This window comes from Albidovulum sp. (assembly GCF_008933605.1).
Taxonomy (GTDB): domain Bacteria; phylum Pseudomonadota; class Alphaproteobacteria; order Rhodobacterales; family Rhodobacteraceae; genus Albidovulum.
The window spans coordinates 1-57,671 of the sequence record NZ_WBUS01000003.1 but is presented as its reverse complement, the minus strand read 5'-3'; the positions used below and the strand labels follow the sequence as shown (position 1 = coordinate 57,671).

Annotated in this window: 46 protein-coding genes (1 of these 46 running past the window's edge); 21 read left to right on the top strand and 25 right to left on the bottom strand. The window is 68.1% G+C overall.

All coding sequences use genetic code 11. From position 1 onward, the window contains the following. A protein-coding gene (locus F9K34_RS00965) for a hypothetical protein (RefSeq protein ID WP_291334595.1) crosses the window boundary here: on the top strand, window positions 1–1,341 show its 3' portion. 78 nt of this gene lie to the left of the window's left edge; the window shows 1,341 of its 1,419 coding nt (coding positions 79–1,419); its start codon lies off the left edge, out of view; its stop codon occupies window positions 1,339–1,341. Window positions 1,342–1,350: 9 nt separating this feature from the next. On the opposite strand, the gene F9K34_RS00960 is transcribed toward F9K34_RS00965, so the two are convergent. Next, window positions 1,351–1,782 (bottom strand): GlcG/HbpS family heme-binding protein, encoded by a 432-nt coding sequence (locus F9K34_RS00960; RefSeq protein ID WP_291334594.1) that lies wholly within the window; start codon window positions 1,780–1,782, stop codon window positions 1,351–1,353. A gap of 11 nt (window positions 1,783–1,793) precedes the next feature. Then, a complete protein-coding gene (gene dapD, locus F9K34_RS00955) occupies window positions 1,794–2,621 on the bottom strand; it encodes a 2,3,4,5-tetrahydropyridine-2,6-dicarboxylate N-succinyltransferase (RefSeq protein ID WP_291334593.1) in 828 nt (275 codons plus the stop codon). A gap of 165 nt (window positions 2,622–2,786) precedes the next feature. On the opposite strand from dapD, the gene F9K34_RS00950 reads away from it, so the two are divergent. Next, entirely contained in the window at window positions 2,787–3,653 is an 867-nt protein-coding gene (locus F9K34_RS00950) for an LOG family protein (RefSeq protein WP_291334592.1), read from the top strand. 6 nt (window positions 3,654–3,659) lie between these two features. Here the strand turns inward: F9K34_RS00950 and F9K34_RS00945 are convergent, their stop codons facing one another. Continuing rightward, window positions 3,660–4,850: a pyridoxal phosphate-dependent aminotransferase gene (locus tag F9K34_RS00945; protein ID WP_291334591.1), complete on the bottom strand. Its 1,191-nt coding sequence runs from the start codon at window positions 4,848–4,850 to the stop codon at window positions 3,660–3,662. Then, window positions 4,847–5,482 (bottom strand): TetR/AcrR family transcriptional regulator, encoded by a 636-nt coding sequence (locus F9K34_RS00940; RefSeq protein ID WP_291334590.1) that lies wholly within the window; start codon window positions 5,480–5,482, stop codon window positions 4,847–4,849. Before F9K34_RS00940 ends, F9K34_RS00945 begins: the two co-directional genes overlap by 4 nt. Before the next feature lie 128 nt (window positions 5,483–5,610). Between F9K34_RS00940 and F9K34_RS00935 the strand changes: the two genes are divergently transcribed. Beyond that, window positions 5,611–7,023, top strand: coding sequence for a M20 family metallopeptidase (locus F9K34_RS00935; protein WP_291334589.1), 1,413 nt, complete (start codon window positions 5,611–5,613; stop codon window positions 7,021–7,023). A gap of 117 nt (window positions 7,024–7,140) precedes the next feature. Here F9K34_RS00935 and F9K34_RS00930 read toward each other — a convergent pair whose 3' ends face one another. From F9K34_RS00930 to pncA, 3 genes are read right to left on the bottom strand one after another with little or no spacing between them, the layout of a single operon-like run. Continuing rightward, window positions 7,141–8,262, bottom strand: a complete 1,122-nt coding sequence (locus F9K34_RS00930) for a P1 family peptidase (RefSeq protein ID WP_291334588.1) — start codon at window positions 8,260–8,262, stop codon at window positions 7,141–7,143. 31 nt (window positions 8,263–8,293) lie between these two features. Then, window positions 8,294–9,586 (bottom strand): nicotinate phosphoribosyltransferase, encoded by a 1,293-nt coding sequence (pncB, locus tag F9K34_RS00925; protein ID WP_291334587.1) that lies wholly within the window; start codon window positions 9,584–9,586, stop codon window positions 8,294–8,296. Next, the gene (gene pncA / locus F9K34_RS00920; RefSeq protein WP_291334586.1) at window positions 9,587–10,195 is read right to left on the bottom strand and encodes a bifunctional nicotinamidase/pyrazinamidase; all 609 of its coding nucleotides are present in this window, start codon (window positions 10,193–10,195) and stop codon (window positions 9,587–9,589) included. 100 nt (window positions 10,196–10,295) lie between these two features. Between pncA and trhO the strand changes: the two genes are divergently transcribed. Continuing rightward, window positions 10,296–11,267, top strand: coding sequence for an oxygen-dependent tRNA uridine(34) hydroxylase TrhO (gene trhO, locus F9K34_RS00915; RefSeq protein WP_291334585.1), 972 nt, complete (start codon window positions 10,296–10,298; stop codon window positions 11,265–11,267). Here the strand turns inward: trhO and F9K34_RS00910 are convergent. Then, window positions 11,204–12,277 (bottom strand): glycosyltransferase family 4 protein, encoded by a 1,074-nt coding sequence (locus F9K34_RS00910; RefSeq protein WP_291334584.1) that lies wholly within the window; start codon window positions 12,275–12,277, stop codon window positions 11,204–11,206. The genes trhO and F9K34_RS00910 overlap by 64 nt on opposite strands. A gap of 378 nt (window positions 12,278–12,655) precedes the next feature. Here F9K34_RS00910 and F9K34_RS00905 point away from each other — a divergent pair, with 378 nt between their 5' ends. From F9K34_RS00905 to F9K34_RS00895, 3 genes are all read left to right on the top strand, one after another. Next, window positions 12,656–13,165, top strand: a complete 510-nt coding sequence (locus tag F9K34_RS00905) for an acyltransferase (protein WP_291334583.1) — start codon at window positions 12,656–12,658, stop codon at window positions 13,163–13,165. Between the two features lie 4 nt (window positions 13,166–13,169). Continuing rightward, entirely contained in the window at window positions 13,170–13,871 is a 702-nt protein-coding gene (locus F9K34_RS00900) for an SGNH/GDSL hydrolase family protein (protein ID WP_291334582.1), read from the top strand. A 226-nt stretch (window positions 13,872–14,097) separates the two neighbouring features. Beyond that, window positions 14,098–16,341, top strand: coding sequence for a hypothetical protein (locus F9K34_RS00895; RefSeq protein WP_291334581.1), 2,244 nt, complete (start codon window positions 14,098–14,100; stop codon window positions 16,339–16,341). A gap of 73 nt (window positions 16,342–16,414) precedes the next feature. Here the strand turns inward: F9K34_RS00895 and F9K34_RS00890 are convergent, their stop codons facing one another. Beyond that, window positions 16,415–16,675 carry a spike base protein, RCAP_Rcc01079 family gene (locus F9K34_RS00890; protein ID WP_291334580.1) on the bottom strand — a complete coding sequence of 87 codons (261 nt, stop codon included), beginning with the start codon at window positions 16,673–16,675 and terminating at the stop codon, window positions 16,415–16,417. Between the two features lie 407 nt (window positions 16,676–17,082). Here F9K34_RS00890 and F9K34_RS00885 point away from each other — a divergent pair, with 407 nt between their 5' ends. Continuing rightward, window positions 17,083–18,825, top strand: coding sequence for a right-handed parallel beta-helix repeat-containing protein (locus F9K34_RS00885; protein ID WP_291334579.1), 1,743 nt, complete (start codon window positions 17,083–17,085; stop codon window positions 18,823–18,825). Between the two features lie 65 nt (window positions 18,826–18,890). Here F9K34_RS00885 and F9K34_RS00880 read toward each other — a convergent pair whose 3' ends face one another. Further along, window positions 18,891–19,763, bottom strand: coding sequence for a glycosyltransferase family 2 protein (locus tag F9K34_RS00880; RefSeq protein ID WP_291334578.1), 873 nt, complete (start codon window positions 19,761–19,763; stop codon window positions 18,891–18,893). A 334-nt stretch (window positions 19,764–20,097) separates the two neighbouring features. On the opposite strand from F9K34_RS00880, the gene F9K34_RS00875 reads away from it, so the two are divergent. Continuing rightward, window positions 20,098–20,760 carry a VPLPA-CTERM sorting domain-containing protein gene (locus F9K34_RS00875; protein ID WP_291334577.1) on the top strand — a complete coding sequence of 221 codons (663 nt, stop codon included), beginning with the start codon at window positions 20,098–20,100 and terminating at the stop codon, window positions 20,758–20,760. A gap of 120 nt (window positions 20,761–20,880) precedes the next feature. On the opposite strand, the gene F9K34_RS00870 is transcribed toward F9K34_RS00875, so the two are convergent. From F9K34_RS00870 to F9K34_RS00860, 3 genes are read right to left on the bottom strand one after another with little or no spacing between them, the layout of a single operon-like run. After that, complete coding sequence (locus tag F9K34_RS00870; protein WP_291334576.1) at window positions 20,881–21,705, bottom strand: CpsD/CapB family tyrosine-protein kinase; 825 nt, start codon at window positions 21,703–21,705, stop codon at window positions 20,881–20,883. Between the two features lie 55 nt (window positions 21,706–21,760). Continuing rightward, window positions 21,761–23,293 carry a GumC family protein gene (locus F9K34_RS00865; protein WP_291334575.1) on the bottom strand — a complete coding sequence of 511 codons (1,533 nt, stop codon included), beginning with the start codon at window positions 23,291–23,293 and terminating at the stop codon, window positions 21,761–21,763. Further along, window positions 23,290–24,180, bottom strand: coding sequence for an ExeA family protein (locus F9K34_RS00860; protein ID WP_291334574.1), 891 nt, complete (start codon window positions 24,178–24,180; stop codon window positions 23,290–23,292). Before F9K34_RS00860 ends, F9K34_RS00865 begins: the two co-directional genes overlap by 4 nt. Window positions 24,181–24,722: 542 nt before the next feature. Here F9K34_RS00860 and F9K34_RS00855 point away from each other — a divergent pair. The 6 genes from F9K34_RS00855 (at window position 24,723) to F9K34_RS00830 (ending at window position 32,679) form a co-directional block, all read left to right on the top strand. Continuing rightward, on the top strand, window positions 24,723–25,373 hold the full coding sequence (locus F9K34_RS00855) for a sugar transferase (RefSeq protein WP_291334573.1): 651 nt from the start codon (window positions 24,723–24,725) through the stop codon (window positions 25,371–25,373). Window positions 25,374–25,489: 116 nt separating this feature from the next. After that, a complete protein-coding gene (locus tag F9K34_RS00850; protein ID WP_291334572.1) occupies window positions 25,490–27,940 on the top strand; it encodes a tetratricopeptide repeat protein in 2,451 nt (816 codons plus the stop codon). Between the two features lie 136 nt (window positions 27,941–28,076). Further along, on the top strand, window positions 28,077–28,712 hold the full coding sequence (locus F9K34_RS00845; protein ID WP_291334571.1) for a polysaccharide biosynthesis/export family protein: 636 nt from the start codon (window positions 28,077–28,079) through the stop codon (window positions 28,710–28,712). Window positions 28,713–28,918: 206 nt separating this feature from the next. Beyond that, the gene (locus tag F9K34_RS00840) at window positions 28,919–30,211 is read left to right on the top strand and encodes a hypothetical protein (RefSeq protein WP_291334570.1); all 1,293 of its coding nucleotides are present in this window, start codon (window positions 28,919–28,921) and stop codon (window positions 30,209–30,211) included. A 137-nt stretch (window positions 30,212–30,348) separates the two neighbouring features. Next, entirely contained in the window at window positions 30,349–31,965 is a 1,617-nt protein-coding gene (gene xrtD, locus F9K34_RS00835) for a VPLPA-CTERM-specific exosortase XrtD (RefSeq protein WP_366557749.1), read from the top strand. 54 nt (window positions 31,966–32,019) lie between these two features. Further along, window positions 32,020–32,679: a rhomboid family intramembrane serine protease gene (locus F9K34_RS00830; protein WP_291334569.1), complete on the top strand. Its 660-nt coding sequence runs from the start codon at window positions 32,020–32,022 to the stop codon at window positions 32,677–32,679. Here F9K34_RS00830 and F9K34_RS00825 read toward each other — a convergent pair whose 3' ends face one another. The 4 genes from F9K34_RS00825 to F9K34_RS00810 form a co-directional block, all read right to left on the bottom strand. Beyond that, on the bottom strand, window positions 32,680–33,903 hold the full coding sequence (locus F9K34_RS00825; protein ID WP_291334568.1) for a glycosyltransferase family 4 protein: 1,224 nt from the start codon (window positions 33,901–33,903) through the stop codon (window positions 32,680–32,682). Next, window positions 33,887–35,203, bottom strand: a complete 1,317-nt coding sequence (locus tag F9K34_RS00820; RefSeq protein ID WP_291334567.1) for a nucleotide sugar dehydrogenase — start codon at window positions 35,201–35,203, stop codon at window positions 33,887–33,889. The genes F9K34_RS00825 and F9K34_RS00820 overlap by 17 nt, the downstream gene beginning before the upstream one ends. A 172-nt stretch (window positions 35,204–35,375) precedes the next feature. Further along, the gene (locus F9K34_RS00815) at window positions 35,376–36,284 is read right to left on the bottom strand and encodes an esterase-like activity of phytase family protein (protein WP_291334566.1); all 909 of its coding nucleotides are present in this window, start codon (window positions 36,282–36,284) and stop codon (window positions 35,376–35,378) included. Next, window positions 36,271–37,287, bottom strand: coding sequence for a glycosyltransferase (locus F9K34_RS00810; protein WP_291334565.1), 1,017 nt, complete (start codon window positions 37,285–37,287; stop codon window positions 36,271–36,273). Before F9K34_RS00810 ends, F9K34_RS00815 begins: the two co-directional genes overlap by 14 nt. Window positions 37,288–37,446: 159 nt before the next feature. Here F9K34_RS00810 and F9K34_RS00805 point away from each other — a divergent pair, with 159 nt between their 5' ends. Next, entirely contained in the window at window positions 37,447–37,989 is a 543-nt protein-coding gene (locus F9K34_RS00805) for an acyltransferase (protein WP_291334564.1), read from the top strand. Between the two features lie 2 nt (window positions 37,990–37,991). Here F9K34_RS00805 and F9K34_RS00800 read toward each other — a convergent pair whose 3' ends face one another. Then, window positions 37,992–39,401, bottom strand: a complete 1,410-nt coding sequence (locus tag F9K34_RS00800; protein WP_291334563.1) for an oligosaccharide flippase family protein — start codon at window positions 39,399–39,401, stop codon at window positions 37,992–37,994. A gap of 240 nt (window positions 39,402–39,641) precedes the next feature. After that, window positions 39,642–40,064, bottom strand: a complete 423-nt coding sequence (arfB, locus tag F9K34_RS00795; RefSeq protein WP_291334562.1) for an alternative ribosome rescue aminoacyl-tRNA hydrolase ArfB — start codon at window positions 40,062–40,064, stop codon at window positions 39,642–39,644. 180 nt (window positions 40,065–40,244) lie between these two features. Here arfB and F9K34_RS00790 point away from each other — a divergent pair, with 180 nt between their 5' ends. Then, window positions 40,245–41,390 carry a lytic murein transglycosylase gene (locus tag F9K34_RS00790; protein ID WP_291334561.1) on the top strand — a complete coding sequence of 382 codons (1,146 nt, stop codon included), beginning with the start codon at window positions 40,245–40,247 and terminating at the stop codon, window positions 41,388–41,390. A gap of 254 nt (window positions 41,391–41,644) precedes the next feature. On the opposite strand, the gene F9K34_RS00785 is transcribed toward F9K34_RS00790, so the two are convergent. The 5 genes from F9K34_RS00785 to F9K34_RS00765 form a co-directional block, all read right to left on the bottom strand. Next, window positions 41,645–42,268, bottom strand: coding sequence for a queuosine precursor transporter (locus tag F9K34_RS00785; RefSeq protein ID WP_291334560.1), 624 nt, complete (start codon window positions 42,266–42,268; stop codon window positions 41,645–41,647). Between the two features lie 92 nt (window positions 42,269–42,360). Then, the gene (locus F9K34_RS00780) at window positions 42,361–43,227 is read right to left on the bottom strand and encodes an esterase-like activity of phytase family protein (RefSeq protein ID WP_291334559.1); all 867 of its coding nucleotides are present in this window, start codon (window positions 43,225–43,227) and stop codon (window positions 42,361–42,363) included. Beyond that, window positions 43,224–44,108: a penicillin-insensitive murein endopeptidase gene (mepA, locus tag F9K34_RS00775; protein WP_291334558.1), complete on the bottom strand. Its 885-nt coding sequence runs from the start codon at window positions 44,106–44,108 to the stop codon at window positions 43,224–43,226. Before mepA ends, F9K34_RS00780 begins: the two co-directional genes overlap by 4 nt. Before the next feature lie 12 nt (window positions 44,109–44,120). Then, window positions 44,121–45,488: an MFS transporter gene (locus F9K34_RS00770; protein WP_291334557.1), complete on the bottom strand. Its 1,368-nt coding sequence runs from the start codon at window positions 45,486–45,488 to the stop codon at window positions 44,121–44,123. A gap of 73 nt (window positions 45,489–45,561) precedes the next feature. After that, window positions 45,562–46,092, bottom strand: a complete 531-nt coding sequence (locus F9K34_RS00765; protein ID WP_291334602.1) for an acyl-CoA thioesterase — start codon at window positions 46,090–46,092, stop codon at window positions 45,562–45,564. 137 nt (window positions 46,093–46,229) lie between these two features. On the opposite strand from F9K34_RS00765, the gene F9K34_RS00760 reads away from it, so the two are divergent. After that, the gene (locus tag F9K34_RS00760; RefSeq protein WP_291334556.1) at window positions 46,230–46,523 is read left to right on the top strand and encodes a YggT family protein; all 294 of its coding nucleotides are present in this window, start codon (window positions 46,230–46,232) and stop codon (window positions 46,521–46,523) included. A gap of 59 nt (window positions 46,524–46,582) precedes the next feature. Next, window positions 46,583–48,622: a DNA helicase RecQ gene (gene recQ, locus F9K34_RS00755; RefSeq protein ID WP_291334601.1), complete on the top strand. Its 2,040-nt coding sequence runs from the start codon at window positions 46,583–46,585 to the stop codon at window positions 48,620–48,622. 6 nt (window positions 48,623–48,628) lie between these two features. On the opposite strand, the gene F9K34_RS00750 is transcribed toward recQ, so the two are convergent. Continuing rightward, window positions 48,629–50,845 carry a response regulator gene (locus tag F9K34_RS00750; RefSeq protein WP_291334555.1) on the bottom strand — a complete coding sequence of 739 codons (2,217 nt, stop codon included), beginning with the start codon at window positions 50,843–50,845 and terminating at the stop codon, window positions 48,629–48,631. 147 nt (window positions 50,846–50,992) lie between these two features. On the opposite strand from F9K34_RS00750, the gene F9K34_RS00745 reads away from it, so the two are divergent. Further along, on the top strand, window positions 50,993–56,440 hold the full coding sequence (locus F9K34_RS00745; protein WP_291334554.1) for an alpha-2-macroglobulin family protein: 5,448 nt from the start codon (window positions 50,993–50,995) through the stop codon (window positions 56,438–56,440). Beyond that, the coding region (locus tag F9K34_RS00740) for a transglycosylase domain-containing protein (RefSeq protein ID WP_291334553.1) at window positions 56,437–57,671 on the top strand (1,235 nt) is incomplete at its 3' end. The genes F9K34_RS00745 and F9K34_RS00740, both read left to right, overlap by 4 nt.

Below are 57,671 nucleotides of genomic sequence, written 5' to 3'. Positions count from 1 at the left end.
TTCGCCGGCGATTTCGACGCGCTTCTGGTTGAGGGCAAGCGGGACGCGGCCGAACGGCTTGCGGCGGAGCGCATCGCCGCCGCGCCCGAGGACGCAGCGGCGCATTTCGCGCTGGGGCTGGCGGAGTTCCTCGGCGCGGTTGAGGGGCTGGGCCAGGGCTTGCACCGCTACGGCCTTGCCAACAGCTACGGCAACCCCTCGGAGATCGTCCTCGGCGATGGCCTGCCGTTCCTGCGCATCCCGGTGCCGACGAACCCCGCGCCCGAGCCCGTGACCTACGCGGGGTTGCGCGCCCTGCTCGTGGAGTTCACCGCCGATCTGGCCGTGGCCGAGGCTACGTTGGCGGCGGCGCCGGCCAAGGATTTCGACCTGCCGCTGCGGGTCCCCGCGATCCGGCTCGACATGGACGGCGACGGGGCGGGCGACGCGGAGGGGTCGATCGCGGCGCTCTACCTCGCCGTAACGGGGGCCGACTTTTCCGAAGAGGGCCGGGAATGGGGCCGGCTGGCCGCCGCGGGCAAGGTCGCGCCGATGGGGATCGATCAGAGCGAGGTGCCCTGGCTGCAGGCCTACTGCCACCTTTTGAGCGCGGTCGCCGACATTCCTCTGGCATATGACTGGCACGAGGCGCTCGAGATGACCTTCCACGACGCCTTCCCCGCGACTCGGCTGCCGTCGTCGGGGCTGGTGGACGAGGAAAAGCGGCTGCTGGCGCAGCTTGGCCCGGAGCCGCCACAATTCGATGTCGGCGACTACACGGGAGACTGGTGGGAGAGGTACCGGGACTGGCGCGACACGCCCGAGGGCATGGCGCGGGCACGTTGGGAAGAGCAGTCCTTCGCGGTCCGGATCGCCGGCCTGGTCGATCTGGGCGTCTTCGTCCACCTGATGCACTGGCCGGTCGTGGAGCCGGAGCGGATGGGCGAGGCGCGCGAACACCTTCTGGCGATGGTCGCGCTCAGCCGCGAGAACTGGCGGCGCATCGAGGCCGAGACGGACGACAACCGCGAGTGGCTGCCCGGCCCGAAGCAGACGTCGCTGCTGCCGAACCTGAGGGTGAACGATGTCGTCGTCTACGGCTGGAGGCGGTTTCTGGACGAACTGGAGGCCTTGCTGGAGGGGCGCACGCTTCTGCCGCACTGGCGCTTCGCCGAGGGGCGGGGCGTGAACCTGCGCCGGTTCTTCGACGAGCCGCCGACGCTCGATCCGATCCTGATCGCCCAAGGGACGTCGGTGCTGCCCTATCTGGAGGACGGTGATACGGTGTCGCAGGACACCGTCGGGGGCATCCTCAACATGCTGGAAGCCGGGCCGCTCGGATACTTCCTTTGGTTCAACTGACGCGCCGCCTTAGCCGCCATCGGCGGTGAACCCGGCCGCGGCGATGCCGGCAGAACCCGCCGCCTCGTCGTTGTCGGAGGTATCGCCCGAGACACCCGCCGCACCGAGCAGCATCCCGTCGGCGGCGCGGATCAGCACGCCGCCCGCGACCGGGACCATCTCTCCGCCCACGGCGTGGACGGCGCCTGTGAAGAAATGCGGCCGGTCGATCGCCATCTGGCCGATGGCGCGCGAGCCGAGGCCGAGCGCGACGGCGCCCCGCGCCTTGCCGAGCGCGATTTCGAACCGCTTCAGGCTGGTGCCGTCCTCGCTGGCCGCCGCGACGAGGGCGCCGCGCGAGTCGAGGACGGCGATGCTGAGGGGCTTGAAGCCCGCGGTCCGCGCATGGGCGAGCGCGGCCGCCACGATGGTCTGTGCTTTCGCCAGCGTCAGTGCGGTCATGGCCTGCCCCCTCAGTCCCGGAGAAGTTCGTTGATCGAGGTCTTGGACCGGGTCTGCGCGTCGACCCGCTTCACGATGACGGCACAGTAGAGATTGATGCCGCCCTTCGAGGGCATCGAGCCCGCGACGACGACGGAGCCCGCCGGAACCTCGCCATAGGTCACCGCGCCGGTTTCCCGGTCGACGATCTTCGTGGACTTGCCGATGAAGACCCCCATGCCGAGGACGGAGCCTTCGCGGACGATGCAGCCTTCGACGACCTCCGAGCGCGCGCCGATGAAGCAGTTGTCCTCGATGATCGTGGGACCCGCCTGCATCGGTTCGAGCACGCCGCCGATGCCGACGCCGCCGGAGAGGTGGACGTTCTTGCCGATCTGGGCGCAGGAGCCGACGGTGGCCCAGGTGTCCACCATCGTGCCCGCATCGACATAGGCACCGAGGTTGACGAAGGAGGGCATGAGCACCACGCCCGGCGCGATGTAGGCCGACTTGCGGACGATGCAGTTCGGCACGGCGCGGAAGCCGGCGGCCTTCCATTCGGCATCGCCCCAGCCGGCGAACTTCGAGTCCACCTTGTCCCACCAGGAACTGCCCTGCGGCCCGCCGGTCTGCTGCGCCATGTCCTTGAGGCGGAAACCGAGGAGCACGGCCTTCTTCGCCCACTGGTTGACCCGCCACTGCCCATCCGGCTGCCGCTCGGCGACGCGCAGCTTGCCGCTGTCGAGCGCCGCGAGCGTCGCGCCGATCGCCTCGCGCGCCTCGCCCTTCGTCGCCGGCGTGATGCTGTCGCGCGCCTCCCAGGCGGATTCGATCGCGGCTTCGAGTTCGGCATGCTGCATCCGGCGGTCCCCCTCTGACGGTCCTGCGACCCCTGCCCTATAGGACGCGCGGCCGCGCGAGGCAATGCGCTGCCCCCCGTCACAGTTTCGCCATTGCGCGCTGCGATGCTGGCCGAAAAGCCCCGGGCGGGTTACTTCTGGGGCATGCAGAGAGCAGGACGACATATGAAAGACGATGCGAGGAGCCATCCGTTCCGCGACAGCCACGACGACGTGGAAACCTTCGCACGCATCCCGGACACGCCCCAGACGCGCGCGCCGGCCTACCGGCTGGCCTTCACGGATGCCGATTTCATGATGCGCGAGGAGCTGAGGCCGGTGCGGCTGCAGCTCGAGCTTCTCAAGCCTCAGATGATCATGGACGAGCGCGGGATCGAATCGACCATCGTTCTGATGGGCAGCGCGCGCATCCCGGACCCGAGCGGCACCGCGGCGCAGGTCGAGGCGCCGGTGATCGAGACGGCTGCGGGCGCGCAGTCCGAGGCCGCGCGCGGCGCGGCGCGGCTCGCCGGCTGGTACGACGAGGCGCGCAAGCTCGCACGCCTGATGACCGAGCGCAGCCTTGAGAGCTACGGCCGCGAGAATGTGATCGTGACGGGCGGCGGGCCGGGGATCATGGAGGCGGGGAACCGCGGCGCGGCCGACGCGGGCGGCCATTCCATCGGCCTCAACATCGTGCTGCCGCACGAACAGGCGCCGAACGCCTATGTGACGCCCGACCTCTGCTTCAACTTCCACTACTTCGCGATCCGCAAGATGCATTTCCTGATGCGCGCGCGGGCCATCTGCATCTTCCCCGGCGGCTTCGGCACCCTCGACGAGATGTTCGAGAGCCTGACCCTGATCCAGACCGGGCGGATGCGGCCCGTGCCCTTCCTGCTTTTCGGCCGCGATTTCTGGGAGCGGGTGATCAACTGGCAGGCCCTCGCAGAGGCCGGCACGATCTCGCCCGAGGATCTGACGCTTTTCCGCTATGTCGAGACGGCGGACGAGGCGGCGGCGATCATTGATGCCTTCGAGCCCGGCTGCTGAAGCCGGTCAGGCGCGCGCCCGCGCCTTCGGCGCCGCCGAGTAGGTGACGATCCGGTCGACCGCGGTCCGGAAACGCGCGTCATCCACGGTGAGCGCGACGCGCACCCAGCCGGCGAGGCTTTCGCCGAAGGAAGTGCCGGGCATGACCGCGACGCCGGTCGCCTCCAGCAGGTCCATCGCGTAGGCGGAGTCGTCCCGCCCCGTCGCGGAGACCTCGACGAGCGCGAACATCCCCGCTTCGGGCCGGTGGACAGAGAGTGCGGTTTCCTGCGCGAGCCGGTCGGCGAGGTAGCGGGCGCGGGCGGCGAAGCGCGCACGCATCCCGGCGGCGACGGCCGAGGGCGCGGCGATGGCCTCGGCCGTCATGTCGGCGATGAAGGGCTGGTTGCCGAAAAGCATGGTTTCCGAGAGCGGCAGCAGGCGACCGGCGCAGTCGGCGGAACAGACCGCCCAGCCGGAGCGAAAGCCGGGGGCCGCGTGGGATTTCGAGATCGACGAGACGGCGACCGTGCGGTCGGCAAGCTCCGTCCGGTCGAAGGGCGAGGCAAAGGGCGTACCGTCGAACACCAGTTCCTCGTAGACTTCGTCGGAGACGATCCAGAGGTCGTGGGCGCGGGCGACGTCGCCGATGGCTGCGAGGTCGGCCGGGGTCAGCACTGCCCCGGTGGGGTTGTGCGGCGTGTTGAGGAGAATGGCGCGGCTGCGCGGCGTGACTCGGGCGGAGAGGTCCTCGGCCGAGATCCGGAAGCCCCTTTCGGCGCGCAGCGGCACCGGGACGGGCAGCGCGCCGCCCGCCCGGATCACGGCCTCGTAGGTGGCATACATCGGGTCACCGACCAGCACCTCGCCGCCGGGTTCCGCCAGCCCCATGAGAACGGCGTAGAGCGCGGTCTGCGTGCCGGGGAAGCAGAGCACCTGATCGGGCGAGACCGGGCGACCCGCACGGGCGGCGTAGCGCGCCGCAAGCGCCGCGCGAAGGGCGGGCTCGCCGCGGCCGGTGGAGTACTGGGTGCGACCCGCGCGCATGGCGGCGACGGCGCACTCAAGGAGATCGTCCGGCGCTGCCACGTCGGGATTGCCGATCGTCAGGTCGATCACGTCGCGGCCGCGGGCGGCGAAGTCGGCGGCAGCGTAGTGCACCGCCCACTTCGCCGAGCCGAGACCGGCGAGGCGGTCGAGCACCGGGGAATACCTCATGCGGCGCCCCCCGCGAGGTCGAGGCCGAGCAGGGCGCCCACCGAGACGAGGCCGAGGGTCTCGATCTCGCCCGCCACGAAGGCTTCGGGCAGCACCCCGGCCTCGAGCCAGAGTCCGTCGATGACGGCGTTGCAGGCAATGGCGAGGCGTCGGAGTTCCGCGCGCCCCGCGATCCGGCCGGCTTCGGCAAGGGCTGCAGCTATCAGCCCCTGAAGCCGGTCGCGGTAGGCGAGGTAGGTCGCCTCGTGCGTCGCCCGCATCGCCGGATCGCGGCGGACCATGTGCAGGAACGCCGCCCAGAGCGACACCGCGCGCGGATCGACGACGGGCGGCGTCAGCGAGGCAGAAACGAAACGGCGAAGCCGCTCGCGGGCGTTGCCGGCGCCGAGCGCGCGTTCGGAATCCGCGATCTGGCGGGCCATGTGCGCTTCGTAGGCGGCGTTCACCAAGTCCTCCTTCGAGGTGAAGTGATGCCGGATCATGCCGGGCGAGAGCCCCGCCGCATCGGCGATGGCGCGCACGGTCGTCTCTGCCGGCCCGGCCTCCGCCATGAGGTCGAGAACCGCCGCGATGAGGTCGGCGCGCCGGGTCTCGGGCTCCTCGCGCGTGAACTTGCGGCGGTCGGCGGTCATGGCTCCTGGCACTCCGGTGAATTATACAATCGTATTATTCACCGGAGTGCGCGGACTCGCAAGGGATTTCGCCTCTGGCCTCCGCCACGCGGGGCGGGCAATCTGACGCGGGAGCGACGGAGGCAGGGATGCAGAACACCGACCGTATCTGGGATATCGCGGAGCGCCACAGGGAGGCGTTCATCGGCCTTGCCGATCGGGTCTTCGACACGCCGGAGGTCGCCTATACCGAAACCGAAAGCTGCGCGGCCCATGCGGCGATGCTCGAGGCCATGGGCGCCCGGATCACCCGGGACCTCGCGGGCATCCCGACGGCAGTCATGGGAGAGTGGGGGACCGGAGGCCCTGTGATCGCGATCCTCGGAGAGTACGATGCCCTGCCGGAGCTGGGGCAGGAGCCGGGTGTGGCGGAAGAGCGGCCGCTGGGACGGTTCGGCCACGGCTGCGGCCACAACCTGCTCGGCACGGCGGCACTGATGGCCGCCGTCGCGCTCAGGGACTGGCTTGCCGAGACGCGAACACCCGGCCGGGTGCGCTACTACGGCTGCCCCGCCGAGGAGGGCGGGGCCGCGAAGACCTTCATGGTGCGCGCGGGCCTCTTCGACGATGTGGACGCGGCGATCAGCTGGCATCCGGCGGACTACACCGGCGTCTTCCACGCCAATTCGCTGGCCAACACGCGGATCGACTTCACCTTCCTCGGCCGTGCCGCCCACGCGGCCGGGGCGCCGGAACTGGGGCGTTCCGCGCTCGACGCGGTGGAACTGATGAACGTGGGCGTGAATTACCTGCGCGAGCACATGCCGCCGGGCGCGCGGATCCACTACGCCTATCTCGACGCCGGCGGCACGGCGCCGAACGTGGTGCCGGCGAAGGCGACAGTGCGCCAGCTCGTCCGCACCCGGCGGCTCAGGGACCTCAACGCGCTGGTGGAGCGGGTTCGCAAGATCGCCGAGGGCGCCGCCATGATGACCGAGACGCGGGTGGAGACGCGGGTGGTTTCCGCCGTGTCGGACCTTCTTGGAAACCGGGTTCTGGAAGAGGCGATGCAGGCGAACATGGAGCGTCTGGGTCCGGTGGATTTCGACGCCGAGGACCTGCCCTTCGCGGAGGCCATCCGCGCGACGCTGACCGAGGAGCATATCGCCGACACGTTCCGCCAGCTGGGGCGGCCGGTCGAGCGGGGCCTGGCACTCTGCGACTTCGTCGTGCCGCTCGACGCGGGCGCCGGCGCCTCGCTCGGCTCGACCGACGTGGGCGACGTCAGCTGGGCGGTGCCGACGGTTCAGGCCTGGGTCGCGACCTGCGCCATCGGCACGCCGTTCCATTCCTGGCAGCTGACGGCGCAGGGAAAGATGCCGGCGGCGCACAAGGGGATGGTCCATGCCGCGAAGGTCATGGCGGCGACGGGGCGCGACCTTTTCACGCGGCCCGACCTCCTGGCCGCGGCGAAGGCCGAGCACGCGGCGCATCTGACGCGCGAGCCCTACCGCTGCCCGCTTCCGCCCGAGGTGAGCCCGCCGATCCCGGCGCGGGGCTGAGGGTTTCCGGCGGCGATTGCGGGCCAGCACCCTCCCCCTCCCTTCCCCACAAGGGGGAGGGGAGGTAGGGGTGCCATGCCGCGCCCCTTGCCGCAGCAGGACCGCCCCGGCGAGGCCCTAGGCGGAGAGGCCCAGCGCCTCGCGCAAACGGTCATGCGGGATGGCGGGAACGAAGTTGCCGTCGCGTCCCTCCATGTCCGCGTTCGCGACCATGGCGTTCAGGATCGCCTCCTCCACCGCCTGCGCGGCCGCCTCGAAAAAGGCGTCGATCTGTTCGTCCGGCACCCATGCCGCCGTCAGGAGCGCCTCGCCCGCGCCGCCCATGATCGCCCGGTTCGCGGTGGAAAAGGCGAGAAAGATGTCGCCCGAGCCGTGCCGGCCAAAGCCCCCCATCCGCGCAACGCCCACCGTCGCCCGCTGGGCGATCCGGCGGAGCTGGTGCGGCAGGAAGGGCGCGTCGGTGGCGATCACCGCTATGATCGAGGAGAGGTCCCGGTCAGGCGTCGCGCGGCGCATCGGCACGGCGTCGAAGGCACTGCCGATCCGCCGGCCGAGCACGGTGAGATCGCCCCGCGCGCCGAAGTTCGCCTGCACGAAGGCCCCGAGCGTGTAGCCGGTCCCGCCGTGGGTCACGCGCCGCGAGGCGGTGCCGGAGCCGGCCTTGAAGCCGAAGCACTTCATGCCCGTCCCGCCGCCGACGCTGCCTTCCTCGACGGGCCCCGCGACGGCGCCGTCGATGGCGGCGAAAACGTGATCCTCCCGGACATGGAAGCCGTTGATGTCGTTCAGGAATCCGTCATATGTCTCGGCCGCGACCGGCAGCGCGAAATCCTCGTCGAAGCGGCCGGCGAAGCGGCGGACGGCCCAGCGGATCGTGGCGTCGCGCGTCAGCCCGCAGGAATGAGTGTTGGTGATTGTGACCGGCAGCGCGAACTTGCCGGCCTCGGCGATGTAGTGGACGCCCGTCAGCTCTCCATTGCCGTTGAAGCTGTGGAAGCCGGCGAAGACCGGCGCCTGCACATCCTCCACCGGGCGGGGCAGGATCGCGGTGACGCCGGTGCGGACCGGTCCCTGCCCGACGACAAGCGGCCCCTGCCCCGCGATCAATGTCGTGTAGCCGACCGCGACGCCCGGGACGTCGGTGATGGCGTTCCATGGGCCCGGCATGCCCTCGACCACAAGGCCGAGGCCGCGGGCGCGGGGCTTTCCGGACGGTGTAGAGCGATGCGGATCCGTCATGCGTGACCTCCCTGTGGCGTCCCGACAGGGATCAGACGACCACCTCGATGCTTTTCTGTTCGCCGACGCCGAAGACCCGCTTGTAGCGCGCGATCTCATCGGCAGGACCGGTCGCCTTGTTGGGATTGTCCGAGAGCTTCACGGTCGGCCGGCCGTTCGCGCTCACGGCCTTGCAGACGAGGCTGAAGGGCGCGAGCCCGTCGTTCGGCGCGAAGCCGCGGAAATCGTTGGTAAGCAGCGTGCCCCAGCCGAAGGAGACCTTCACCCGCCCGGCAAAGCGCGCGTGCAGCGCCTCGATCAGTTCCACGTCTAGCCCGTCGGAAAAGATCACGAGCTTCTTCGTCGGATCCTCGCCACGGTCCTTCCACCAATCGATCGCGGTCTCGGCGCCGACGAAGGGATCGCCGGAGTCGATCCGCACCCCCGTCCAGCCGGCGAGCCAGTCGGGTGCGTTCCTGAGGAAGCCCTCGGTGCCGTAGGTGTCGGGCAGGATGATGCGGAGGTTACCGGAATGCTCTTCGTGCCAGTCCGCGAGGACCTTGTAGGGCGCCTCGCGCAGTTCTTCATCGGTGTCGGCGAGGGCGGCGAGGACCATCGGCAGTTCATGCGCGTTCGTGCCGATGGCCTCGATGTCGCGACGCATGGCGATCCGGCAGTTCGATGTGCCGATGAAGGCATCGCCAAGACCCTCGATCATCGCCTGCACGGCCCAGTCCTGCCAGAGGAAGGAATGCCGCCGCCGCGTGCCGAAATCGGCGATCTTCAGCCCCTCGATCCGGCGCAGGCGCTCGATCTTCTCCCAGAGCCGCGTCATCGCGCGGGCGTAGAGCACCTGAAGCTCGAACTTGCCCATGGTGGCAAGGACGGCGCGGGACCGCAGTTCCATCAGCACGGCGAGTGCGGGGATTTCCCAGAGCATCACCTCCGGCCACTTGCCCTCGAAGGTGAGCTCGAACTGATCGCCGCGGCGTTCGAGGTGATAGGGTGGCAGGCGCAGCGCCTCGAACCATTCCATGAAGCTGGACGAGAACATCTGCCGCTTGCCGTAGAAGGTGTTGCCGCGAAGCCAGGTCGACTCGCCCCGGGTCAGCTTGAGCGAGCGGACGTGGTCGAGCTGTTCCCTGAGCTCCCCCTCGTCGATGACCCGGGCGAGCGGGATCCGCGTCGTGCGGTTGATCAGGCTGAAGGTGACGGTCGTGTCGGGCCGGTTCCGCAGTACCGACTGGCACATCAGGAGCTTGTAGAAATCGGTGTCGATCAGCGACCGGACGATCGGGTCGATCTTCCAGTTGTGGTTATAGACACGGGTGGCGATATCGACCATTCACGCCTCCAGCCGCACGCCGGCGGCACGCATGTCGGCGCGCGCCTTCGCGAGCGAGCCGTCAAGGTCGATGGCGCGGCAGGCGCCTTCAAGCACCGTCACCTCGAAGCCGAGCCGTGCGGCGTCGACGGCGGAATAGGCGACGCAGAAATCGGTTGCGAGGCCGACGAGGGTGAGTCGGGTCGCGCCGCGCGTGCGCAGGTATCCTTCGAGGCCGGTCGGCGTCCGGTGGTCGTTCTCGAAGAAGGCGGAGTAGCTGTCTATGGCGGCACGGAAGCCCTTGCGGATCACGAGGTCGGCCGGGTCGGTGGCAAGCGCGGGGTGGAAGGCCGCGCCCGTCGTGCCCTGGACGCAGTGAGCTGGCCAGAGAACCTGCGGCCCATACGGCATCTCGGCCAGCGTGAAGGGCTGGGCGCCGGGGTGGTTCGCGGCGAAGGAGGCGTGATCCGCCGGGTGCCAGTCCTGGGTCAGGACCTTCACCGCAAACTCGGCCATCAGGGCGTTGACGCGGGGGATGATCTCGTCGCCGCCCGCGACCGCGAGCGCACCGCCCGGGCAGAAGTCGTTCTGCACGTCGATGACGATGAGGGCATGGGTCGCGTCGCGCATCTTTCACCTCTCGCAAGGGTTTTCCGTTGCTAGGATGCGTCCGGCCTCAGGTCAATGGCGGGGTTGCCCCGGACCCGGTGGCGCGACTATGAGCGGGCGCATGCTAATTGTCGCTGCACTTTACCGCTTCACGCCCTTTCCCGACCCGGCCGCTCTGCGGGCGCCCCTGCTCGCCGCCTGCGAGGCGGCCGGGGTGCGCGGCTCGCTCCTCCTCGCCCGGGAAGGGATCAACGGCACCATCGCGGGCCCGCGTGAGGGGATCGATGCGGTTTTGGCCCATGTCCGCGCGCTGCCGGGCTGCGCCGGAATCGAGGCGAAGGAAAGCACAACCCGGGCCATGCCCTTCGGCCGGATGAAGGTGCGGCTGAAGCGCGAGATCGTGACGATGGGTGTCGCGGGCGTGGATCCCACCCGCGCCGTCGGACGCCTCGTCGAGCCGGCTCACTGGAACGCGCTGATCACGGCCGAGGATGTCGCCGTCATCGACACGCGCAATGCCTACGAGGTGGCGATCGGCAGTTTTCGCGGCGCAGTCGATCCTGGCACCGCGAGCTTCCGCGACTTCCCGTCGTGGTGGCGCGCGAACGCCACCCGGTTCGGCAACCGGCGCGTGGCCATGTTCTGCACCGGCGGCATCCGCTGCGAGAAATCCACGAGCTTCCTCTTGCGGGAGGGCGTCGCGGAGGTCTTCCACCTCAAGGGCGGAATCCTGAAGTATCTGGAGGAAATTCCGGAAGCGGAGAGCCTCTGGCAGGGCGGCTGCTTCGTCTTCGACGAGCGGGTGAGCGTGGGCCACGGTCTGACGGCCACCGGCCACGGGTTGTGCCGCGCCTGCCGACGGCCCTTCGCGGCGGCGGACCGCGCGCATCGGGATTTCGAGGAGGGTGTCTCCTGCCCCTCGTGTCGCCACGAGTTCACGAACGCGGACCGCGCGCGCTTCCGCGAGCGCCAGCGCCAGGTGGCGCTGTCCGAGACGCGGGGTACCCCGCATTTCGGGCCGGAGGCCGGTCACCGGCCGAGGAAGGCGAAGAGCTTGTCGAACCGGTCCGGGCCGACGCGCGACCAGTCGTAGCCGAGCGCCGCAACGCGGGCGACGGCGCCGCGCGCGCGCCGCAGGTCTTCGTCGGCGGCATAGGCCGCAAGTCGATCGCGGAAGGCCGCGATGTCGGACGGATCGACGATCTCGAGGGCGCCAGTCTCGGCCCCGATCCGTCCCGCCCCGGCCGCAGAGGCGAGGACGGGCAGGCCATGGGCCGCTGCCTCGTAGGTCGAGATCGGGTCGCCTTCCTCCAGCGAGGGCAGGACCGCCACGTCGGCCCGCAGAAGTTCTTGGGCGACGTCATTGCTGAAGCCCACGGCCGAAACGGTCTCGCCATCGAGCACGTCGGCGAAGCAGCTGCGGATCGCAGGCTCCACCGCGCCAAGAAGCCTCAGACGTGCTCCCGGGGGCGGACGGCGCCAGGCTTCGAGCAGGAGATGTGCACCCTTGCGGACACAGACCGAGCCCACGAAGACGAAGGTCACGGGGGCGCCCGGGACGCGCACGGGACGGTCCGGCAGGGTGGCCGGCACCCAGGTGCCGTAGCTTGTCGGGATGACGCGGCTGGCGACGGGTGTGCCCGCGAAGGCGTGCTCGGCCGCCGGGCTGGGGGCGAAGATCGCGCTGCAGAGGATCTGGCGGAGGTTCTGGATCGCGATCCTGAGGTCGGTGATGCCATGGGCGGGCGGCAGGCCGAGGGCGTCGTAGGCGGCATCCAGAAGCGGCTTGGCCACCGCCATCCGGGTGTTGACGGATTCGGTGACGATGGTCACACCGCGCCGAGCGAGCCGTTCGTAGACGGAGACCGGCACCGAAGGCCAGAGATAGGCGATGTCGCCTTCGCCGACGGTTTCGAGATAGCGGCGGTGCAACAGCCCGTCCGCGATCCGACGGCCGAAGGGCAGGTGCCGGACGAAGCGCGGCCGACCGTCGCGCACGACAAGACCCGGCGGGACCTCGCCGTCGAAGCGGGCGGTGACGAGATCGGCGCGGTAGCCGGCGGCGATCGAGGCGGCGAGGATCGACCGGCAGGTGCGGCCCACGCCCACTGTCTCGCAAGGGTTGCTCATGAGCGCGCGAATCGGCCTCGCGGGGACAACCCGGACCGAGGGAGGCGCCTTCGGCTTTTCCGGCAGGACGAACTGGCGCGGGGCAGTGACGGACACGGGCAGGCAACCTTCGGGAGAACACGCTAGAGCCTTACGCCTGAAGGAGACGCTTGCAAAGTGCGTTTGCCGGTCCGAGGCCATGCACCGCCTGCACAAGCGTTGATGCGATCCGCAGGCGCCGAATGTTGCCGAAATGGCGACAGGATGGCCGGCCATCGCGCTTCACGCATGCGGCGACCGCCGCGCCCTCTTCTGGAGCGGGGACGGCCCCGATATGCTCGCGCCGAGGAGCAAGGCGGGAAGGATGACAGGATGGACAATTCGGGGGGCGGACAGCCGATGAAGAAGGCGCGGCGGCGCGGGCTGAACAGGCTTTCCGGCCTGCGCAACCTCATCGTCGACGCGAAGCGGCTCTGGTATCGCCGCGCCTGGGGCATGGACATCCATCCCACCGCGCAGTTCTCGCTGTCGGCGAAATTCGACCGGACCTTCCCGATCGGCATCCACATCGGACCGATGAGCTACATCGCCTTCGACACCCGCATCCTGACCCACGACCGTACGCGCGGGCTCTACCTTCACACGCGAATCGGGGCCAACTGCTTCATCGGCGGATGCAGCCTCATCCTTCCAGGTGTGGAGATCGGCGACAACTGCGTGGTGGGCGCGGGGTCGGTGGTGACGAAGTCCGTGCCGCCCCGGTCGATCGTCGCGGGCAACCCGGCAAAGGTGATCCGGTCGGGGATCGAGGTCGGCCCCTACGGGCGATTCCTGACCGCGGACGCCACCGAGAGCGCGCTGGCCGAACAGGGGCTGACGTGAGCCGATGGCCCGTGCGGCCGTCCTGACCGGTCTCCTCCTCACGCTCCTTGCGGCGGCGGTAGTGTTTCGGCAGGCGCCGGGGCCCGAGGCGCCGCGCGACCGGATCGTGCGGGCGACAGGTCCCGCGCCCGAGCATATTGCCGGTGTCGCCTTCGGCACCAGCCTGACGGCGCGTGCGCTCTGGCCGGCGGAGCTCGAGGCCAGGCTTGCCGGATGCGGCTTCGGCGCGGCCAGCGTGATCGTTCGGGCACGGCCGGGCGCGAATTCCGCCGAAGGGCTGGCGATGCTCGGATCCGAGGGAGCAGGGCCCATCCATCTCGCGCTCATAGAATTCGCCATCAACGACGCGGACATGATCGACGGGGTCGCGCAGGCGGCGAGCCTGCAGAACCATCGGGAGATCATCCACGCGCTCAGGGCGCGCCACGCGGGGATCGCCGTCGTGCTTCTGACGACGAACCCGGTCACCGGACTTCAACGGCTGAAGCGGCCGAAGCTCATGGCCTATGGCGATCTATACGTGCAGCTCGCCGCCGAGGAGGGCGTGAGCCTCTTCGATGGCACCGCGCGTTGGCGTAACGGCGATCCGGGGCGCGACGGTCTCGCGGACGGGCTCCACCCGGATCCGGCGCTCGAGGCCCGGCTCTACTCGCGACCGCTGGCCGACACCGTCGCGCGGATCTTCGGGCGGGACTGCCCACCTTAATTTCCGCCTTCGTGCCCGCGCGATGCGACCCGCTGCACGGCAACGCCCCGGCGGAGAATGATATCCCCTCGGGGCAACCTGCCGGCACGGACGTGGACGGGCCCCCGCGCCGCTCTGGCACGGGCCACCAGTCCCGTGGCGGCTCAGACGCCACCGGACGAGCGCGGCCCGGACCGATGCCGACCGGCGTGGGGGTGGCGCCGTCCCGCAAGACGGGAACAAGACCATGATCACGCTTTCCGCCCTCACTATCGACCAGAGACGAGTTGGCGATTCGCCCCCGGCGCCGAACCTCGGCTCGGTCACGCTCACGGGCTTCAGCGCCGACCGGGTGGTCTTCGACAGCGGGGCGGGCGTCGGGCTTGCCGAGGCCGACATCCCGCTATCGGGCACCTCCACGGCGGGCGAGGTGGTGCAGGCGCGGGCGGTGTCGCTCGACGACGGCGGCGCGACCACCACGGCCTGGGCGGATCTCGCCACGGCCGACCCGAGCGGCGTCTGGTCGGGCACGATCACGGTGCCCCGCAGTGCCTCGTGGTTTCGGCCCGAAGCCCGGCTCAAGGCGCAACCCTCCGTGGCGGCGCAGGGTGCGCATCGTTTCGGGGTGGGGCACGTGATCGCCATCTGGGGCCAGTCGGAGCCGGACCGCATCATCTCCGCCTTCCACAACACCACCACGCCGCCCGCGGTCGACGACCCCGAGGCAGTCCAGATCCTCCATGGCGCGGCCGCGACGCCGCTGCGGCACTTCGTGACGAATGCCGCGCCGCTGGCTGCCGGCGCGGCGGCGCTCGCGGCGACACTGATCGCGGAGCGGCCGGGCGAGAAATTCGCCGTGATCTTCCATACGGTACCCGGCACCGATCCCCGCGAACTGGTGGACGACACCAATCCAGGCCGGTCCTGGGCCGCCGACAAGGCGCTGCATGACTTCGCCACCGCCGATGGCCAGCACGTCGGCCTTGCCGCCATGTCCTGGTTCGCCGCCCCCGGGAGCCTCGGCTCGGCCTATGGCGAGGCGATGTTCCCGCTCTTCTCGGGCAAGACCATCGCGGGCGCAACGGTCACGTTCCCGGCGACGATCAGCTACGGTGCGGGACTGAGCTATCATGCCGATCACTGGTTCGGAGAGCTCTACGACTACACGCGGACGCGCTGGGTGCCCTATGGCCCGCATCGCTTCGACATCGATGCCGAGATGCAGGATGCCACGCATCTGCTGGGCGGCGCGGTGCAGAGCAACCTCGCCAACAAGCAGGCCGCGCGGCAGAGCTGGCGGGCGATGCTGGCGCTGCCGGCGGCGACCATGTTCCTGCCTGCTGCGGTGGAGCCCGTCACCTACGTCAACGGCTTTGACGACGGCGCCGGCGGGTGGACCGACTTCTCGCACCCGGCCGGAAACACGCCCGACGGGATTCAAGCATGGGCCCGGTTGACGGCGCACGCGATCCTGCGCTCGGCCGGGCTTTCGACCTGGGCCGTACCGGCCTTCGACCAGTCGCTCTGGGAGCCGACGGGCGCCTGGGTGGAGGTGTGGTCGTCCGCCGGGCCGGTCACGACCACGCGGCGCGCGCGCGGGGAACCGGCGCTCGGCTCCGGTCAGCCGCACTGGACGGAGGTCATCGGCTTCCAGGTCAACGGCGCGCCGGCACGCAATACCCAGATTGTCGCCGGTCGGGTGCGGATCTTCCCCAATGCCGGCGCCTTCATCTATGCCGACTCGATCCAGTACGGCGAGGGTGGCGCAACGGGAATGATCGCGTTCCCCGAGGATTATCTTGCGGCCATCTGGAAGAACCTGCCCATCGTCACTATCGGCGCGGCTGGGGTGGATGGCATCCCGGTGACGCCCCTTCCGTCCGCCGCCGCGCTCACCAACACGCTGCCCGCCGCCGCGCAGCCTTTTGCGGCCACGTCGACCGGCCCCTATTTCCTCGACCCGGCGAACGTGCCCGCAGGCACGACGCAGATCACATTCTCCGCCCGCTTCCGTCTCGCAGCGTTGCCGCCGACGGGCAGCTACATCCTGTTCGCGCAGTCGGGCGGGAGCTTCGATGTCGAGGTGCTCAACAACGGCAGCCTGAGAGTGAACATCCGCGACAGCGCGGCGGTCAAAGTACTCAACAATGCGCTCGTCTCCGCCGGGCTGGGTGGCGGCATCTGGTACGACCTTGTCTGCTCCGCCGATCACGCCGCACAGGTCTGCCGGGTGCAACTTAACGGTGTGCTCATCGCGACGCTGCCCTTCTCCGTCGCCGGAACGGGTTTCTTCGCCAGCAACCGGGCCATCGGTTTCCTCGCGCGCAACAACGCGACCTTGCAATTCGTCGGCACCGCGGAAACACTGCGCGCCTGGTTCGCCGCGACCGGTTCTGGCGACGCGCCCGCGACGATGCCCTACAAGAGCATCGCGGGGCCGGCATCGCTTGCCAATGCGGACCCCTGGAAACTCGGCGCGAACGCGACGTGAAGAGAGTGCATGAAACGCAACAGGGGCCCGACGGGCCCCTGTCTTGGGTTTCTCGCAACGGCCCGGCGCCGATTTACCAGAGCGCGACGATATCGGTCGCCGTCGTGCCGGTCGCGTTCAGTCGCGCAACGCGCACGGGCAGGACGCTGCCAGCCTGAACGTTCCGGAAAAGGACCGTCTGGCCGCCGGCCAGACGCGCCGCGACGTCGCCGGTCTGACCGATGAAAAGCGCACGCGGCAGGACCGCGAGATCGGCCGCGTCGCTGGGAACGATCGCGGCGGCATCGCGCGCCGGCGCCGTCAGGCTCGTGGGATAGTCGGAAAACTTGTCCATCTCTGTCTCCTGTACGACCATCTGCCCCGAGTGGCGGGAGCCGGGCAGGACCGCTCCCTTCCCGGCCGTCCGGAGGCATGGTCTCTGTCGCCAAGGCGGAAAAGTGGCCGATGCGGCCACCTTCCGACTTGGCAACAATGAGATTGGCCTGGTTAAGAACGCTGCACGCAACCGTACGGTGAGTACTGTTTCACCTTGCCGCCCCGATGATTCCGATTTCGGCGGATTCGCGCCGTTTTGGTCAAAACTTACTTAACGGAAACCCGCCAATTCAGGACCTTTGACACAGGACGACGCGATTTGCGCCGCATCTTCGCCACGTTGTCCCGCATTGTTGAATGCATCGACACACTCTCGATCAAGGGAACAGGCTAATGAAACTTGCGCGCTCACTCGCGTTGTTGGGGATGAGTACTGCGCTCGCAGGATCGCAGGCGCTTGCAGCCGATTACTTCGTCCAGGCGATCACGCCCGGTGCGGTCTCGGGGACGCCGCTCGCCGTCATCTCGCTCCAGTCAAGCGGGGACGGCACACCTGCCGCCGTCGTTCCGCCGGTCCAGGTCCTTGCCAAGCAATCGGAGCGGATCGGCAAGTGGGTCAAGGCCCGGAAGGAGAAGGGCTCCGAGGAGACGTTGCCCGAAGTTGGTACATCCGATGGCGAGGCGGTGCCCGCGGCCCCCGAGATGAGCGGGAGCGATGGCAATGCCGAGGTGGCCTCTTCGGGCGACGCGGGCCTGAGCGAAGGCGGGGACGACATCGGCTCGGAGGGGACGACGGCGGAGTCCGCGACATTCGGGGAATCCGCGACGGCATCGACCGATACATCCGCCGATACCACCGGGACAACGACTTCGCCCGTGACCACGTCACCCACGACGACCACAACCACGACCACGGCGCCGACGACCACGGCGCCCACGACGACCCTGGTCGCCCCGGCGACCACGACCGGCGCGGCCGTGCCCCCCGGCGCCCAGATCTGGAAGAACTTCGGTTCCCTGATGTCGTCTGGCAAGGTCACCGGCGGGGACCGGATCTTCCTGCTTGACGGCTATCACGGCCAGATCCTGGTGCGGGACAAGAAGTTCACCTCGACCGTGACGATCGCTCCGGCTGCCGGCGCGGTGGCCCACGCCGACTCGGTGCTGGTCATGAACTCGTCGAACGTCCACATCCAGGGGCTCAAGGTCTGGCCGAGATCGTCGAACGCCGGCAACGGCGCGCTCGTCCGCACCTACTCGAGTGCCAGCAACATCGCCTTCACCGGCCTCGACGTGCGCGGCATCGCGACGGCCGGCAACTATTCGAGCTGGACGGCGACCGACTGGAACAACTACCAGCGCACCGGTTTCCAGGTCGACGGGCCCAACATCACGGTGGCTCGCAGCCGGGTCACGGGAATCTTCAACGGCATCATCATGCTGGGCAAGAACGCCCTTCTGGAAGCGAACATCGTCGACGGCTTCTCTGGCGACGGGATGCGGGCATTGGGCGACAACTCCGTCGTGCGCGGCAACAAGGTGCAGAACTGTCACCAGGTGAACGCGAGCCATACCGACGCGTTCCAGGCCTGGACGAACGGCCCCACGGGCAAGGTGGGCACCGGAACGCTGCGGAACCTCATCATCGAGGACAACAAGATCTTCGAATTCGTGGGAACCCGCAGCCCGATCGCCTGCAAGCTGCAAGGCATCAGCCTGTTTGCCGGCGTATACGACAACTTCGTGATCCGCAACAACGTGGTCTCGACGACTGCCTACCACGGCATCACGATCGCCGGCGGCCAGAACAGCCAGATCGTCAACAACACGGTGATCCACGCCTTCGGAACGGCGGGTGTCTATCCCTGGATCCGGGTTTCGGGAAACCGCGACGGCCGGCCATCGCTGAACATGACCGTGGCCAACAACATGACCACGTCGATGAAGGTGAAGGCGGACCCAACCAAAGGCATCGTCGCGGCCAACAACGTGGTCGTCACCAGTGCCTCGGCGGAATTCGCCGGACTGAGTCAGCAGGATTTCAACCTTCGGTCCGGGTCGAAGGGCGTGGACGCTGGCGCGGCCGCACTCGCTCCGAAGGACGACATCGTCGGCGCGGCGCGGCCGAAGGGCAAGGCGCCGGACGCCGGGGCCTACGAGAACTTCTGATCCCGCGCAGGTTGCGCGATCCGCGGCCCCGCCGGTTCGTCCGGCGGGGTCATTGCTTTGCCCCGTCAGATGGCTGAGCCTGCAACCTGGCGAAGCATCCACCAGCTCCTGAGAAGCCGGAGCCGGATCAGGGTCGCCGCGCCGCGCAGACGCTCCCCCGCTCCGTCCAGGCGCGAACTGAAGAGGAGCCTCGGCAGATGCGGCAGCCAGCTTCCCGCCATGGCCAGGGCGCGGGCGGCCCAGAGCAGCCGCCCCTTCGGCCCGGGATGGGCCTGGCCGTGCAGCGCGAACATCTCGCGTGCGATACGCCGCCATTTCCGCACGAGCGCGGGCCAGTCCGACCGCGTCGGATGGGCGACACGCATGCTCTCGTCCAGCGCCAGGCGGTATCCCTTATCGCGCGCCCTGAAGCACCATTCGGCATCCTCGGACAGGCCGTTGGTGAACGGTCCCACGGCCTCGAACACTTTCCGGGTGGTGACGAGATTGGCGGTGACGGAAAACCCCTTCCGCTCGATGTAATCCTTGTAATTGAAGGCAAACACGGTTTCGAACGCCTCCGCCCCGGAGCGCGGCGGCGGAGTTTCGTCAAAGACGTCGATGGCACCGCCAACGATGTCGGCGCGGCCGGCGGCGCGACACGCCGCCGCGAGCCAGCCGGGCGCGGGAACGCAGTCGGCGTCGAGGAAGATGATCGCCTCAGCGCGGCTTTCTGCCACCCCCCGGTTGCGGGCGAGTGCTGCCCCCTTCCCGGGTTCCACCACGAAGCGCACATCCGGATTCGCGGCCTTCACCTTGTCCAGAGGCTCGGTCGAGCCGTTGTCCACGACGACGACATCCACGCCGGTCCGGTCCTGCGTCCGTAAAGCGTCGAGGCAGCGGCCGAGCCGTGCGGAATCGTTGAAATGCGGAATGATGACGACGTGGCCGGCGTTCATGACGGAAGTGATTCTCCCCTGACTTATCCTCCTGCCATGCCCGGGCCGGTGAACTGAACCCCCAAGTCTCCATGGTGAAACGATACTCGGGCTTCTGCCTCATCTTTGCCGGAATTCGCACCCGCAACCGTTCACCATTGGTCAACAAAGATCCTCATCCGGCAGGATCATCCTCAGGTTGCACCAACGCTAACAACCAGAAGTTGATTCGCACGGGCTTTCAACGAAAAAAAGGAAAAAAGATGGCATAGGGATGGCGAAGCAAGGACAGACTGTGGTAGAAAACTCTTGGAAGGTGTTCGAGTGCTGACAATCGGGAAGTGAAGGGGTGGAAATGCTTGCCAAGAACAAGATCGTGGGTGCGATCGCCGGTGTGATGCTTGCGGCTGCCGCATCGGCAGCGAATGCTTATGTGATCGACTTCACCAAGGCATCGACGGGCCATTCCGGATCGCTGTTCCAAGGAGCCGTTACCTGGCACCTTTCGTCGAGCGGGATCCTCAACAACTCTCAGTCCTTCGACGGCAGCCCGACGCCGACCGGCACGGGCCTGTCCTTCGAGACGGACGGTTACGGCGTCGGCCGCAACGACGACGAAATCTCGACCTGGCCGAACCGCTACGAGTGGATCGACATCACCTTCAGCGCCCCGGTGCTGATCGACGCGATCTATTTCCTCGACCTCTTCCGCTCCGCCGACGGGTCGTCTCTCGAAGTGGGCAAGGCATCGATCAACGGCGGCAACCCGCTGATTACACTCGCGGCCACGGATACCGCCGGGACGGGTACGTCCGGGTTCGTGGGTGCAACCTTCGGGCCGGTCTACGCATCGGTGATCCGGTTCACGGTGCTGGCATCCAATGACGGCTATGGCGTCGCTGACGGCGCCCTCGCCGGCATCGGCATCGCCCCGGTTCCGGTTCCCGCTGCGGGCGTGATGCTGCTCGGCGGACTTGCCGGGCTCGCGGCCCTGCGCCGCCGCCGCAAGTCGGCCTGACATGGGCGAACGAAAATCAAGAAGGGCCGGGCTTTCGCCCGGCCTTTTCATTTGTCTAAGTCCTCAAGCGCACGACGGGCCGTCCGGCAAGCCTTCCCGGGGGCAGGTCGGCAGATTCGTTCAGGTGTAGCCGCCGTAGGAATAGCCGACGGAGTCGTCCGGATAGCGGCACTTGTTCAGCACGACCCCGAGCACATTGGTCAGCTGTGCCAGTTCCTTTTCGCAGAGGTCGATGTTCGACAGGGTCGTGCTCTCGGCCGCCGCGATGAGAAGCGCGCAATCGACATTGGCAAGAAAGCCGACGTTGTCGTCGGTCGCCAGCATCGGCGACATGTCGAACAGCATGATGTCGGGCTGCCAGCGCCGCTCGATCACGTCGAGCACCTCGCGCGTTCCGACACTCTGCAGGAGTTCCGCGGGATGCGATGCGGCGGTCGAGTTCATGGCCAGGACGAGGTTGTCGCCCATCCGGACAGCGACATCCTCGAACGCCGCGGACCCGTCAAGGACCTCGTGCATGGACCGGCCGGGCAAATGGCCGAAGGCGCGGTGCAGGGACGGCCGCCGGAGGTCCAAGTCGATCAGCATGACCTTGAGGTCCTTCTGGCGGGACAGGCTGAGCGCAAGGTTGAGCGCGACCGTCGTCTTGCCGCAGGCAGCGCCGGGCGAGGTGATAGCGAGCCGGGTCCAGCCCTTTTCCTTCATGAGCCGGATCGTCCGGGAACGCAGCATGTCGTAAGGCGTCGCATCCTTGTTGCCGGCAAGGGCGGTGATGCGGTGGCGAAGCGCCTTGCCCGGCGTAAGTGTCACCTCGGGAAGGGAGGTCCAGGCGTCAATGCTGGGGGCCCCCGCGGGGGTCACCTTCTCGCGCACGACTTCCGGAGCCCCGAGCGCCGCGCGACGCATCTCTCGCGCCTTCGCCAGTGCTGCTTCGAGCTTTTCCATCTGCTTCGCTACTCCTGCCGCTTGCGGACGACGGTGACGAACGGATCCTGGGCCGTCACAACCGGATTCCCAGCTTTGCCATGACCTTGCCGAAGAGGACGTCGAGCGGCTGGTAATAGGCATGCACCGCGTAGATGATCGCCGGAATCCCGATCACCGCGATCAGCAGCATCGCGGCGAATCCGGACCGGCGCATCATCGTCTCGGACGGCGTGCGCATGTAGGGAATGGTCGCGATCGGCGTGATGCCGAAGGCATTGATCAGATCCTTGGGCCGCCGCACCGCGCGGTTGAGAAGCTCCATGAGGACGATCACGGCGATCCCGAGCCCGGCGCCGGCCACAACACCGCCGCCCGCAATCAGCATGCGGTCGGGTTTCACCGGACGATCCGGCACCGTCGCGGCATCGACGACCGAGATTCGCTCGCCCTTCGAGCGGATCTCGATCTGCTCGCCCGCCGACGCCTGGGCCTGCCGCGCCACCGCCGTGTTGTACTGCTGCTGGACGTTCGTGTAATCGCGGTTCAGAGCATCGAGAGCGATCTGATTGGCAGGCGTTCGGTCGATCGAATCCTTCAAGACTGCCAACTGCTCGAGAAGCTGCTCGCGCTGCGCCTCGAGCGCACCGATCTGCGTGTCGAGGCTCGCAAGCTGGATGTCGAGCGGCGACATCTGCGTGGTTGCTGCCCCGGCGGGAAGCTGCTGGGCCTTCACGATCTCCTCAAGCTGGTCGATCTGCGCCTGAAGCTGCCTGACCTTGGGGTTCGTCGGCGAATAGGTCGCCGTGAAGGTGTTCATCTGCTGGCGCAGCTGCGCGAGTTGCTGCGCCTCGGGCGTCTGGTTCGCCGTGGAGCCGGTGATCTGGCCGGTCGCGTTGAAGAGCGCGATCATCTGCTTCTTCTGGTCCTTCAGAAGCGTGATGTCACGCTCGGCCGTGGCCAGCGTGTTCTGGAGGAGCGTCTGCTGGCCAAGCCGGTATTGCAGCGTGTTCGGCAGCGCGTCGGCGTTCTTGTTCTGGAAGTCGAGGATCTTGGCGCTCATCGCGTCAAGCTCGCCCGACAGGCGCTTCACTTCCTGGTCGAAGAACTCCACCGTCGTTTCGGCGCGTTCCGTCCGCGTGGCGACATCCTCGTTCAGGATCAGCGTCACATATTCGTTCACCACGCCGGCGACGACGGGCCCGCTTTCGCCCTCGAACTCGACGGTCATGATGGTCGCCTGACCGCGACCCGCGCTCTTCGTGATCCTGGTATTCGTGCGCATCGCTCCGACGATGTCGTCCGGCGTCATCTTCCCCATTTCCTTGAAGACCTTCAGCTTCTGGGCGATTTCCAGAAGGTTGGTCCGGGTCATGAGACGGTTCTCGATGGTCTGCAGCTTTTCCAGCGCCTGCGCCTGGACGGTCGGAGCGGCCAGGGCCCCGGGGATCTGCGAACTCTCCACGAGAAGGACCGAGTTCGCCCGATAGACCGGCGGCAGGAGGAATGCCGCCGCAATCGCCGCGGCCGAGACCAGCGCGAAGATGATGATGAAATAGGGCAGCCGCCGCAGGAAGACCGCTAGGTAGAAAGACAGGTCCAGATTCATTTGCGCTTCTCTTCCTCGGCCGCGATCTGTGCGGCAAAGAATACCCCATCATCGAGCACGGATTGAACCACGTGTTCGTCAACATGGTGGTTATCCATGCTCCAGGCATAGAGCAATGCCATGTCGCAGAGCTGGTTGACCAGACGCGGCACCCCGTGGGTCGAGCGGTGGATCATCCGCGCTGCGCCTTCGGTTATCTCCTCGCCGGTGCCGCCCGCGGCCCTGAGCCGGTGGCCGATAAGGTCCACAACCGCGTTTTCATCGAGCGGGAGGAGGTGGAAGCTCGCCGCGATCCGCTGCGCCAGCTGGCGCAGCGACGGGTCAAGCACCATTTCCCGAAGCTCGGGCTGGCCGACCAGGACGAGCTGGATGACCTCGTCCTTGCCCGAGTTGATGTTGGTGAGCATGCGGAGCTCTTCGAGGCTCTCAGGCGACAGGTTCTGCGCCTCATCGAAGATCAGCACGACGCGCCGGCCCGAGGCATACTCGTCGATCAGGTAGTCCTGCAGCTTCTGGAAGAGCTGCACGTAACCCACGTTCGGGTCGAACTCGACGCCGAGCGAATTCAGGACCCACTGGATCAGCTCCCCCCGCCCGCCCTGGGCGTTGGAAATCAGCCCGACCGTGACCTTGTTGCCGAACTGGCGCAGGAGCTCGCGGAGAAGCGTGGTCTTTCCGCACCCCACACCGCCAGTGACGAGCGTGATCGGCGCACGGCTGAGGATGCCGAACTCCAGCACCGAATAGGCGCGCCGGTGCTGAGGCGACCAGAACAGGAAGTCCGGGTCCGGCACGAGCGTGAACGGACGCTCGCGAAACCCGAAGAAGTCCATGTAAAAGCCGACGCTGCTCTGGTCGTCCGTTGCTGGCTCCACCGCCTTGTTCATCCACAATCCACTTCTCACGCGGCGGGACACCTTCCCGACACCCGTCCGCCACGGATCTATCTACGCCGGTCGGCCCGGAATCTCACGGGCCAAATGGTCACATAACTTCGGCAACTTGATGGCGCCTTGCCGGCAGGCAACCTCAAGCCCGCAGCGGTTCTTACATCGGACTCGAATCATTGTCTCGCCAGAACGTCCGCGCCGGCGCCGCGACAGCACAAAACCGGAGGTCGGGGCCACTGTTGCGGAGTAAGAAACGGATGCCGCCGATAGCCGCCTGCATTGGGCGATTCTTTGCACACAAACGAACGGCGATACTGCGGCGCGACAGCAAAAAACGCACAAATTCCAAATGTTCGTTCCTCCGCACCCCATAAGATGCTAAGAACCTCGGGCGGATGTGGGTGCATTCGTGGAATCGCAATTACAGTCGTGCGCCGGACAGAGGCGTCAGTTTTGCCGGGTTGAGTGTGAGTGACCGCGGTCGTGACCGGAACAAGGGTATGACTCTCCAGCTCCATGACCCTTCCGAAGACTTTGGCATGGCCAGCGCTCCCATGGGCCCCGTGAACATCCCCAAACGGCGCGGCATCTACCGGAACTACGGGAAACGGCTGCTGGACGTGTCGGCGGTCGTCATTGCCAGCATCGTCGTCGTTCCACTCATCCTGCTGCTCGCCGCCGCCGTCGCCCTGGACGGCTCGTCGCCGTTCTACTGGAACGACCGCGTGGGGCGCGGCGGACGCACCTTCCGGATGCTGAAGCTCAGGACCATGGTGCCGAATGCCGATACGATGCTGGAGCGCTACTTGGACCGGAACCCCGAGGCGCGGCTCGAGTGGAACAGCACGCAGAAGCTCAAGACCGACCCGCGCATCACCGGCATCGGACGTTTCCTGCGAAAGACCTCGCTCGATGAACTGCCGCAGTTGTGGAACGTGCTCATCGGTGACATGTCGCTGGTCGGGCCCCGGCCGATGATGCCGTCGCAGCGGACGCTCTACAGCGGCCTGGCCTATTACGCGGTAAGGCCGGGGATCACCGGTCCCTGGCAGGTGTCCGAACGCAACGAGGTGGAGTTTTCGAAACGTGCCGATTTCGACAGGGAGTACGAGGCGACGATTTCGCTGGTGAACGACCTCAGGCTGCTCGTTGCCACGACCCGCGTGGTGGTCCGGGGAACAGGCTATTGATTTGACGCAGCCCGCGCGGTCGGGCAAAACGCACCGGTAAGAGGACGTGGGGGCGTTCGCCGGCCTGAGACCCGCATCGCGAGCGGGCGCAGGGCCGGGAGCATCGAGGAAGACGGATGGCTCTACGCAGGTTTCTGACGACGGTCACGCTCACCGCCGCGCTTGCGATTCTCGCTGCGTGCGATTCGGCCCAGGAGCGCGCCGAGAAACACTACCAGGCGGGGATGGAGTACCTTCAGGCCGGCGACGTCGATCGTGCACTGGTCGAGTTCCGCAACGTCTTCCAGCTTGACGGAACCCACCGCGAGGCCCGCCGCGCCTACGCGGAGGCCGAGCGTGGTCGCGGCCGGCTGCGGGAGGCCTTCGCGCAATACCTCCGGCTGGTCGAGCAATATCCCGGCGACCATGGCGGGCAGGTCGCGCTTGCGGAAATCGGCGCCGAAGCCGGCGACTGGAAGACCGCGCAGCGCTATGCCGGCGAGGCCCTGAAGCGGAGCCCGGGCGACGCCACCCTGGAAGCGATCCGGACTGCGGCGGACTACGCGATCGCCGCCGAGGCGAACGATGCCGGCGCCATCGTGGAGTCCTCGCGGCGCGCGCGCGAACTCCTCAAGAAGGTGCCGACAAGCCTTCTCCTGCACCGGGTCGTCATCGACGATCTCATCCGGGCGCAGGACTACGGGCCGGCACTCGACGCGATCGGCACCGCACTCGCCCTCGCCCCCGAGGACCGCGCCCTCTACGCCCAGCGCCTGTCGATCCACGCCGCGCTCGGCGATGACGCCGCGGTCGAGGCCGGCCTGATCGACATGGTCGCACGGTTCGACGACGCCCCCGAGATGGGGCAAGCGCTGGTCCGCTGGTACGAGTCCAAAGGCCAGATCGACAAGGCCGAAGCCTTCCTCAGGAGCCGCATTGCCCCTGGCGCGCCGGATCAGGAACCCGCGTTGCAACTGGTCCGCTTTCTCTCCGAGACACATGGCGCCGAGGCCGCCGTCGCCGAGCTCGATCGCCTGATCGCCGACGGCGCGACCTCGTCCGTCTATCGCGCCGCACGCGCGGGGTTTATCTTCGACCTCGGCCGCCGGGACGAGGCGATCACCGAGATGCAGGCCATCCTGGACAGTGCGGAACCCTCGCAGGAAACCCGGCGAACGAAGGTCGGGCTCGCGCGCATGCTCACGAGCACGGGCAACGCGGTCGGCGCCCGGGCGCTGGTGGAGGAGGTCCTGGAAGAGGACAGCGGCGACGCCGAGGCGCTGAAGCTGAAGGCGAACTGGCTTGTCCTCGACGACCAGGTCGGCGAGGCGATCGCCATCCTGCGCCGCGCCTATGACCAGAACCCGCGCGACGCCAGCATCCTGACGCTGATGGCACAGGCCTACGAACGGGACGGAAACCGCGACCTGATGCGGGAGTCCCTGTCGCTCGCCGTGCAGGCATCGAACCGGGCGCCGGCGGAATCGCTCAGGTATGCGCAGCTTCTGGCCGCGGAGCGCAAGCTGATCCCGGCCGAAAGTGTGCTCATCGAGGCGCTGCGTATCGCGCCGGGAAACGTCTCGCTGCTGATGCCGCTTGGCCAGATCTATGTCGAGATGCAGGACTGGCCGCGCGCCGAAACCGTGGCGGCCGAGCTTGAGGCGCAGGACGATCCGACGGTGCGGCCGGCTGCGCAGGCGCTGAGAGCCGCGATCTTTTCGGGTCAGGAGGACACCGACCGGGCCATCGGCTACCTGCAAAGGCTCGTCACCGAGGGCAAGGGCGGGCTCGACGCGAAGATCGCGATCCTCCGCACCCATCTCGCGCACGGGCAGAACGACAAGGCCCTCGCCTATGCGGCAAGTCTCGTGGCCGAGAACCCCGATGACCCCGACCTTCGCTTCGTCGATGCTTCGGTCCGTGCGCTGACCGGCGATCTCGCCGGGGCCGAAGAGCGGTATCGCGCGCTTCTCGCCGAGGACAAGACCCGGGTGCCGGCCTGGATGGCGCTGTCGCGCGCCATCCTGAACGACCCCGCCCGCTTCGACGACGCCAGTGCCGTCATCGACGAGGGGCTGGCCGCCGTCCCCGGGTCGGGCGAGCTCAAGTGGGCGAAGGCAGGCTTCCTCGAGCGCAAGGGCGACCTCGACGGGGCGATCGCGATCTACGAGGACCTCTATCGCGAGAACAGCGCCAATCCGGTGATCGCGAACAACCTGGCCAGCCTGCTCGCCTCGCACCGGACGGACCCCGACAGCCTTGCCCGCGCCGAGGTCATCGCGCGCCGCCTGCGCGGCAGCGACATGCCGCCGTATCAGGACACCTACGGCTGGATCGCCTATCAGCGCGGGAACTACGACGATGCGGTGAAGGAACTGGAGAAGGCCGTTCAGGGGCTTGGCGAGGATCCGCAGGTTCGCTTCCACCTTGCCATGACCTACCTCAAGCTCGGCCGAGACGCCGAGGCGCTCGCGCAGTTCAACGAGGCGCTCGCCCGGGTGGAGGCGACCGATTCGCGGCCGTTTGTGGCGGCTGCGCGGCAGGAAAAGGCCACGCTCGAGGCGAATGGTGTCAAGGTTGGAAACTGACCCCTCCGGCTGTTGCCCATGAGGCACGAAATGATGCCCGGGGGGCGTTCCGCGGCGAGGTTCGGAAACTAACATTTTGATTTCCCGCGGCCCCGGCTTAGGCTTCCTACGATTCGAATGTGACTGAGGAACTGAAATGTTCAGAGCTCTCGCTGGTCTCCTCCTCGCCGTGCTCATGGTGCCGGCGGCCTGGGCGCAAAGCGGTTATCGCATCCAGCCCGGCGACGTGTTGCAGATGGAGGTCCTGGAAGACCCGAGCCTCAACCGCAGCCTTCTCGTCCTGCCCGACGGAAGCGTCAGCCTGCCGCTCGTCGGAACCGTGCAGGCAACCGGCAAGAGCGTGGAATCGATGCGCAATGCGATCTCGGCCGCGCTGGCGCCAAACTTCGCCTCGCCCCCGACCGTGTTCCTCTCGGTGGGCCAGCTCAACCAAATGACCTCGGCCCTGAACGCCGCACAGGCGCAGGCCGCGGCCGCGAACGTGCGGCCCTATGGCACGGTCGCCGTCTACGCCGTCGGCGAATTCAACACCCAGGGGCGGCTCGACATCCAGTCCGGCACGACGCTCCTTCAGTTCCTGGCCGAAACGGGCGGTCTGACCCGGTTCGCCGCGACCAAGAGGATCCAGCTGCACCGTCCGGACAAGAAGACGGGTTTGGAAACCGTGTACAACTTCAACTACAAGGCCATCCAGGCCGGAGCCAAGGCCCCGGTGATCGTGTTGCGAGACGGTGACGTGATCGTGGCGCCGGAGCGCAAACTCTTCGAATAAAGGCGGATACGGTGGGGACGAGCAGAACAACGATCGCGACAATCGCGACGCTTTCGACAATCTGGCCCGGTATGGCGCTCCCCCAGGGGAGCGCTGGCACATCGGTGACGGGCTATACGCCTCCGGGCACGACGGCAACCGCTGCGACCGGTACCGCTGCCGGGACGGCAGCCCAGCCGGCCACGCCGGCTCGCGGGGGTCTGCAGGTGGATATCGGGGTCAGCACGAAGCTCACCGTCGATGACAATTTCCAGCTCCAGCAGACCAGCGCCGGCACCTCGACGATATGGGACAACACGCTCACGTTCGGTCTTTCGAACGTCACGGGCGTGCAGGATCTGTCGATCAACGGTTCCGGCGTGCTCCGGTACGGCGACATTCCGGGGCGCTCGCTTTCCGGGTTCGAAGACCCCAACCTGCGCTTGCGCTACCGTCTCGACGGGGTGAACAGCCAGCTGACCCTTACCGGCCGCTACCGGCACGTGGACCGCGAGTTTCTCGACCCGTTCCAGATCGAGCAGGAGGAAACGAACGCCGGGGCCTTCTATTCCGGCGGCGGCACGATGACGATCCGCAATGCCGGCGTGTCCTATGTCACGGGACTCAACGATCCGCTGACCTTCACGCTGAGCCTCAGCCACGACGAGAAGGACTACGACGCCGCGGCACTTGCGGCGAACGCCCGGCTCTTCGACACGAAGAACGATGACGTGAACGCCACCGTCGCGCTGAAGGTATCGCCGATCACCAGCCTCCGGTTCAACGCGGGATATGCGCATTACACGGCCGAAGACACGCCGCAGACCGACCGCACGACGATCGACTATTCGATAGGTGTGGTCCAGGACATCAACCCGGTGCTCGTCCTCGACGCGCGCCTGGGCGTCACCGAGGTCGAAACCGACACGCTGACCGGCACCACCCAGCGCGACGGCCTGACCGGGGCCGTGACGCTGACCCAGACGCTTGCGAACGGCACCGCGTATTTCGCCGCCGACTCTTCGGTAAACCAGAACGGATCGCGCGAGACGTTCCGTTTCGGCCGCAGCCTGCAACTTCCGCTCGGCACCTTCTCGGGCTCGATCGGCGCCACCCATGCCCCGAGCGGAAACACCTATGCCGTGGCAACACTCGCCTACAGCCGTCAGCTTTCGTCGTCGAACGTCTCGGTGTCGCTCAATCGGGGGGTCAACACGAACAATTCCAGCGAGGACGTTCTCGATACCCGTCTGACGGTCGCCTATGGCTACGACATCAACAACAACTCGCGGCTCGATTTCTCGGTGAACTGGGGCCGCTCGGAAAGCGCCGGGATCGGCGCCGCGCCGACGATCGACCGGACAACCCTGCGGGCGGCCTACACCCATGACCTGACCCAGGACTGGGCGCTGACCGGAGGGGTACTTCTGCGCCACCGTTCGGATTCCTCCGCGCCAGGCGATGCGCAGTCGAACTCGGTCTTCGTCACGCTCGGCCGCACGTTCAGCTTCCGCCCGTGAGACAGTGGCGGTGGCCCGGCGCTGTCTGTTCCGTCCGCGAAACACCTGTGCCTTCCCGCGGACTTGTGACCGCGCAGACGCCGAAAGCGGTCGCCATCCTGCCGTTCTTCCCGTAGATTTGCGCGCGTCCGATCCGCGTGAGTGACCTTAAGATGAGCCAGTCCACCAGCCCCGGCGGGTCCGACGCCCTTAGGTTCAGCGCCGTGAAGCCGGCCGGCTTCGTGCTTTTCGTGCTCCTGATCCTCGTCTCGCTGCCGATCTTCTGGATCGGCCATGTCTCGCTCGCGCTCGCCTGGTCCACCGCGGAATACAGCCACGGGCCGCTCATCCCGCTCATCTCGCTCTACCTTTTCCTGCGGGAACTCAGGCGCATGCCGCCTCCGGCGCCCGAGGTCCGGCTCCGCTGGCCGGGGCTTGTCGTCGTGGCCGGTGCGCTGGCCCTCGCCGGGCTCGGCAATCTCATGCGGGTGCCCGACATCGTCACCTACGCCTTCATCCTCTGGGTCGCGGGCGTCGTGCTGACGGTGTTCGGCTGGAGCCGCGGGCGGCTGCACATGCTGCCGGTCTTTCACCTGGTCTTCATGCTGCCGCTGCCGCAGTTCATTTACTGGAAGCTCACGATCTTCCTGCAGTGGGTCTCGTCGGCGCTGGGGGTCTGGCTGCTGAACCTCGGTGGCGTCGCGGTCTTTCTCGAAGGCAACGTGATCGACCTCGGCGTCTACAAGCTCCAGGTGGCCGAGGCGTGCTCGGGCCTGCGCTACCTGTTCCCGATCCTCAGTTTTTCCTACCTGTTCGCGATCCTCTACCGGGGCCCCCTCTGGCACAAGGCGCTGCTCCTGCTCTCGGCCGCGCCGCTCACGGTCGTGATGAACTCGGTGAGGATCGCGGTCATCGGCGTTCTCGTGAACAACTACGGGATCGAGCAGGCAGAAGGGTTCCTGCACTTTTTCGAAGGTTGGGTGATCTTCCTCATCTGCGTGGCAATCCTCTTTGGGCTTGCCATGGTTCTCCAGCGCCTCGCGCCGACTCCCTTGACGCTGTCCGAGGCGATCGACCTCGATTTCGAAGGATTCGGCACGATCTTCACCCGCATCTTCGCGATCCGCGCCTCAGGCGCGCTCCTCTTCGCCGTGCTGATCACCGCCGCCGCCTCCACCGCCTGGCACACGCTTCCCGCGACCGAGGTCACGGCCCCTAACCGCGACCCGCTCCTCCTGTTCCCGCGCCAGGTCGGTGACTGGCAGAGCTACACCGTCGACCTGGAGCCGGACATCGAGCGTGTGCTCGCGGCAGATGACTACCTCAACGCCTTCTACCAGAAGCCCGGCGAGGCGGAGGTGGTGAGCTTTTTCGTCGCCTATTATGCCAAGCAGACCGAGGGGCAGGGCATCCACTCGCCCGAGGTCTGCCTGCCCACGGGCGGGTGGGAGGTCTTCACCCTGCAGGAAGTGCCGCTCGACCTTTCGGATGTGGGATACGGGCAGTTCAACGCCAACCGGGCGGTCATTCAGAAGGGGCTGTCGAAGCAGCTTGTCCTCTACTGGTTCGAGGGGCGCGGCAAGCGAATCGCCAACGACTTCCACGCGAAGCTCTCGGTCCTGACCGACAGCCTCAGGATGGGGCGGACCGACGGCGCGCTCGTCCGCTACGTGACGCCGATCGAGCCCGGCGAGACGGAGGCGGATGCCGAGGCACGGCTGATGCGTTTCATGCGGCTGAGCCTTGCCCGGCTGCCGCAGTTCGTTCCGTTCTGATCCGCCGGTTGCGGGCCCACTTGCGGAATGGCCGCGCATCGGCAGGATGCGCACATGAAAGACGCGGACCGCACGCCCCCCGACCCCGGGTATCTCGGCGGTCCAGTTCCCCGATCGGCCTGGGTGATCGCCGCCATCTGCATCCTGACCGAATGCGTCCTGGCCGGGGCGGACATCGGGCTCTGGGGCAAGCCGTGGTGGCGGCTCACGACCTATCAGTATGCGGGCTTCTGGCCCGGCCTCCTTGGCGACTGGCGGCCGAACTACGCCGGCCAGCGCTGGGCGATGTTCGCCAGCTACGGCTTTCTGCACGCCGGACTCTGGCACCTCGCCGTGAACATGACGACGCTCTTCCTCCTCGCCGGTCCGGTGGCGGCACGGATCGGCGCGCAGGGATTCCTCCGGGCCTATGCGGTATCGCTTCTTGGCGGTGCGGTCGGCTTTGCCGGCCTGATCACCGCGCCGACGCCCATGGTCGGCGCCTCGGGCGCGCTCTTCGGCCTGGCCGGCGCGCTCCTGGCGCTGGAGTTCGACCGGCGCGTCGCCCGCGCCCTGCCCGTCCGCAACGTGCTCGCCATGGTGTTCGGCCTTGCCGCGGGCAACGCCATCCTCGCCTGGACCTCGGGCGGCGCTCTTGCCTGGCAGGCGCACCTTGGCGGCTTCGTCGCCGGATGGCTCTATGCAACTGCGGTGGCGCCGCGTCGGGCGGGGTGACTAACGCCCGATCTTGGCGAAGATCCGGTCGTAGGCGGCCAGCAGATTCGGCACCGAATGCGCCCAGCTCAGCGCCGCCTGCACCCGTTCGCGCCCGATCCGCCCCATGTCCGCGCGCCTGCCCGGATCGTCGAGGAGGCTGACGATCTTTCCCGCGAAATCCACCGTGTCGTTCGGCCGCGCATAGAGCGAGGCTTCGGCGGCGGAGGCGCGCCCCTCTTTCAGCTCGAACTGCACGATGGGCTTGGCGAGCGTCATGTATTCCATGATCTTGTTCATCGTCGACAGGTCATTCATGGGCGTCACCCGGTCGGGGTTCACGCAGACATCGGCGGTGTTGAGCATGTCCAGCAGCAGGTCGTCCGGCGCGCGGCCGGTGAAGGTGAAGTGATCTTCCAGTCCCCGCGCCTTCACGTCTGCCCGGATTTCCTCCAGCGCCGGGCCGCCGCCGACGATGCCGAAGTGAACGTCCGTCCGGCCCATCCGCCGGATCATGTGCTCGGCGGCCTCCACCAGAAGGTCGAGCCCCTCCTGTTGGCCGATCACGCCGACATAACCGATGAGATGCTTCGCCCCCTTCTTCAGGTCGTCCCGCGGCGGCCGGATCGCGAGCTTCTCGATCTTGGGGCCTGAGCGGACGACGAACACGTCTTCCGGCTTCATCCCGCCGCGCCGCCGCGCGATCTCGGCATAGCTCTCGTTCGTGGCGATGGAGACGCTTGCCGTCTTGAACGTCAGCCACTCGAAAAGCCGCATCGCCTTCCACAGAAGGCCGCGCTTGTCGAACTTCGCCTCATAGAGCTCGGGGCAGATGTCGTGATGGTCGAACAGATAGCGCACGCCGAAGGGCCGCATCGCCCAGGCGACGAGGAAGATGAGGTCGGGCGGGTTGCAGCCATGCAGCACGTCGATCCCGCGCTCGCGCCGGACCTTCAGCGCAAGGCGCAATTCGTTCCAGAGCGCCGAGCCGTATTCGCGCAAGTAGCCGCCGGCGGAGTTCCCTTCGGGCGGCAGGTCGTGGCGATAGACATGGACGCCGTCGAGAAGCTCGTAGTCGGCCTCGAACCCCTTGCCCTTGGGCGAGATGACCGAGACCGTGTAGCCATGTTGCGCCAGCGTCGTCGCCTCGGCCCAGACCCGGCGGTCGAAGGGCACGGGCAGATTCTCGACGACGATCAGGACGCGGCGACCCACGCCGGACAGCGCCTCACCAGTTGATGCCACGATACCGCTCTCCGAGATGGGCCGAGAGGCCGGGGATGCGTGCAAGGTCCAGCACCCGGTGCTGCGGCCCGAGACGGTCGGCCAGAAGCCGGAATTCCGGCGCCGGGTTGCCGACGATCACCAGATCGCCATGCGCCAGCACCGCGTCCATGTCATCGGACAGGATCTCGCCGATATGGGGGATGACGCTCTCGATAAAGGCCCGGTTGGCACCGAGAAGCCGCGCGAGATGCACGTTCTTGTCGTAGATCCGCAGGTTGAAACCCTTGCCGATCAGCCGTTCGACCAGCGTTACCTGCGGGCTTTCGCGTAGGTCGTCGGTCTCCGACTTGAAGCTGATGCCGAGGAAGGCGATGTTGCGGATGCCGATGTCGGCCACCATCTCGACCGCGCGGGCGACCTGCGCCTCGTTCGTGGGGATCAGCGCATTCAGAAGCGGCAGGTCGAGGTCGAGGTCACGGCCCTTGAAGGTCAGCGCCCGCACGTCCTTGGGCAGGCAGGAGCCGCCGAAGGCGAAACCAGGCTTCATGTAGTAGGACGAGATGTTGAGCTTGGTGTCCTGGCAGAAGATGTCCATCACCTCCCAGCTGTCGACGCCGACGGCCTGGGCGATGTTGCCGATCTCGTTGGCGAAGGCGACCTTGGTGGCGTGCCAGGAGTTGTCTGCGTATTTCACCATCTCGGCCACTTCGAGGCGGGTGGCGAATTTCGGGCCAGGGAGGGCAGTGTAAAGCTCCATCACCGCCTGCGCGACGCCCGGGTCGTCAGACCCGACGACGGTCTTGGGTGGGTTGTCGTAGTCATGGACGGCGGTGGATTCGCGGAGGAACTCGGGGTTGTTGGCCAGCCGCAAGAGCGCGCCCGTCCGGTCGCCCAGCGCCCGTTCGAAGGCCGGGATCACCACGCCCCGCATCGTGCCCGGCAGGATGGTGGAGCGGATGACGACGGTGTGCGGCCTGCCCTTCGCCGCGATCGCCGCGCCGATTTCCTCGCAGACACGCTCCACTGCCGAAGTGTCGAGACTGCCGTTCTTGCGCGAGGGTGTGCCAACGCAGACGAGGCTGAGGTCCGTCGCCACGACCGCCTCGGCGGCCGAGGTCGTGGCGCGCAAGCGGCCGCTGGCCACCGCCTCCTCGATCAGCTCGCTCACGTTCATCTCGATGATCGGGGCCTTGCCGGAATTGACGATCTGGACCTTGGCGGGCTGCGGGTCGACGCCCGTGACCTCGTGGCCGTCCCGGGCGAGACAGGCGGCGGAGACGACACCGACGTAACCCATGCCGAAAACTGCGATCTTCACTGGTGACCTCGCATGTCTCTCATCCACCCGGCAGTGCGCCAACGGGGTGGAACTTCCGTGTTGTGGGCGCCGCCTGCCCCGGCCGGATGCCGCGCCAGACCTAACCGAGCGATTCCGCCGGGGCAAAACCAATCTTCTGCGAGCCGGCAGAAATACCCGATCGCCGAAACAATCATGGCGCTTCCCTCAGTTCATACTCGGCAATGACCGTGTTCTGGAGAAACAGGAAATTGTCGTCCGAGATCAGGCTGATGACGGTTCGACCCTGGGCGTCGGTCCAAAGGCTCATCCCTTCCATGTTGTCGAGTGTGCCCGGCGCGGTCTCGAAAAGCGTATCGGCCACGCCAAAGGCGCCGTTGCGGTAGTCGAACCGACGGATGCGGCTTGCGAAGCCGCCGAGCGAGACCCGCCGTTCCAGGAGGTAGAACCGCCCGTCCGGTCCGAAGGCCGCATCGGAAACGTCGAACCCGCCGTCCCCGGCCGGCACTGCCGGGCCCGGCCGCCAGGTCATCTCATGCCCCGCGCCGTCGCCGAGGAAGGTAGGATATCCGCCCGTTCCCGCCCGTGCGGTTTCGCTCACGACGATCAGCCCGCCCTCGGGCCGTTCGGCGAGACCTTCGAAGCTTTCGTTGTTCCAGAGGTCGTGGAACCGATCGAAATCGTGGAGCGGCGCCGGATGGAGGTCCGGCGGGTGCAGACCGGTCACACGCGCGTAGCTCTCGTAAGCGACATAGAGGCCGCCGTCCTGCGCCGGCGCGAGTGCCTCGGCATCGGCGGTGAAGCCCTCGACCGGCTTGCCAAAGTTGTCGAGAAGCCGCCCGTGCCAGAGGGTGCGGATCTCGGCAATCCGCCGGCCGGCATCCCTCACGACCTCGGCGCGGTAAAGCTCCCCCTGATCGGTCACCGCGTAGAACGTGCTTCCGTCCGGCGCCGTGACGAGGCCGGAAAAGCCTCCGAAGGCGTCGTCGCTCTCGCGCCAGGTGTACTGGCTGATCGGCATGAGTTCTGCCGCACCGGCAGCGCCGGCTGCGATCCCCGCAACCAGCGGGGCGGCGCGGAGGAGGTACTCAGCGATCCGCACGGCCGAACGCGATCCTTTGCGCCTCGGGGGAAAGCTTTTCGCGCACCGACCGCGGCGCGCCGAGCCCCCAGACCGCGCGAAGCAGGGCACCCGCCTGCGGCACCGCACCCTTCACCAGAAGCTGCATCGCCTTCACCGTCGCGTAGGCCATCGCCACCGGCAGGCCGATGGGATTGAAGCGGCGGACGAAGAGCATCCGGCTGCGATACTTGAACCAGAACGAGAAGGGCGAGGCGAGCCGCTCCAGTGTGGGCGAGCCGATCGAGGTCCCGGCGTGGTGATAGACGACCAGCCCCTCGGCAACGACGAGCGGCATCGCGCCACGGCGGAGCGCCCAGTCCGCCTCCTCGTAGTACAGGAAGTAATCCTCCCGCATCGGCCCGACGGCTTCGTAGAACCCGCGCGAGGCGACCATGCTGGCGCCGGTGATGAAATCGAGATCCTCGCCCTTCGGCAAGGCCGCCTCGGCAACCGGGCGGCCGAGGTTGACGTTGCCGGAGACGCCGGTCCAGAGGCTGACGAGGCCGCCGTCGATCTGCACCCGGTGCGGCGGCTCGGCATAGCAGACACGCCCTCCCATCAGCGCGTAGCCGGGCGTCTTCGCGGCCTGACGCAGGATGGCCCTGCACGCGCCCGCGTCGGCGAAGGCATCGGGGTTGAGCACCCAGAAATGCTTGACCGCGGGCATCGCGGCCAGAATGGCCAGGCCGACGTTCACGCCCCCGGCGAAGCCGCGGTTCGCGCCGGAGTGGACGAGCGTGACTCTCCCTGCGGTGTCGCGCGACGGCCTGTCGGTGGCCGCGAACTCCCGCAGGTCGGCGCCCGTCCGTGACGCCCAGTCGCGCAATACCCCGACCGTGTCGTCGGTGGAGGCATTGTCCACCACGATCACCGCCGGCGCCCCGCCGTCCTGCGCCAGGAGGCTTTCGACGCAGCCGAGGATCACGTCGGCCGAATTGAAAGCCACGACGACGACGCCGATCGGGGGGGACTCCATAACCATCAGTACGCGACCTTACTGTTTAGCGGGCGTGGATAACGCCGGACTGTGGTAGCAATTGGGCGGAGTTCGCGCCAGAAGCTGCCCGATGCCGCGCCGCCGCGAATTGCCTTGGATCACGCCGCTGCCTAATCTTCGCGCAAGATCGCAGAGGAGAGTCCGATGGCCGTCGCGAAACGCTCGCTCCTGTCCCGCCTCATGCGGGCCGCGCGCTCCTTCCTCGATCCGGGCGTCTTCATCCATCCCTTCCGGCTCATGCATTACTACGGCTACAGCCACGTGAAGGAGCGCCGCAAGCTCACCCTCGGCCGGGACGTGCGCATCGCGCCCAACGTCTCCTTCGCCCACGCAGAGCGGATCGAACTGGGCGATCAGGTGCAGGTCGGGTCGCGCACATCGCTCTGGGCCGGCAAGACACAGAGCCGCATCCGGGTGGGCGCGCGCACGACCTTCGGACCGGAGTGCTTCGTGACCGCCGCCGACTACGGGCTGGCCGCCGGAACGCGCATCACCGATCAGGCGATGATCGAGCGCGACATCATCATCGGCGCGGACTGCTGGATCGGCGCGCGGGCGATCGTGACGGCGGGCGTGACCATCGGCGACGGAGCGGTGATCGGCGCAGGCGCGGTCGTCACCCACGACGTGCCGGCCGGCGCGATCGCGGCCGGCGTGCCGGCCCGCGTCTTGAAGATGCGCGCCTGACCTCAGCGCCGCAGGAACCGGCGCCATAGGTAGCCCCGCAGCGCCGACATGGAGAAGAGCGCGGCGAGGCAGAAGAAGGCCACGAACCAGCGCGTCCAGTCGAGATGGTCGACAAGCCCGGGACGCGGGGGGTAATAGTGCGCATCCATCAGCGCCGCCGCCCCGGCCAGCGCCGAGAGAAGCGACGGCAGGACGAGCGGCCCGAGCAGAAGCCCCGTCCGCTTCGCCGCCAACCAGATCGACACGAGATAGCCCGCCACCTCGGCCACCATGGCGATGTAGATCACCGTCAGCACGTCGCCGGTATGGGTCACGGCATACCACGAGATCGGCAGCGAAAGCACCCGGATCACGTTCGCCGCCGCCGCGTTGCCGGAACGCTCCTTCGCCAGGGCGACGGTGGACCCTCCGGTCTTGGCTACCCTTACCGCCTGCATCACCGTCATCGGCACAAGAATGTCGAGGATTGCGGCATACTTCGCCCCGAGGAGGAGATGGATCACCGGACCGCCCATAAGCACGACGCCGAGGATGAGCGCGACCCCGATGGCAAGCCCCGCTTCGACCGACGCGGTGCCGAGCCAGCGGAAGGACTCGACGCGCTCGCGCGCGCCCGACAGCGCCGGCAGGAACAGCGACTGCGTCGCCCCCGCGAGGACAAGCGTGGGCGTGAGCGTGAGCGTGATCGCCATCGAGAAGACGGCGAGCTGGCTCATCCCGAGTTCGCGGCCCACGATCAGGCGTTCTCCGTTGAAGACGCCGAAGAGCAGGACACCGTTGAGAAGAAGCGGCCAGCCGAAGACCGTGGCGCGGCGGATCAGGGCGAAGTCGAAACCGAGCGCATAGCGACGCTCGGCCATCACGTGCGACAGCGCTACCATGGACCCGGCCTGGATGAAGAGGGACACCAGCATGATCCGGTAGTCGCCGTAGAGATAGGCCAGCGGCCAGATCGCCAGCACCGAGACGAGCGGCGGGATGGCCTGCGTGACGATCCAGGGCCGGAAATTCATGTGCCGCTTCAGCCGGTGCATGTCGAAGTGCTGCAGGCCGTTCACGAGCGGGATGAAGGCGATCACCTGATAGGCCCAAGCCACGTGCTCGACGCCAAGAAAGCGGGCGTATGGCACGGCGATAGCGAAGAGAATGAGGCTCGACAGGACCCCGCGCAGAAGCTGGAAGCCCTGCATCGCCTTCTGCACCGCCGGGTCGTCGCCGTCGCGGTCCACCACGATCATCTGGTTCAGCCCGAGATAGGACAGCATCTCGACGATGGACATGGCCACGGCGAAGGTGGACGCGATGCCGTAATCCTCGGGGCTGACGAGCCGCGCGATGATGAGGTTTCGGACCAGAAGCAGCGCCGAGCCGAAGGCGTTGCCCGACACGAGCATGAAGGCTTTTCTCAGCATCTGTGCCCGTCTGGACGATGACCGCTTGCGTGGTCTTTTCGGGCGGTTCGGTTCGTTGCGCAAGCCTCGACTTCGCGCGCGGCGCGGCAGCGGCGGCGATTTGCGAGATTTGCGCGCGGCAATCCGGTCCTTGGTGCTTTCGGAGCGCCAGGCGGCCGCCGAAAATGCCGACGGTGGCGTCTCGAAGGCCCGCACTGTTTCCAGATTCGGAACTTTGGCGCGCGATCCGGCCAGTCCGCGCTACTCTTCCTCGCCGATCTTCCCCCGCAGGCTCTTCACCTCGCCGCGCAGGGCCTTCGCCTTCAGGCGCCGCCGTTCGCTGCCCGCCGTCGGCTTCGTGGCGATGCGCCGCTTCGGAGCCACGAGCGCGGCACGGATGATCTCCGCCAGACGTTCTCGCGCGATCTCGCGGTTGCGGGCCTGGCTCCGTGTTTCCTCGGCGCGGATCACGATGGCGCCGTCGAGCGTCCAGCGTCGCCCCGCGAGCCGCTTCAGCCGCGCCTTGACGGCCGGAGACAGGTGCGGGCTGCGGTCCGCCTCGAACCGGAGTTCCACCGCGGTCGAGACCTTGTTCACGTTCTGCCCGCCGGGTCCCGAGGCGCGCGAGAAGGTCTCGGTGACCTCCCAGTCGGCGATGGCTATGGTGTCGGTGATCCGGAGCATGGCGCTGCCTGGCGGTGGGGGCGTGCGCAGGTTGGGGTGTTCGGTCGGGCGCCGCAAGTCCCGAAGCGCGATCGGCGACCGCGCGCCCGCGCGACGCGAAATTCCCGGCGCGAATTGCGCCCCGTCGCCGATAGGGTACCATGGTGCAAAGAAGAACGAGGCAAGGGCCAGAGCAGCATCATGATGATTTCCAGACGAACCTTCGGACTCGGGCTGGCCCTGACGGGCCTTGCCGCCTGCGCAACACCCGGCGCCACGCGCCTTGCGAGCAGCGGTCCCGCGACGCTCGCGGAGGACCTGCGCCCGGTCGCCAATCCGGGCTATGACGCCTGGGTCGCAGCGTTCCGCGGCCGGGCGGGGCAGTACGGACTGAACGACGCGACCGTCGCCTCGGCCTTCCGTGGCGCGGGCTACCTGCCCGGCGTGGTTACCCGCGACCGCAACCAGACCGAGTTCAAGCGCAGTCTCGAGGACTATCTTTCGATCGCGGTGTCGGACGAGCGGGTGGCCAAGGGTCGCGCCGCCTTCGCCGCGCACCGCGCGACCCTGTCGGCGCTGGAGGCGCGCTTCGGCGTGGACGCCACGATCATCGCGGCGATCTGGGGCCTCGAAAGCTACTATGGCGAGCGCCGCGGCGATGTCCCGGTGATCTCCGCCACCTCGACGCTGGCCTATGACGGGCGGCGCGGCGCGTTCTTCGAAAGCCAGCTCGTCGCGGCGCTGAAGATCCTTCAGAACGGCGACACCACGCCCGCCAGCATGACCGGCAGCTGGGCCGGCGCGATGGGGCACACGCAGTTCATCCCCACCACCTACCTCGCCCACGCGGTCGACTTCACCGGTGACGGGCGGCGAGACATCTGGTCCGACGATCCGACCGACGCGCTCGCCTCCACCGCCAACTATCTGGCCCAGAGCGGCTGGCGCCGCGGCCAGCGCTGGGGCGGCGAGGCCGGCGCCGGAGCGCCGGCGGGCAGCGCGATCCAGCCACAGGCCGGGGGCCCGGTCTTCTCGGTCACCGGCAACTTCGGCGCCATCAAGCGCTACAACAACTCCGATTCCTATGCGCTCGGCGTGGGCCTCCTGGCGGATCGCATCGGCGGCGCGGGCCCCCTGCGGGCGAGCTTCCCACCCGACGCGAACGGCATGACAAAGGCCGACCGCATCGCTCTGCAGCAACGTTTGACGGCGCTCGGCTATGATACGGGCGGCGCCGACGGGGTCATCGGCGCGAGGACCCGGGACGCGATCAGGGCCTGGCAGGCGAGCCGCCGCCTGCCGGTCACCGGAGAGCCGTCGCTCGCGCTGCTGCGCAGCCTCGGCTGACCGGTGCCCCGGAATGGAAAGGGCCGTTCCGGGTGGGAACGGCCCTCCGAGATCTACGGAGATGGGCCAGTTAGGGTGTCGAAGATCGACTAGGCCCAGTCAGGGTTCTTAACCCTCGGGGTTGCCCTCAGGCCACGGCCCCCCTGACTGTCCCGACACCTCTCTCCAATATCACTCTAGACACTGGATCACCTCCTTTCTCTGGGTTGCCGTTATCCACAGGCTGCCACAGATTTTGTGTCTGTCAAACATTTTCACGCAACTTTTTCTGTCACCCTTGTAACAATTACGCGGAATGGCACCAGTGCCAGGATCGCGAGCGACAGCTTGACGAGCCAGTCGGCGACGGCGAGCGAGACCCAGAGCGGGGCGGCCGGACCCCCGCCAAGAAGCGGCATCACCTCCCCCGCCCAGGACACGTCATTGGCGGGTTCGAGGAAGGCGAGGGTCGCCGAGAAGGCGGTGGTGAAGAAGATCGCGGTATCGAGCGTGGAGCCCACCAGCGTGGAGACAAGGGGCGCGCGCCACCAGCTTCCCGTGCGCAGGCGGTTGAACACATGCACGTCCATGAGCTGGGCGACGAGGAAGGCCGCCCCGGACCCGGCCGCGATGCGCAGGGTCACGAGCGGGCCGAACTCGCCCATGATCTGGGTGCCGACGAGCGAGCAGGCCAGACCCACGAGGAACCCCGCGACCACCACCTTGCGCGCGGCAGAAGGGCCCTGGAAGCGGTTCGTGAGGTCGGTCACGAGGAACGCGAAGGGGTAGGAGAAGGCACCCCAGGTCAGCCACTGGCCGAAGAGGAACTGCACGAGGATGTTCGAGGCTACAACGATGGCGGCCATGGCAAGGATGCCGGGGATCAGGCTGCGGGTCATGTCGGTTCCGTTTTGACAAGGTCGCGGAGACTTGGCCCCGGCAATCGCGCCGGGACGGGCGGCCTCTACGCGCCCGGCGTCTGCCGGTCAAGTCACTCCGTCATCCGCAGATCGACGATCTCGGTCTTCTGCACTGGCAGGAAGTTGTCGTCGGAAACCATCGTGAGCCTGAGCCCCCCCGCTGCGTCCTGCCAGGCGGCGATCCCTTCGAGGTTGTCGTGATGGCCGGGCTCGCTCTGCCATATCACCACATCGGCCGCCACCCGGTCGTGGTCGAGCGTGATGCGCCGCACCCGGGACGCGAACCCGAGGAACGGCCAGAATCCGCGTTCAAGAAGATAGAGCCGGCCGTCCGGGCCAATGTCCGCGCCCGTCGATGACCAGTCCCGGTCGTGGCGGAGCGTGAAGATCACCCGCGCCTTCTTTCCCGACACGCGATAGACGGGCGTGTCGCCGCCATGCGGCGGCACCTCGGGAATCGCGAGCACCCGGCCCGCGGCGTCGACGGCCAGCGCCTCGATGCCCTGGTTCGCCGGGAACGCCGCGAATTCATCGGGCCCCGCCTCGTCCTTCCATCCCCGACCACCGGGTCCGTAGTGCACAATCCGGTCCCAGGACTCGTAGGAAACGTAGATTCCGCCGTCCGGCGCGAAGGCAAGGCCTTCGGCATCGTCCATCCAGTCCTGCAAAGGCGTCCCATGCCACGAGACCGGGAGAACCGCTTCGCCCACGGTCGCGCCGACGACTTCGCCGTCCGCGCCCCGGGTGAACCGGCCGGAGAAGAAGGCCGCCGAATCCGAAACGACGATGAAGCCGAGCGCGTCGGGTTCTAGCTCGATCGCGGAGAGGCCGCCGAAGCGCGGGGCATGGTGCCGCCAGACGTAGGTGCCGGTGACTTCGGCCAGCGGCGGCGTCGGCGGCGGGGTGGCGACGAGGGCGCCCAGGACCGCGAGTGTCAATCCGCCGCCAAGACCCCGGCGCATTGCCGCGGCAGATCGGCCATGGTGAACTCGCGCGGGCCTTTCTTGCGTGGACCCTTCGGCTTTTTCGGCGGATTCCTCAACTCGTCGAGATAGGTCGTCACCCACCATGTCAGTGTCTCGTCGCACCCGTCGCCGCCTTTCGACAATTCCGCCACCGAGGGGGTCTGCCGCCGACAGTGCTGCGACCCGCCAGGGCATTTCAGACGGACATGGAAATGCGTGTTGTGCCCGTAAAGGGGGCGGATCTTCTGAAGCCACGCCTTGTCGGAGGGTTTCGCCGTCTTGCACATCTCGATCTTCGCCGCCGCCGCGACAAAAATCCGGTCCACCCGAGGGTCCGTGGCCGCCGCCTTGAGAAGGAGGTGATGCGCGCGCGTCCAGTTGCCGGTGACACGCTTCTGGTCCTCGGTCCGGACCGAGACCGAGCTCAGGCTTTCCCGTTCGGCGCGCGTGAGGTTGAGGCGCGCGGGCGGCAACATCCAGACGTCGGCATCGAGCCCGATCTGGTGGCTCGCATGACCGCTCGTCATCGGCCCTCCGCGCGGCTGGCTCATGTCGCCGATGTAGAGCCCCGTCCAGCCGAGCTGCCGCGCCGCACCGGAAAGGTCGATCAGGAACCGCACCAGCTCCGGGTGCCCCCAGTTGCGCCCCCGCGAGAGCCGCATCGCCTGCCAGGTCGGGCCGGTTTCGGGAAGCTGCACCAGTCCCGCTCCGCAGCCCTTCGCGTAGTCGCCGATCGCCTGCGGCTTCTGCTGCGAGCCTGCCCGCTGCGCCCCGAAGAGATCCTTGGCGAGCGGCGATGCCGAGGCAACGGACGGCAAGGCAAGAAGGCAGAGAAGTATCAGGCGTGCAATCATGTCACGGACCGATCATCTTACGGGACGTTCGCCCAGGGGTTTCACCCACATCATAAGGACAAGCCCGACCAGGAAAAGCCCCACGAGCGGCGCGATACCGAGCCGGGCGCTTCCGGTGGCCAGGGTGGCAATGGTGATCAGCGCGGGCGCAAGGAACGCCGTCGCCTTGCCGGAAAGCCCGTAGAAGCCGAAATCGCTGGCCGCGTCGTGTTCGCTGGTGTGAAAGACCATGAGCGTCCGGCTTGCGGCCTGGGCGACGCCGCCTGCCGCACCGATCATCACGCCGCAGCCGTAGAAGATCATGTCCGGCAGCGGCGACCCCTCGCCCAGGACGTGGCCGAAGAAGCTCGTCGGCGTCAGGTTCATCATCACGACGATGGTCGCGGTGAGGACGACGATCGCGAGCAGGATCACCGGCTTCGGGCCGACAGAGGAATCGAGCTTGCCCCCGGCCCAGGAGGCGAAGGTCGCGGCGATCGCCGCGACGATGCCGAAGACGCCGCTCTGGATCACCGTCCAGCCCATCACGTTCGAGGCGAAGGCTCCGCCCAGCGCATAGGTCGCGTTCAGCGCGTCACGGTAGAACATCGAGGCGACGAGGAAGACGAGAAGGCTCGGCCGGTCCTTCAGACCGCCGACCGCGCGGCCGAGCCCCGACAGCGCCGCGCCGAAGCTCTTGCCGGCGGCGGCGGCGGGCTCCCGGACCCAGAGGAAGAACGGCACCATGAAGACGACATACCAGAGCGCGGTGAACGGCCCGACCGACCGCGTTCCTTCGCGCGTCGCCGGATCGAGCCCGAAGGCGGGCGGAAGCCCGATCAGGGTCTTTCCGGTCTCGGCGTTCTCGGCGAAGAACAGGAGGAAGATGAAGAGCGCCAGAACGCCGCCGAGATAGCCGAAGGCAAATCCCGTCCCCGACACCTTGCCGATCTCGTCGTGCGGGGCGAGCGTCGGCATCAGCGCGTTGGTGAAGTTGGTCGCAAGCTCCATCCCGATGAAGCCGAAGCCGAACCAGAAGGCCGCCCAGAAGAGCGTGGACATGCCGGGCACCGTCCACCAGAGCACGAAGGCGCCGAGGACGTACATGGCCGAAAAGGCCCAGATCCAGGGCATCTTCCGGCCGCGCCCGTCCGCGATGACGCCAAGAATCGGCGCGAGAACGGCGATGAAGATGCCCGTCACCGTCTGCGTCGCCGTCCAGTAGGCCTGGGATGCCGCCTTCGCGGCCTCGGCGTCGAGGCCCTGGGCGGCGAAATGCGCGCGGGCGACCTCGGCGAAGTAGGGACCGAAGCTGAAGGTGAGAAGGAGCGTGTTGTAGGGCTGGCTCGCCCAGTCGAAGAACCACCAGCCCCAAATGCGCTTCCTCGCCGATACGGTCATGTGCCCTGCCCCTCGCGTTGCGGGCGATGAAGCCCGAAAAGACCCCGCCACGCAAGGGCTGCGGCGGGGCCGCTCAGCGCTCGGGCGGCCAGGGACGTTCGCCGTCTGCCGCGATCCACGCCGTGACCCAGTCCGGCAGCGTCGGGCCTTCCGCCAGATGACCCATCGCGGCGAGAACCTCGGCCGGCGGCACGATCCCCGCCCGTGACGTGACGGCGGAGCGCAGGAGCATGTGGCTGGTGCATTCGCCGCCACGCCACATGCTCTGCTCCATGTAGAAGAAGCGCGCGTCCCACCCGATGCAGCGGCTTACCATCTCGAGCCGGTCGAAGGCGCGCACCCTGCGGCGGTAGCGCAGCGTGTTGCCGGCGACGGTGATGCCCCAGCGGTTCGCCTTCATGTGCCGCAGAAGTCCGGTCCGCATCGCCATCGGTACCCGGCCGAGGTCGTAGAGCGTCAGCGTCCGGCCGTTGTTCAGCTCGAACCAGAAGTCGAGATCCCAGGGCCAGCAGATGTGGTGCGAGACATGCGCCTCGGTCAGGCCGAGCGGCGGGGCGTTGCGGTTCGTCCAGATTTCCTTGCCCATGCGCAGGAAGGGATACATCGCCAACCTCTCGTCCGGCCCCGGGGCAACGCGTGGCGGAGCGGGCGCGCACCGTCAACAGGGAACGTTGCGTTACGCCATTGCACCGGCACCGCCCGCGACTTACCTGTGAGCGAACAAAACAGCCGGGGACTTTGATGACTTCGCTCTTTCAGGCACTCATGATCATACTGAACGTGGTCTGGTTCATCATGATCGCGCATATAATCATGTCGTGGCTCCTGAACTTCCAGGTCCTGAACATCCGCCAGCCGATGGTCGCGCAGATCTGGTACGGCCTTTCCCGGCTGCTGGAGCCGATCTACGCGCCGATCCGCCGCGTCCTGCCGCAGACGCCGGGCCTCGATCTCGCGCCCCTGGTGGCGTTCGTCGTCCTGATCATCCTGCAGCGCGTGCTGATCAACAACGCCGGCTTCTTCTACGGCTACTGAGCCTTGTCCCTGCCGGGACGCTGTGACACGGTGGCGCAAAAAGAGCAGCCCACCCCATGATGACCCGCGCCGAGGAACTCCTTTCCTCCGTCTTCGGATTTTCCGCCTTCCGGCCAGGCCAGGCCGAGATCGTCGCCGCCGTGGCGGCGGGGCAAGACACGCTCGCCATCATGCCGACGGGCGGCGGCAAGTCGCTCTGCTTCCAGCTGCCCGCGCTCATGGGCGGCGGCGTGACCGTCGTCATCTCGCCCCTCATCGCGCTGATGCGCGACCAGGTCCGCGCGCTGCGCGAGGCCGGGGTCGATGCGGGCGCGCTGACCTCGGGCAATACCGACGAGGAGACTGAGGATGTCTTCGCAGCCCTCGACGAAGGCCGGCTGAGACTCCTCTACATGGCGCCCGAAAGGCTCGCCTCGGGCGGGACACTGAGCCTTCTCCGGCGCATCGGCACCCGCCTCATCGCAGTGGACGAGGCGCATTGCGTCAGCCAGTGGGGCCACGACTTCCGCCCCGACTATCTGCGCATCGGAGACCTGAAACGCGCCCTCGGTGTGCCGCTTGCGGCCTTCACCGCGACGGCGGACGAAGAGACGCGGGCCGAGATCGTCGCGCGGCTCTTCGATGGCCAGACCCCTGCGACCTTCCTGCGGGGTTTCGACCGGCCGAACATCCACCTCGCCTTCCAGGCGAAAGAACAGCCGCGGCACCAAATCCTTGCCTTCGCCGCCGCGCGCAAGGGCCAGTCCGGCATCGTCTACTGCGGCACCCGCGCCAAGACCGAGACGCTGGCCCGGGCCCTGGCCGAGGCCGGGCACCCGGCCTGCGCCTATCATGCAGGGATGGAGGCCGAGGCGCGCCGCGAGGTTGAGGCCCGGTTCCAGCAGGAGGACGGGCTGATCGTGGTGGCCACCGTCGCCTTCGGCATGGGGATCGACAAGCCCGACATCCGCTGGGTGGCCCACGCCGACCTGCCGAAGTCGATCGAGGCCTATTACCAGGAAATCGGCCGCGCCGGCCGCGACGGTGCTGCGGCCGAGACGCTGACGCTCTACGGCCCCGACGACATCCGTTTCCGCCGTGCCCAGATCGACGAGGGGCTTGCGCCTGCCGATCGCAAGGCCGCCGATCACGCGCGGCTGAATGCGCTGCTCGGGCTCGCGGAGGCCACGGGCTGCCGCCGGCAGCGACTTCTCGCCTATTTCGGCGAAGCGGCGGAGCCCTGCGGCAATTGTGATCTCTGCGACAGGCCGCCCGAACTTTTCGACGGAACCGAGGCGGTGCGCAAGGCGCTGTCGGCGATCCTGCGCACCGGCGAGAGCTTCGGCGCGGGGCACCTCATCGACGTACTCACCGGCACCGTGACCGGGAAGGTCGGCGAGCGCGGCCACGACGTCCTGCCCACCTTCGGCGTCGGCCGTGACCTGCCGAAGACGGAATGGCAGGCGATCTTCCGGCAGATGATGGGCCATGACCTGATCCGCCCCGACCCCGAGCGCCACGGCGCCTTCCGGATGACAGAGGCGGCGCGCCCGATCCTGCGCGGCGAGGCCGCGATCACGCTCCGCCGTGACACGATCCGCGCGGCGGCGAAGCCGGTGGTGAAGGCGCTGGTCTCGGAGGAGGACGCGCCGCTACTGTCGGCGCTCAAGGCGAAACGGCGGGCCCTGGCCGAGGCCGCGCGTCTGCCGGCCTATGTCATCTTCACCGACCGGACGCTGATCGAGATGGCGGAGCGGCGGCCGCGGACGCTCGACGACATGGCACACATCTCCGGCGTGGGCGCGAAGAAGCTCGAAAGCTACGGCGCCGCCTTCTTGGAGGTGATCGCGGGCGAAGCCGCGCGGATCCATCCGGCGCGGCTCAGGCTTGCGGGCCGCGCGGCGGGCACGCTCTTCGACCGGCTGATGGCGGCGCAGGCCGATCTGGCGCGGGGCGAGGACGGCACGGGGAAATACCTCAGCTGCACCCACGCCATGCTGCGCCGCATCGCCGAGACGCGGCCCGCGACGCTGGCCGAGCTTGACCGCATCGGCGGCATGGGCAGCCAGAAGCTCGACAGGTTCGGCGTGGCCTTCCTCGACATCCTCGCCGACGGTTGAGCCGCATCAGCCCGGCACGGCGTCCGGCGGGGCGCCAGGCCCCGGCGGGCGCGCGCCAAGGGGGCAGAAGGCGGCGATCTTCGCCACGATCTCGGCCTTCTTCAATGGTTTCGTCAGGCAGTGGTCGATCCCGGCCTCGAGGATCGACACGCGGTCGGCATCCATGGCATGGGCGGTCAGCGCGACGATCGGAACCCGTGGCAGGCCGCCAGAGACCTCCGCCGCCCGGATCGCCCGCGCGGCCTCGCGGCCATCCATCTCGGGCATGGAAATGTCCATGAAGACGAGATCGGGCCGGAAGCTCCGCCACAGGTCCACGGCCTCGCGGCCGTTGCTGGCGAACCGGAGTTCCACGTCGCAGTCCCCGACCATCTTGCGGAAAACGAGCTGGTTTGTGCGATTGTCCTCGGCCGCGAGCACGCGCATCTGCCGTCCGGCGAAAACGGTCTCGGGCGCGGATGGCTCCGCCGGCGCGGGCAGTTCGGTCATGGGGTAGGAGAGATCCTGCAGCACCCGCAGAAGCTGGCTGCGCAGGATCGGTTTCGGCAGCACCGCGGCCACGTCGCCGCGACTGCCGCCCACGGAATCCGGTTCCGATGACAGCAGCAGGATCGGCGCCGCGGCCCCTGCCGCCCGCAGCGAGGCGGCAGGGTTCGGCCCGTCGTTCTCGGGCATCGCCTGATCGATCAGGATCACGTCGAACGGCCCCTGCGCCGCAAGCGCAGCCAGCGCCTCGGGCGCGTTGCGGCAACTCGTGACCGCAAGCCCGTAGGTTTCGAGCTGGCGCTGCAGGATCACCCGATTGATCACGATCTCGTCGACGACAAGCGCGCGCTTCAGGAGGACCGGCCGATCGGGCCCCGTCCCCGTCGCCGTGTGCTCGCCCGGTGGGAGCACGAGACTGAAGCCGAAGCACGAGCCGCGTCCGACCTCGCTCTCCACCCAGATGGTGCCGCCCATCAGGCCGATGAGTTGCCGCGTGATCGCAAGGCCAAGGCCGGTTCCCTCGAACTTGCGGTTCGACTGGTCCTCCACCTGATTGAACTCGCCGAAGATGTGGTCGATCTGGTCGGGCGCGATGCCGATGCCGGTATCCTCCACCGTGACGTGTAGCTCGTAATCCCCGCCGGCAAGCTCGAGCCCGACGACGCGGGCAAGCACGTGGCCGGCCGGCGTGAACTTCACGGCGTTGCCGATCAGGTTCGTCAGGATCTGCCGCATCCGCCCGGGGTCGGCCACGAAGCGTGTGGGCAGGAAGATGTCGAAATCGACAACGAGCCTCAGCCCCTTTTCCCGCGCGAGCGGCTGGAGGAGCAGTATTACCTCGTGCAGGCAGCGCTCCAGATCGAAAGGCTCGGGGTAGAGCCGCAGCTTCTCCGCCTCGATCTTGGAGTAGTCGAGCACGTCGTTGATGATGACCAGCAGCGCCTCTCCCGAGGAGCGGATTGTCTCGGCGAAGAGTCTTTGCTCCTCGGTCAGGGCCGTTTCGCACAAGAGTTCCGCCATGCCGACGACACCGTTCATCGGGGTGCGGATCTCGTGGCTCATGTTGGCGAGAAAGGCCGATTTGGCGCGGCTGGCGGCCTCGGCCTTCGCCCGCGCCTCCTCGAGCTCGGCCTCGCGCTCCATCGCCGCGGTGATGTCCCGCGCGATGGACACCAGATCGCCCACCTCTCCGCGCCGGTCGTGGAAGCGGATATGACGCCCGTCGGCGAGGCAGACGACCTTCGGCTCGATCACGTCTCGGGCGAGGCGCTCCGTCATCTCGTGTCGCCAGTCCTGAGCATCCTCGCCCTGCAGGTCGGCGACGCGCTTCGAGAGTACCTCCAGCACCCGGAAATAGGTGTCGCCGAGCCGGACGCCGCCCGCGCCGAACAGCCCGAGATACGCCTGGTTGGCGCTAACCAGCCGCGCCTCGCCGTCGAACACGGCGAACCCGTCCTCGATCGTCTCGATCGCCTCCCACAGCCGGCGCTCCGCCAGTTCCGCCTGCGACGTCACCCGCTCCAGGTCGTGGAGGACCTGCACGGTGCGGCCCTTGAGCGATTCTGCCTCCTGGCGCTGGACAACGATCTGGTCGGACAGCGCGCGGGCATGGCGCGAAAGCTGGGTGTTCGCCGCGAAAAGCTCGCGCTTCTTCTGCTCCAGCAGGCGTTCCGCGGCGAGCCGCGCGCGCCGCTCCCGCGCCAGCCTTTCGGAAATGCTCACGATCGGCTCCGCCACGTCGACCCTCTCCCTCGCGCACCTGCGGAACCATGCCGGACCGCCGTGAATGAAGGTTTAAGCCTGCCGCGCGATGTCGCCTCGGCTTGCCAAGCAAAGCCTGCCCGTGTCAGCATCCGGCCATTACCAGCCCCCCGGGAGATTTCGATGCGCCGCTTGACCCTGGCCGCCCTCGTGGCGGGTCTTTCCCTTGGAAACGCCACCCAGGCGCAGGAGCGGGACTACCTGCCCGAGCGCCGCGCGGTGATGGCCGAAGGCGTGGATTTCCCCGGCGGCGATCTCGTGCCGCTCTTCGACGTGGGCTTCGAGACCTGCGAGGCGACCTGCCTTGCCGATACCGCCTGCCGGGCCTTCACCTACAACCGCCGCTCCAGCGCCTGCTTCCCGAAGTCGGTCGGCGGCACGCCCACACCCTACCAGGGCGCTGTCTCGGGCCGGATCGTCGCAACGGATCCGGCGGCGCTGGCAGGCGCGCGGCTCCGCGCGGCAGAACTCTCGTTCCTGCGGACTGAGGATTTCGACGCCGCGCTCGCCCAGGCACGCGGGCTTGGGGCGGAACACATCGCGGGGGAGGCGGCCGAAGGCGATCTACTTGCCGCCGCCGCAGCCGCGCGCGCCGGAGGCGATCTTGACGGCGCGATGCGCCTGACCGGCGCCGCAGTCACCCTTTCCGACGACGCCGGCCTATGGCTCGACTATGCGGCGGCACTTCTCGACATTCCGGCACAGGACAGCGCGGTGCGGGAAGGCTACGCCCATCGCTCCGCTGCCGGAGCGATCAACGCCTATCTGCGCGCCGGCCCCGCGGCCCTCCGCACCAATGCGCTCGTCACGCTCGCGCACGCCTTCGAGACCTTGGGCCGCGGCCGCGACATGATCCCGGCGCTGCGGCTCGCGCAATCGCTCCAGCCGCGCGACGAGACGGCGGCGCTGCTCGACGACGCCATCGGCAAGTACGGCTTCCGCATCACCGAGACCCGGGTGGAAAGCGACAGCGTCTCACCGCGCATCTGCGCGACCTTTACCGAGGAATTGGTGAAAGCCGGCACCGACTATTCCTCCTTCGTCAAACTGCCGGAGGCGGGCCTCACGGTGGAGCCGCAGGCGAACCAGATCTGCGTCGGCGGCCTGAAGCACGGCTCCCGCTATGCCGTCACGTTCCGCGAGGGGCTTCCGTCCGCCTCGGGCGAGGAGCTCGGCCGGGATGTCACCGTCACCCAGTATGTCCGCGACCGTTCCCCGGCCGTCAGCTTCCCGGGCCGCGCCTATGTGCTGCCGCGCGTCGGCTCGGCCGGGATCCCGGTCGTGACCGTGAACGCCACCGCGCTCGACCTGACGCTGCTTCGCCTTTCGGACCGGAACCTGATCCGCGCGATGCAGGGCGACTACTTCGGGCGTCCGCTCGACTACTGGTCATCGGAAAGCCTGAAGACCGACATCACCGAACAGGTGTGGATCGGCACCGGCGAGGTGGGCATGGAGGTGAACCGCGACGTCACCACGCTCCTGCCGCTCGACGACGCGCTGAGCGAGGCCGGCCCCGGCATCTATGCACTTCAGGCGACCGTCCCCGGCCGCGATCCCTACGACAATCCGCCGGCGACCCAGTGGTTCGTGATCTCGGACCTCGGACTCACCGCGATGGCTGGTGTCGACGGGCTCCATGTCTTCGTGCGCGGTCTTGCGGACGCGCTTGCGGTCGAGGCCGTGACGGTGACGCTGGTGAATCACGCGAACGCGGTCATCGGCACCGCCACAACCGACGCGGGGGGCCATGCCGTCTTTCCCGCAGGCCTCATCGCCGGATCGGGCGGGGCCGAACCGGCGCTGGTGACCGTCGAGAAGGGCGAAGACATGGCCTTCCTCTCGCTCTCGGAGGCGGAGTTCGACCTTTCCGACCGGGGTGTCGCGGGACGCGAGGCAGCGCCGCCGATCGACGTCTTCCTGTCAACCGACCGCGGCGCCTACCGCGCGGGCGAGACGGTGCACGCGACGGTGCTCGCCCGCGACGCGCAGATGGCCGCGCTGGACGGGCTGCCGATGACCGCGCGGCTGGTCCGGCCCGACGGAGTGGAGTATTCGCGCCTGCTTCTGCCGCCGGCGGGTGCGGGCGGCTTCACCGCCGCGCTGCCCCTGGCCGGCAATGCACCGCGCGGCACATGGCGGATCGAGAGCTTCGTCGCGGACGGCACGATCCTCGCCGCGCAGACATTCCTCGTCGAGGATTTCCTGCCCGAGCGCATCGACTTCACCCTTGCCCTGCCGGAGGGCGCGCTGCGCCTGTCCGATACGCCCACGCTGGCCGTCGAAGCGCGCTACCTCTTCGGCGCCCCCGGCGCCGGGCTGGCGATGGAGGGCGACCTGCGGATATCGGCGCTCACCGCGCTCGACGCCTATCCGGGATACGTCTTCGGCAAGCACGACGACCCCTTCTCGCCCTTCCGCGACAGCCTCTACGATCTGACAGAAACCGACGCGGACGGCCATGCCGAGGTGCCTGTCGCCTTCCCCGACCTTGGCGAGGCAGCCAACCGCCCGCTCGAGGCACGCATCGCGCTCAGGCTGAAGGAAGGCTCCGGCCGCCCGGTGGAGCGCGACGTGACCCGACGCATTCTGCCCGACATGCCGGTTATCGGCATCAGGCCCGCCTTCGCGGAAAACACCGTCCCGCAGGGCGCGCAGGCCGAGTTCGCGCTGGTCGCCGTGGGACCGGACGAGAAGCCAGCGGCGCGGAACGTTCACTGGACGATCAACCGCATCGAGACGAACTACCAATGGTATTCGCTCTACGGCCAGTGGAACTGGGAGGTTACGACAACCCGAAGCCGCGTGGCCGAGGGCAACGCGACCCTGACGGCAGAGGGGCCGGTCACGGTTTCCGCACCGGTGGACTGGGGCAACCACGAGATCGTGGTGGAGGCGACGGACGGCGCCTACGCGGCCTCCTCCATGGAATTCTACGCCGGCTGGTACGTCCCCGCCGATTCCTCGGAAACGCCCGATACGCTCACCGTCGCGCTCGACAAGGAGGCCTACCGCCCCGGCGACACGGCAAAGGTCAGGGTCGAGCCGCGCACGGATGGCGTGGCGCTGGTCACGGTGCTGTCGAACCGGCTCATCGACATGAAGGCAGTGCCGGTCAAGGCGGGCGAGAACCTCGTGGACCTGCCGGTGACGGACGACTGGGGCGCGGGCGCCTATGTCACCGTCTCGGTGGTCCGGCCCCTTGCCGCGGAGGCCGGCCGCGCGCCTGCCCGCGCGCTTGGCCTTTCCTACGCTGCCGTGGATCCCGGCGCCCGGAAGCTGCGCGCGGCTTTCGAGGTCGCGGCGGAGGCGGAGCCCCGCGGACCGCTGCCCGTCGCGCTCAGGGTCGAAGGCGCTGCCGCCGGCGATGAGGTCTTCGCAACCATCGCCGCCGTCGATCTCGGCATCCTCAACCTGACCGCGTTCAAGTCCCCGGACCCGGAGGGCCATTACTTCGGCCAGCGCAAGCTCGGCGTCGCGATCCGCGACATCTACGGACGGCTTATCGACGGTCGCAACGGCGCGCCCGGCTCGGTGCGCTCGGGCGGCGATGCGGGGACAGGGCTCAAGATGCAGGCCCCGCCACCCACCGAGGAACTCGTGGCCTTTTTCTCCGGCCCGCTCACGATCGGCACCGACGGCTATGCGCGGACCGAATTCCAGCTGCCGAGCTTCAACGGAACGGTGCGGCTGATGGCGGTGGCCTGGTCGAAGACCGCCGTAGGACAAGCCGAGGCGGATGTACTCGTCCGCGATCCGGTGGTCGTGACAGCGTCCGTCCCGCGGTTCCTCGCCCCCGGCGACACCGCGCGCGTGCTTCTTGAGATCGTCCACGCCACAGGTCCGGCAGGCCGCATGGGCCTCGACGTGACGGGAGACGGCGTGACGGTCGGCGATGCGCCCTCGGGCCTCGATCTGGCCGAGAGGGGCAAGGCGGAACTTGCCGTGCCGCTCACTGCCCCGGATGCCGAGGGCATGGCGACGGTGCGCGTGGCGCTGACCACGCCCGACGGCAGGCAACTCTTGAAGACGCTGGCGATCCCGGTCCAGGCCAACGATCCCGAGATCGCCCGCCAAAACCGGTTCGAGCTCGCCGCCGGCGCCCGCTTCACACTCGACGAGAACGCCTTCGCCGGCCTCCTGCCCGGCTCGGGCCGCGCGACGCTTGCCGCCGGACCGCTCGCGCGGTTCGACGCGCCCGGGCTTCTGGCCGCGCTCGACGCCTATCCCTACGGCTGCACGGAACAGCTCACCTCGAAGGCCCTGCCGCTTCTCTACTTCGATCAGGTGGCAACCGCGATGGGGGCCGCCGGCGGCAGCGACGTGCGCAAGCGGGTCGAGGAGACGATTGCCGAAATCCTCCTCAACCAGTCCCCGAACGGCGCCTTCGGGCTCTGGTATCCCGAGGCGGGCGACCTCTGGCTCGACGCCTATGTCACCGACTTCCTGAGCCGCGCGCGGGCGCAGGGCTATGCGGTGCCGGACACGGCGTTCCGCAACGCGCTCGACAACCTCCGGAATCAGGTCAACTACGCGCCCGACTTCGACGAAGGCGGCGGGCCCTATGCCTATGCGCTCATGGTCCTGGCCCGCGAGGGGGCGGCTGCCATCGGCGATCTGCGCTACTACGCCGATGTGAAGGCCGAAGCCTTCAACACGCCCATCGCCGCCGCCCAGCTCGGCGCGGCTCTCGCTGCCTACGGCGACCAGCGGCGGGCGGATGCGATGTTCGCCCTAGCCGCGCGGATACTCGCGGCGCGCGGCCTGGAGGAGGCCCATGTCTGGCGGGCCGACTACGGCAGTAACCTGCGCGATGCCACCGCCCTTCTCGCACTTGCGACCGAGGCCGGATCGGCCACGATCGACCCCGAGACGCTCGGCAACTCCGTCGCCTCGGCCATGGCCGGCCAGCGGCTCTCGACGCAGGAGGCGACCTGGGCGCTCATGGCCACCCATGCGCTGATCGACCGGTCGGGTGCCGAGGGCTTCAGCGTCAGCGGCGCCCCCGTCACCGGACCCCTCGTCCGCGTGCTCGACGCCGAGGCGCGGGAGCCGCAGGTGATCACAAATGGCACCGGGCGCGAGGCCACGCTGACCCTGACCACCTTCGGCGTGCCGACCGAACCGGAGCCCGCCGGCGGCAAGGGCTATGCCATCGCCCGCAGCTACTACACGATGGAAGGGGAGCCCGCCGACATCGCCAGCGTGCCGCAGGGCACCCGCCTCGTCGCAGTGATCGAGGTCACGCCGACCGCCACGGGCGAGGCCCGGCTGATCGTGAACGATCCCCTTCCGGCGGGGTTCGAGATCGATAACCCCGCGCTCATTCGCGCGGGCGACATCGCGGCGCTCGGCTGGCTAGAGACGGCGGAGACGCGCATGAGCGAGTTCCGGCAGGAGAGGTTCCTCGCCGCCGTGGACTGGACCTCGTCCGAACCGTTCCGGCTGGCCTATATCCTGCGCGCCATATCCCCCGGCACCTTCCGTCACCCTGCCGCGAGCGTCGAGGACATGTACCGCCCCGACTACCGCGCGCGCACGGCCGTCGGGCGTGTCACGGTGACCGAGTGAGGCCGCTGCTGCCCTTCGCGCTCGCGGCGGGCCTCTTTGCGGCCGCCCTCGCGCGGGACGCGGCAGACCTCTGGATCGACCGGACGGTGCTGCCGCCCCTGACGGTTGCCATCGGGGTCGAGGTCACGGCGCGCGACGGAAGCCTCCTGCGCGCCTTCACCGTGGCTGACGGCCGCTGGCGGCTTGAACCCGGTGCAGTGGATCCCGGATTCCTCGCCATGCTTGTCGCCTACGAGGACCGGCGCTTCTACCGCCATGCGGGCGTGGACCCGCTCGCCCTCCTCCGGGCCGGCTGGCAGGCAGCGGCGAACGGGCGCGTGGTCTCGGGCGGCTCCACCCTGACAATGCAGGTCGCACGGCTGCTGGAGGAGAGCGGCACCGGTCGGCTTTCTGGCAAGCTCCGGCAGATCCGCGTGGCGCTGGCGCTGGAACGGCGGCTGGGGAAGGACGACATCCTTGGCCTCTACCTGCGCCTTGCACCCTACGGCGGCAACCTCGAAGGCATCCGCGCGGCGAGCCTCGCCTACTTCGGCAAGGAACCGCGCCGCCTGACACCCTCCGAAAGCGGGCTCCTGGTGGCGCTTCCGCAATCACCAGAAGGTCGCCGGCCCGATCGCGCGGCCGAGGCGGCGAAGGCGGCGCGCGCCCGCGTGCTCGCGCGTCTGGCTGCAGCCGGTGCCCTGCCCGGGGACCGCGACCTTCGCGCCGAACCGGTGCCGACCGCCCGCCGGCCCTTTCCCGCGCTCGCCCCCCACCTCGCCGAGCGCCTTCGCCGCGAAGACCCGACAGCACGGCGCATCGCCACCACCATCGACCCCGTACTCCAGCGCAGCCTCGAGGCGCTCGCCGCCCGCGCATCCCGCAGTTCGCCCGCCCGCGCGTCCCTCGCCATCCTCGTCGCCGATCACCGGACGGGCGAGATTCTTGCCTCCGTCGGCTCGCCCGACTGGACCGACGCGGTCCGCGCCGGCTTCGTCGATATGACGCGCGCGCTGCGCTCGCCGGGGTCGACGCTGAAACCCTTCGTCTACGCGCTCGCCTTCGACGATGGTCTCGCCCACCCCGAGACACTGATCGAGGACCGGCCGCTTTCCTTCGGCCCCTACGCGCCACAGAACTTCGACCGCAGCTTCCGCGGCACGGTGACGGCCCGCGAGGCGCTGCAGTTGTCGCTCAACATCCCCGTCGTGAGCCTGACCGAAGCTCTTGGGCCCGCACGGCTCCTGGCCGC

Bases quoted from the DNA above. Each gene is read 5' to 3' on its own strand.
- F9K34_RS00960 (WP_291334594.1), bottom strand. From the start codon at position 1,782: ATGACCGCACTGACGCTGGCGAAAGCACAGACCATCGTGGCGGCCGCG.
- dapD (WP_291334593.1), bottom strand. From the start codon at position 2,621: ATGCAGCATGCCGAACTCGAAGCCGCGATCGAATCCGCCTGGGAGGCG.
- F9K34_RS00950 (WP_291334592.1), top strand. From the start codon at position 2,787: ATGAAAGACGATGCGAGGAGCCATCCGTTCCGCGACAGCCACGACGAC.
- F9K34_RS00945 (WP_291334591.1), bottom strand. From the start codon at position 4,850: ATGAGGTATTCCCCGGTGCTCGACCGCCTCGCCGGTCTCGGCTCGGCG.
- F9K34_RS00940 (WP_291334590.1), bottom strand. From the start codon at position 5,482: ATGACCGCCGACCGCCGCAAGTTCACGCGCGAGGAGCCCGAGACCCGG.
- F9K34_RS00935 (WP_291334589.1), top strand. From the start codon at position 5,611: ATGCAGAACACCGACCGTATCTGGGATATCGCGGAGCGCCACAGGGAG.
- F9K34_RS00930 (WP_291334588.1), bottom strand. From the start codon at position 8,262: ATGACGGATCCGCATCGCTCTACACCGTCCGGAAAGCCCCGCGCCCGC.
- pncB (WP_291334587.1), bottom strand. From the start codon at position 9,586: ATGGTCGATATCGCCACCCGTGTCTATAACCACAACTGGAAGATCGAC.
- pncA (WP_291334586.1), bottom strand. From the start codon at position 10,195: ATGCGCGACGCGACCCATGCCCTCATCGTCATCGACGTGCAGAACGAC.
- trhO (WP_291334585.1), top strand. From the start codon at position 10,296: ATGCTAATTGTCGCTGCACTTTACCGCTTCACGCCCTTTCCCGACCCG.
- F9K34_RS00905 (WP_291334583.1), top strand. From the start codon at position 12,656: ATGGACAATTCGGGGGGCGGACAGCCGATGAAGAAGGCGCGGCGGCGC.
- F9K34_RS00900 (WP_291334582.1), top strand. From the start codon at position 13,170: ATGGCCCGTGCGGCCGTCCTGACCGGTCTCCTCCTCACGCTCCTTGCG.
- F9K34_RS00895 (WP_291334581.1), top strand. From the start codon at position 14,098: ATGATCACGCTTTCCGCCCTCACTATCGACCAGAGACGAGTTGGCGAT.
- F9K34_RS00890 (WP_291334580.1), bottom strand. From the start codon at position 16,675: ATGGACAAGTTTTCCGACTATCCCACGAGCCTGACGGCGCCGGCGCGC.
- F9K34_RS00885 (WP_291334579.1), top strand. From the start codon at position 17,083: ATGAGTACTGCGCTCGCAGGATCGCAGGCGCTTGCAGCCGATTACTTC.
- F9K34_RS00880 (WP_291334578.1), bottom strand. From the start codon at position 19,763: ATGAACGCCGGCCACGTCGTCATCATTCCGCATTTCAACGATTCCGCA.
- F9K34_RS00875 (WP_291334577.1), top strand. From the start codon at position 20,098: ATGCTTGCCAAGAACAAGATCGTGGGTGCGATCGCCGGTGTGATGCTT.
- F9K34_RS00870 (WP_291334576.1), bottom strand. From the start codon at position 21,705: ATGGAAAAGCTCGAAGCAGCACTGGCGAAGGCGCGAGAGATGCGTCGC.
- F9K34_RS00865 (WP_291334575.1), bottom strand. From the start codon at position 23,293: ATGAATCTGGACCTGTCTTTCTACCTAGCGGTCTTCCTGCGGCGGCTG.
- F9K34_RS00860 (WP_291334574.1), bottom strand. From the start codon at position 24,180: ATGAACAAGGCGGTGGAGCCAGCAACGGACGACCAGAGCAGCGTCGGC.
- F9K34_RS00855 (WP_291334573.1), top strand. From the start codon at position 24,723: ATGGCCAGCGCTCCCATGGGCCCCGTGAACATCCCCAAACGGCGCGGC.
- F9K34_RS00850 (WP_291334572.1), top strand. From the start codon at position 25,490: ATGGCTCTACGCAGGTTTCTGACGACGGTCACGCTCACCGCCGCGCTT.
- F9K34_RS00845 (WP_291334571.1), top strand. From the start codon at position 28,077: ATGTTCAGAGCTCTCGCTGGTCTCCTCCTCGCCGTGCTCATGGTGCCG.
- F9K34_RS00830 (WP_291334569.1), top strand. From the start codon at position 32,020: ATGAAAGACGCGGACCGCACGCCCCCCGACCCCGGGTATCTCGGCGGT.
- F9K34_RS00810 (WP_291334565.1), bottom strand. From the start codon at position 37,287: ATGGTTATGGAGTCCCCCCCGATCGGCGTCGTCGTCGTGGCTTTCAAT.
- F9K34_RS00805 (WP_291334564.1), top strand. From the start codon at position 37,447: ATGGCCGTCGCGAAACGCTCGCTCCTGTCCCGCCTCATGCGGGCCGCG.
- F9K34_RS00800 (WP_291334563.1), bottom strand. From the start codon at position 39,401: ATGCTGAGAAAAGCCTTCATGCTCGTGTCGGGCAACGCCTTCGGCTCG.
- arfB (WP_291334562.1), bottom strand. From the start codon at position 40,064: ATGCTCCGGATCACCGACACCATAGCCATCGCCGACTGGGAGGTCACC.
- F9K34_RS00790 (WP_291334561.1), top strand. From the start codon at position 40,245: ATGATGATTTCCAGACGAACCTTCGGACTCGGGCTGGCCCTGACGGGC.
- F9K34_RS00785 (WP_291334560.1), bottom strand. From the start codon at position 42,268: ATGACCCGCAGCCTGATCCCCGGCATCCTTGCCATGGCCGCCATCGTT.
- mepA (WP_291334558.1), bottom strand. From the start codon at position 44,108: ATGATTGCACGCCTGATACTTCTCTGCCTTCTTGCCTTGCCGTCCGTT.
- F9K34_RS00770 (WP_291334557.1), bottom strand. From the start codon at position 45,488: ATGACCGTATCGGCGAGGAAGCGCATTTGGGGCTGGTGGTTCTTCGAC.
- F9K34_RS00765 (WP_291334602.1), bottom strand. From the start codon at position 46,092: ATGTATCCCTTCCTGCGCATGGGCAAGGAAATCTGGACGAACCGCAAC.
- F9K34_RS00760 (WP_291334556.1), top strand. From the start codon at position 46,230: ATGACTTCGCTCTTTCAGGCACTCATGATCATACTGAACGTGGTCTGG.
- recQ (WP_291334601.1), top strand. From the start codon at position 46,583: ATGACCCGCGCCGAGGAACTCCTTTCCTCCGTCTTCGGATTTTCCGCC.
- F9K34_RS00745 (WP_291334554.1), top strand. From the start codon at position 50,993: ATGCGCCGCTTGACCCTGGCCGCCCTCGTGGCGGGTCTTTCCCTTGGA.